A 48,854-nucleotide genomic window follows, 5' to 3' on the forward strand; every position below is an offset into this window, starting at 1 on the left:
TTGGTGGGGGCGTTGATCATCGCGGTGCTCAACAACGGGCTGACGTTGATGAACGTGTCGTTCTACTGGCAGTTGGTGATCAAAGGGGCGGTGATCATCCTGGCGGTGATGCTCGACAAATTGCGCACCCGCGGCCAGCCCACGTAGCCCGCAAAAATTCTTTAACCGCGGAAGCGGCGACCTTCACCATACGTTACGGGCACCGGCCGGCTTATCCCCGGGCGGGAGACGGCGCGCTGCCGGCCAGCCTCTGCAGCACCGATAACGTTTGCTGGAGGTTGTCACGCATCGAATGGCGGCGCGCCAGTTCAATGCATGCTTCCCGGACGCCCTCCCGCAGACGCGGATCCAGCCATTTCTCGATGGCGGCCCGGAGCGCCGGCACGTTTTTGGCGTCCGCAATCACGTCGCCATGAGTTCCCGGTCGCATGATTTCTGCAAAGCCGTTGGCAGCGGTCGTGATCACGGGTAACCCGAACGATGCGGCTTCCAGGCAGGCATTCGAGAACGGATCGTAAATCGTCGGCAGCACGAACATGTCTGCCGCGCCGTAAAGCGACCCCATGTCCGTTACGGCCCCAAGAAACCGCACATTGGACGGCACCGGCCACGGTTTTCTGCCTTCACCTGCAACCAGCAGCCGTACCCGCGGATCTTTGATGGCGGCCATGGCCTCCAGCGCGTAATGCAGGCCTTTGCGGAACCATCCTGAGCCGGCGAACAACACGGCGATCTCGTTTCCGTGGAGCTCCCACCGGTTGCGCCATTCCTGCCGGGTTCCCGGCCTTTTTCGGAACTGAGCCTCAGGCAGGCCGTTACGGATCACCGAAATCTGCTCGGCCGGATAATTGAAGGCGGCCATGATTTCCCGTTTTACCAGGTCGGAGTTGGTGATGACTTCGCGCGCTTTTCTTTGGCGAAGCAGGCTCTCCTCCAACTGCTGTATTTCCTGGTGCTTGCGATTGGTGAACCGCAACCGGTCCCGCCAGCCCGGTTCGTGAGCACGCCGCCGCTCAAGCCAGCGCGCGTGTACGCCGTCCCCGGCCCGGTAGCAATCGCAGCGAAGGATCCGTTCCAAGCTGAAAAGGACATCCACACCAGGCTGAATGGCCTGGAGGTTTTGGGCGAAACTCGCAGGCGTATCGCCCGGGACCGGCACAACTTTTCCGTACGGCCACTCGGCCGGGGGCCAGTCCGCCGTGCCGTAAAGCGTAACCTCATGGCCGGCATCCGCCAAGGCGCGCCCGAGCCGTTTCAGGTACGCTTCGGCGCCACCGGTCCGGGAAAACCCCCTGCGAACGAGACCAATTTTCATGGAACTTATCGGAAAGGTTGTTTGTAACCCAAGGCCGGATCCGAATCCAGCCGCATCGTCACACGGCGGGCACAGCGAGGAGGGCGGGCACAACGTAAGAGTTCACACGGCGAACACGGCGAGACACGGCGAACACGGCGGAAAGAAGGGGAAAGAATTCGGAGTTCGGAGGCGCCGTAAAATCAGGTCCGATCTCCCCGGAGGGTCAGGCCCACTCGGCGGGAAGACAGGAATCATCCGCAGAACACGCAGAAGAACGCAGAAAAAATCCACGAAACCGGAGCTTGACACCGGCAACCGGCCCCCATAAGGCCGCTCCGAACTCCGAGCCCCGAACTCCGAACGCTTTTCCCCTCTTCCCGCCGTGCCCGCCGTGCCCGCCGTGTGACCGACACCCGTTACTCGTTACCCGTTACCCGTTACCCGTTACCCGTTACCCGCCACTCTCTTCCATTTGCGGCATTTTTCGGCTTGTGGCACTTGTGGCATTCTTTCCCGTGTCAATGGACCCGTTACCCCGCAGCATTCTGTACGCAACCTCGGCCCGCATCGGGGGCTATGGGCTTGATGCCGTTGCTCATGAAACCCTGTTGGGTATCCGGGATCGTCTGGGGCTTGCCTTGGCGTACGGCAACCGTGCCGAGAATCTGCGCCGTGTACCCGTGCGGTCGCTCGCCTGGCACCCCGTCCGGCTGCTTTCCAACCTGGAAAGCCGTTATTATTATGGCGCGAAAAAGAAAGCGCTCGACCGTGTTGCGAGCCGGTTTCTACAGACGGGGCGGTTTGACCTTTTCCATGGATGGTCGGGCGAGGCGCTGCACACGTTGCGTACCGCCAGGCAACTCGGGATCCCGTCGGTGCTGGAAATCCCGACGTGGCACCGGCATAAAGGCAACCAAGTGCCTCTGAAAACGGAGCGCGAACTGGAGATGGAACGGGCCCCGATTCCGCGGCGCTGGCTTTACCGGTTACTGATCAGCCGGCAACAATCGCTTGAGGAATATGATCTGGCCGATCTCATCCTGGTGCTTTCCGAACGGGCGGCTGAAACCTTTCACGCCGCCGGCATTGCCGATACGAAATTGTTCCGCATGTCGCGCGGGGTGGACACTGGCCGGTTCCGGCCGGGTTCACCGCCGCCGCTGTTCCGGGCCGTGTTCGTCGGGGCGCTGATCCGGCGAAAAGGTGTTCACACCCTGCTGGAAGCCTGGAAGCGGCTCCAATTGCCGGACGCTGAGCTCTGGCTGGTGGGCCACGTTCATGCCGAGATCAGGCCGTTGCTGGAATCGTTGCCGTCCGGCGTGCAGGTGATCGGGTTTACCCGGGAGGTGGAAAAAATTTATCCCCAGTGCTCGGTCCACGTCTTTCCATCGGAGTGCGAGGGGAGTGCGAAATCGACGTATGAAGCTGCTGCCTGCGGTCTGGCGCAGGTGACGACGCGTGAGGCGGGTGATATTGTGGTAAACGGCGTTAACGGAATCATTGTCCCGCCCAATAACGTGGAAGCGCTTGCTACCGCCATTGAAACCCTTTACCGCAACCCGGCGATGCGGGAAGCCATGGGCTGTGCCGGGCGCGAGCGCGTCGTTTCCGAATTCACCTGGGACCATTTCCGCCGGCGGATTCTGGAAGCTTACCGGACAGTAATGCAGAGGCATCGCGGGTTCTGAGCGTGCACGAAGGATGAAGCGCATCCTGACGATCCAATTGAAACGGCTGGGGGACCTGGTCCTGAACACCGCCGCCCTGGGCAGCCTGCGCCAGGTGTATCCCGGCAGCCGGATAACCCTGATCATCGACCAGTACTCCGCCGAGCTTGCGCCCGCCATCGAGGGGGTGGATGAATTCTGGGTTTACCGGCGCAACCGATCTCTGCCGCTGTGGGTCAGGCTGTCGGGCACGAGATTCGACGGCTGCGTGGATTTTACGGGCAACGACCGTGCGGCCCTGATGGTGCTGCTCTCCAAGGCCTCGCGGCGCGCCGGCCTCCGGCGGCCTGAGCAACGGCGTTTACGGAATTGGATCTACAACGCGCCGGCCTATTCCTCCGTCAGAGACCTGCACACCGTGGATCTTTACCTTAACCTGGTCCGCCGTCTCGAGCCGAAGGCGATCCCGGCTGAACCGGCGTTGCGCCTCCCGGCGAACGTCCTGGCGGGCGCACGGAGCCTCCTTCAGGACCTGGGCATCAGAAACGCCTATTTCGTGGTTCAAGCCGGTACGGCTCGCGCCGAGAAACTCTGGCCCGCGGAATCCTGGGCCACCGTCATCGCTGAGGCGCACCGGCGCTCCGGGTTGCCCTGCCTGCTCACCGGCGGGCGGGAATCGGCAGAGTTAAAGCACGCCGAAACCATACGTTCGGCGATCGCAAGCCGGGCGCCCTGCATTGTGCTGGCCGGGAAGACGGATCTGCTGCTCACCTGCGCCCTGATCCGGCAGGCAACGTTCTTTCTGGGCGTCGATTCGGTCGGCGCTCACCTTGCCGCCGTGTTCAAGCGACCCGAACTGGTGTTGTTCGGGCCGACAAATCCGTTCCACTGGCGCCCACGCCACCCCGGCGGACGCGTGGTCCGCGCCGGTTTCGGACCCGATTACGAACCGCTTTCTCCCACCGAGCCGGGGCAGCCGATGACCGCACTGTCGACCGACACGGTGATTCGTGCTATGGGGGACCTTTGCGGATGACGATGAACACGGACTGCGGATGATGGTTTCCACAATGGGCATGAACCGCCATCTCGATCCGCAGTCCGTATAACGCGTCCGTAAAAGCCCGCGGGCCGGAAAATCCGGCATTTTCCGCAGGGGCAGGATTCGTGCGACATGGCCAAACCTAAATTTTCGATTCGACAGACGTGGCAAATCGCCATCGGCCCGTATCGTGACCTGTTTCCGTACCTCAAGCCTTACTGGTGGAGATTTGTTCTGGCTCTGCTCTTCGGCGCCCTGTACGGCATGGCCAGCGGGCTTCTACCTCTGGTGATGCGGTACGTAAATGCCCGGCTCTTTCCCCAGGGCAGCCGCCTTGCAGACTTCTCCGGGGCGGGTGGACCGGATATCAGCGGCGTGGTTATCGTGTGTGCGGCCATCCCGTTCATCTTTCTGCTCCGGAGCCTTTGCGACTACTTGAACGCCTACTACATGGCCTGGGTAAGTCTGCGCGTCCTGGCCGACCTGCGCTGCAGGCTGTTCGAGCATCTCCTGCGTCACTCGCTCGATTTTTTTAACCGTGAGCGTGCCGGCCTGCTGATTTCCCGGGTGGCCAACGATACCATGGTCGCGCAGAATGCGCTCACCAGCATCAGCAGCGACGTGATCAAACAGCCGCTGACCATCATTTGCGCACTGTACGCGTTGATTCACCTCGACTGGAAGTTCACGTTGATGAGCCTCGTCCTTTTTCCGCTCTGCATGGTGCCGATCATCGTTTACGGCAAGAAAGTGCGCAGCCAGGGTAAGAAGGAAGAGGCCAACGCCAGTTCCATGATGACGGTCCTGCAGGAAACCTTTGCCGGCATCCGCGTCATCAAAGCGTTCGCACGCGAGGAACGCGAGAATGCAAATTTCCGCCAGATTACCCAGCAACAGTTCCGGCACAGCATGAAGGTACGCAAAGCGATCGAGGTGGTCGGACCGATGGTGGAGGCGGTTGCGGCCGCAGGGGTCGGCCTCGCCTTGTTTTACGTTTGGACGACTCACCTTTCCGCCGCCAAATTCCTGGCGTTGCTGGCCGGCATTTTCATGCTTTATGACCCGGTCAAGAAGCTGAGCCGCATCCATCTCACGATGCAGAAATGCTTTACGGCCACGAGCAACATCTTCGAAATCATGCACCGGGAACCGTCGATCCAGGATCTTCCCGCCGCCGTCGCACTCGGGCGCAGCGCGGGCGATATCCGGATCGAGAACGTGACTTTCCGTTACCGGCCCGAGTTACCGCCCGCGGTTCAGCAGTTGAACCTGCATATCGAACCCGGCAAGTACTATGCCCTGGTCGGGTCCAGCGGGGCGGGGAAGAGCACAATCCTGTCATTGTTGCTGCGGTTTTATGACCCGGATGAAGGCGCCGTCCTGATTGATGGCCGGGATCTGCGGACGGTCCAGCAGCGCTCACTGCGAGATCAGATCGGGATCGTCACCCAGGACACGTTTCTGTTTCACGACACCATCCTGAACAACATCCGGTACGGTCGTCTGGATGCGACTGAAGCGGAGGTCATCGGGGCCGCGAAACAAGCGTATGCGCACGAGTTTATCCTGGCGCAGCCGAATGGCTACCAAACGGTGATCGGCGACAAAGGATGCCTGTTATCGGGCGGCCAGCAGCAGCGATTGTCCATCGCCCGGGCCCTCCTGAAGAATGCGCCGATTCTGCTCCTGGACGAAGCCATGTCGGCCCTTGATTCGGAGGCGGAACGGGAGATCCAGGCTGCCTTCGAGCGCCTGGCGGAAGGCCGTACGGTCATTGCCATCGCCCACCGGCTCTCGACGGTTCTTAAGGCCGACCAGATCGTCGTCATGCATCAGGGGCAGGTGCGGGAGATCGGTACCCATTCCGAACTGGTGCACGGTTCGATGCTTTATCGGCGGCTGTACGAATTGCAATTCAATGTGCAGACAGAAGAACTCGCCGGCGTCGTGGCCTGAAGGCCAACTTCGGTCACACGGTCACACGGCGATCGCAGCGGGAGAAAGCGGGCACGACGTAAGAGTTCACACGGCGAACACGGCGGACCACGGCGACCACAGCGAGAAGACAAAATCACCCGGCCCCTGACGCTCGACCCCGGATTCGGCCCCGGGGCAAAGACGGCGCAAGTTCCTGGCATGCCTAACCAGCAGACCTCATCTGCGGCATTCTTCTCCCCGCTGTGGTCGCCGTGTGAACTCTTACGTCGTGCCCGCTTTCTTCCGCTGCGATCGCCGTGTGACGGGTTAGCGACGCTTTGTTCCCGGCGTGCTCGTACGCGTACGGGCTTCCGACTTTCGGCCTTCCGGTTTTCGCGGTTCCGGCTTCTCCGGAGGTCCTCCGAGGATTTCCGCATGCGGTATCTCCCCCGCTTTGGGGGCTCGAATCTCGATGTCGCCGCCGCGTTTTTTGACGATTTTTGCCGCGATCGTAAAGCACATCGTGCGGTAAGGGTTAGCCTCGTCGTCTACCAGCAGTAGTTTCCTGCCCCGGAGGTCCTTGCGGCCTTTCACCTTCGGTCCTGCTCCCAGGTTGGCGAGCATCGATTCCGCATGAAACTGCGCACGTTTCCAAGACATAGTAGATCGCGACCGGGCAAGATAGGAACTCAACCCGCCCTTGGCGAGGAAAATCTCCATTATAAGCCTGAGGCCCGATCCCGGCTCCATCGTAGGGTGGAAGCCTTCTCGGGACAAACCGCGCCGGGTTAGGTTTTACGCACCCGTGCGGTCGCCGGCCGGGGGCTGCGGCGGCACCACACCGGAGTCGGCTGCGAAAACGCTACTACGTCAGAGCCAGCGCGCGTTCCTGGGAATTCTGCCGGGAGTCCATCGACTTCTGGCGCGTGCGCCGCCAGTCCAGAAACCAGGCGAACAGCAAGGCGAGCAGAGTCTGCAGCAGGACCAGTGCAGTCGAGGCCAGACCCCCTGGATTATTGGCCGGAGTCACCCAGCCTACGAGCACGAGCGACAAACAAATCTGAAAGGCAAACACCGGCAGCATGTTCTGGCCCACCCAGCAGAGCGGGCTCAACAGTTCCTGGCATCGTGCCAGGTAAGGCAGAATCTTTGCCCCGAGCCAGGTCACCACGAAAAAGTTCAGTATCCTCAATGGTCCCAGGTGCCATTTATTCAGAAACCACCAGGTCTTACTCGGGTCCAGTTCCAGGTAATTGCAGTACCACCGCCAGATCAGGAAAACGATCGCCAGGACCAGGAAGACCGCCTCGCCGGCCGCCGGCAGCCTGATCGGCTGCCTGGCCTGCAGGCATTTTCCGAAAAGCAGGCCGCCCACCCACAGGAACTGCCACGAAAACAGGTCAAACGGGCCGGGGTCGATGAACGACAGGCTCTTTACCGGCCCCAAGAGGGCGTCCCGCAGATTAAACTGGGACAGAACCCAAAGCGCCGCGCTCGCGATGAATACGTTGCGCCACCCCCAGCGTTTTGCCGCCCAGAAAGCCGCGGGCGTAAGCAGCGAGAAAACGACGTACATGGGCAGGATGTCCATCAACGGCGGCTGAAAAGCCAGGCCGAGCGACGCCAGCGCCGCAGCCGCCGGATTCTTCCAATACGGGCTCAGGAGATCCCGCAAACCCGGGAGTTGCAATAAAAACAGGCTTCCGATCCCGAAAGTGAACACAAGCGTAACCAGGTGCGCCTGGTAAATCCGCAGGGCCCGTCCCATCGTGGCCATTTTGGCGGCCTCAAAGCCTTGTCGCTCGGTTCGCTTCTGAAAGAGCATTCCGGCGAGAAAGGCAGAGACAAACACGAAATCCTCTGCCGTCGAAAAGAAGCCGACCGGCTGATCAGTGAACCGGCGCAAAGGCGACGGAGAATGATTGCTGATCATCAACAGCAGCAAGAAGCCGCGGAGGATATCGAGTTCAACCAATCGCTTCATAACGCATTTCAAACGGCAGATCCCGTGCCAATTCTGGAGATACCTTCAGTTTTCCCGGATACAGAGGGCTTGGCGGCCATTCAATGACACAGCCGTGGCTGCCTGATCGTGCTCAATTCAAGTATACGCCTGTCATTCTGCAAGGATTCGGACCTGAGAAAACGCCGGCCATCCTGCCCGGATTGGACCGAACCATCCCCCGGCGCGCTCGGCCTAGCTCGAAGTATGCGCAGGCGGCTGCGCCTTTACAGACGTCGCAGGTGAAGGCTGCGCTTTTGCCGCCGTTGCCGTCGAAGCCGACGGCGTCGCAGGACGCACCTCACTCGCCAGAAACGCGGAGACGTCGCGGCGCAAAATCTGGTAGCCGGCTCCGCTGAGATGAATCTGATCTTGCACGAAAAGGGCAGGATTCGGCTTCCGGTCCGATCCGAGCATGGCGGTGCAAATGTCGATGTACCTGGTCGCCGGCTCATTCTGCAGGAACGTCTTCACCATATCATTAAAGCGCAGGATATTGTTGAGATTACGGATCCGGGCCGGACAAGGCTTAACCGAGATATAGCCGATCGGCATCTGTTCCGAATAGCCGCGCAACGCACGATAAAGGTCTCGAAACGACGCAAACGCCTTTTCCGGCGAGGTCCCCTCGGCCAGATCGTTGTCCCCGGCGTAAAGCACCACGGCGACAGGCTTCAGGCGCAACACCAGCCGGGAGACGTACCGTACGCAATCGCTTAAATGCGAACCGCCAAAACCGCAATTAACGACCGGGTAACCCGCGAAATCCTGAGTCAGGCTGGTCCAGAGGCGAATGGACGAACTGCCGTAAAAAACGATCGGCCGTTGCGTGATGTCGATTCGCCGGCCTTCAAGCGCCGTTACCTCCTGTTCGAAGGGATTAAGGCCAAGCGGTGAAAGCGAAGCGGCCGGCGCCGGGCCGCCCGGTACGACCTGGGCGGGTACCGGGGTAAACGATCCCGCACACAGCAAAAGCGCCGTCACGGTCCGTAGGAACCAACTCTCACCTCGAGCCTTAACCTTCATTTTGGGTCAGTGTAAACTTCTTACAATACGCATTCGAAAACGCGGCGCAAGTCCCTATTTCGCATTCGCAAGCGCCTCGCGTAAAGCGTTGTTATTTGTGCCGGCTTGCTTTATGCAAGCCTCGAATCCCGATACCCAAGCAACTTCCCTATGCCAAATGCCGTGCCGGCCAGCGTACCCCCTGAATGGTGGCGGGGCGCAGTGATCTACGAAATTTACGTTCGCAGCTTTGCCGATTCCAACGGTGACGGAATCGGGGACCTGCGCGGGATCACCGCCAGGCTTGCTTACGTGCGGGACCTGGGGGTCGACGCGGTATGGCTCACGCCGTTCTTCAAGTCCCCCATGGCTGACTTCGGTTACGACGTCGAGGATTACACCGAGGTTGATCCTCAATTCGGGACCCTTGCCGATTTTGACGCGCTGGCAGCCGAGGCCGGCCGGCTCGGGCTGAAGGTCGTCATTGACCTCGTGCTCAGCCACACCTCCGAGCGGCACCCGTGGTTCCGTGAGAGCCGGAAAGACTGGCGGAACTCCAAGACCGGCTGGTACGTCTGGGCAGATCCCAAACCCGATGGAACGCCGCCGAACAACTGGGTGTCCGTGTTCGGTGGGCCCGCATGGCAGTGGGAGCCGAGGCGCCGCCAATATTACCTCCACAACTTCCTTAAAGAGCAGCCGGACCTGAACCTGCATCAACCTGCCGTGCAGGATGCCCTTTTGGACGTTGCGCGATTCTGGCTGGATCGCGGCGTCACCGGGCTTCGCCTGGACGCCGCCAATTTTTACATGCACGACGCCCTGCTGCGTGACAACCCGCCATGGCCCAAAGAACGGCCGTACGCGGGGGAAGGGCGCGACGACAACCCGTACTACTGGCAGCGTCACCTCTACGATAAGTCGCAACCTGAAAACCTCGCCTTCCTGCGCCGGATCCGGCAGTTGCTCGATCGTTACCCGGGCGCGATGGCTGTAGCCGAGGTTGCCGACGACGAGCCTGTCGTGCGCACGGCCGAATACGTCCAGGCCGGCGTCTTGCATACGGCTTACAATTTCAGTTTTCTGGGCAAAGCGTTCGATGCCGGCGCGGCGCGCACGGTGCTCGGCGAGTTTGCGGCGACGGCTCCGGAAGGGTGGCCGTCCTGGGCATTTTCGAACCACGACAGCATGCGCCTCGTTTCGCGTTGGCCGCGGTCGAGCGACCAGCCCGGTCTGGCCAAAATGCTGACCGCTTTGCTGGTGAGCATGCGCGGTACGCCCTTCGTCTACCAGGGCGAGGAACTCGGCCTCCCCGAAGCGGAAGTGCCGTTTGAACGGCTGCGTGATCCTTACGGAATCGCCTTCTGGCCGGACTACCGGGGCCGCGACGGTTGCCGTACGCCGATGCCGTGGACGGGCGAAGGTCCGGGCGCCGGCTTTTCCCAGGTTGAACCCTGGCTGCCGGTGCCGGATGAACATCGGCGCCTGTCCGTCGCGGCTCAGGCCGGGGATTCGGGCTCGGTGCTGAACCACGTCAAGGCATTGCTGGCCTGGCGCCGGGAACGGCCTGCCCTCATCATCGGAGACTTGCAGTTCCAGACGGCGGACGGTCCGCTGCTGGTGTTCCGGCGCACGGCTGACGGCCACGCGCCGGTATGGTGCGCGTTTAACTTTTCCGACCAGCAAGGGAGCTGCGAGTGGTCCGGCGACGCGCCGCTCAGCGAGTTTGGCGTTCACGCTGCCAGGCAGCCCGGTGAGGTTTCACTCGGACCTCATGGGTTCGTGTTGCTGGAGGAAAAGGCCGGGCAGGAAACTCACCGGCGCAGATAAGTTATACATCCGCTTTCACCTATGAGCTTCTTTCAATCTATCCTCGCCGCCGTGGCTGATCCGAACCACGCGGGCAACTCGGGCGACCTCCAACGCTGGGCGGGAATCGCGAACCTCCTGCCCGGACTGCAGGGCGCCGAACAGCAGCTGCAACCGATTCTGAACGTGCTGGGCGGACATGTGAAGGATGCCCTCAACGAACAGCAACAATCCCAGGGCACCGCGGCCGTCCAGCAGAGCGTCACGGATCTTGCCCAGGGCGGTGCAACCGTTCCTGATCTTCAGGATTTTTTCGGGGCCGATCGGTTCAACCAGATCGTGGCCGAGTTGACGCGGCGAACCGGGCTCAGTGAATCGACCCTGCTCGGCATGCTTCCCATGTTGCTTCCGGTTGTCATGCGGCTGCTCGCCACCGGCAACCATGTGCAAGACCCGCAGGCTCCGAACCCGGTGCTGGGCCAGTTTTTAAATGCCGGCCAGGGAGGGGGTGCACTCCTGTCCGAAGCGTTTCAACTCGCCTCCCAGTTCCTGAGCCGGCCACGATGAGCACAACCATGGGCGCGGACGAGCGCTGAACGGCCGGAACCGCGCCGCGCCGCCGGGTGCTCGGACACGATTCCGGGTACGGTTGCCGCAAAGCGTTCGTGTAAGCCCGCAAGCGTGGCAGGATCAAAACAACCGCGCCGCGCCCTTATATTCCGGTGATACAAGAAACTTGATGTGCACGGGAAATTCCGTAACCCGCTTTAACTGAATATTTGATCGCCTCCGGCAGTCCAAGCCCCACCCTCTCGTATGTTCCACCGACTGATTCCCTTCCTTTGGTTCACGGCCTCATTGGCCGTCGTGGGCTGCAATCAACCGGCGGACACCTCCGCCCAGATCCAGGCCCTTAACGACAAAATCCGTGACGTTGAAAAACGCGAACAGCAACTGCAGCTGCAAGCCGAACGGGATAAATTGGACGCCGAGCGTGCGGCTTTGGCGGCTGAGCGTAAGGACCTGGAGGCGAAAAAAGCGGGCTTTGGGCCCGATTCACGATCAAAAGCGCCGGTCCTGCTTGCCGCCTCATCCGACGAAACGCGGCATCCCCGGCATGCAGATCGTTCCGAGAGCGACGGTGACGAGGAGCGTCCGGCAGCGGCCGATGACGATGACGCCGGCTATGATGGTCCGCCCCCGTCCGGCGCATCCTACGACGTCTTCTACGAAGATCTACGGGAAGGCGGCCAATGGTTTGACGACGCCACTTATGGGTACGTGTGGCAGCCCGAGGTGGCGGCCGAAGATCCAGGCTGGCGGCCTTATACCGATGGCCGCTGGGTCTACACCGACCGTGGCTGGACCTGGGTTTCCAACGAAAGTTTTGGTTGGGCATGTTACCATTATGGCCGTTGGGCCCGACTGCGGGAGCGCGGCTGGATCTGGGTGCCGGGTGATCGATGGGCGCCCGCCTGGGTTTCCTGGCGGGAGTCAGAGGATGAAGGTTACGTCGGTTGGGCGCCCCTCCCGCCCGAGTGCGAGCCGCAGCCCCGAACGCGGGTCCAGGGGTGGGTTGATCAGTATTACGATATCGGCCCGGCAGCGTACGTCTTCCTCAAGATCGCTGACCTGGTGCGGCCTTCCTACCGGCAATCGGTGCTGCCCGTGCAGCAAAACGTTTCGATTATCGAGCGCACCAGAAACATCACCGACATCTACTACAACAACCAGACCGTCAATGTTGCGGGACCTCGGTACGAACAGTTGGTGCAGCGGGTCAACCAGCCCATTCCCAAATGCCAGATCGACTACGTAACGCCTGCCCAACCGCGGGCTCCGTTCCAGACGGTTATTACCGGCAACCGCCTGCAAGTCGTCGCGCCGCCTGCCCGGTTGCAGCCTCGGGCCACCGTCCCGCCCCGGGCGACCCAGACGATTCAGAGTGCTCAAGTCGAACGGGGTTGGCAAAACGTTGACCCGGATCATGCCCGGCAGATCCGTCAGGCCTTGGCCCGCAGCGAACCCCAGGTCCCAAAAACCTTGCCTCCACAACCGGCGCCGCCGCCCAAAGCGGTGATCGTGGCGCGCCAGCCGTCGGCGGGGACACCTGCCGCTCCTCAGGCATCGCCCGGCGCCAATGACCTTTCGGCGCAACGGACGAAGCTGGAAGCGGAGCGCGCCCGGCTTGAGCAGCAGAAGCAGGCGCTCGAGCAGCATAACCAGCCGCCGCAGGCCGGGCCGCCGCACCAGCAGGCATCCCCGCCGCAGCCCGGCACCCAACGGCAGCCTCAGCTGCCACCGGGAGCGCAACCACCCCCGGCCGGCGCCCGGCAAGCCCAGCAGCCGCAGACCGCGCCGGGGCCGGCGCAAAAGCAGCAGCCGTTGAACGCTCAGCCGGAAGCCTCGCAGCGCCAGGCCGGGCAGCAGCCCGCGCAACCCCAGCCCCAGGCCGCACAATCACCACAGCAGCCGCAGGCGCAACCGGAAACGCAGCGGCACGCGCAAGCCGGGCAGCAGCCTGCGCAACCGGCTGCCGGCCAGCGCCAGGCCGAGCAGCAGCGCGTCCGGCAGCCGAACGCGCCATCACCGGCCGGCGCTCAACACCAGGTCGAACCGGGACCTCAAGCCGCACAATCGCCCGCTGCGGTTCAAAAACCCGAGCAGCCCAAAGCCGGACAACCGCCGGTCGCCCCGCCGGCAACCCCGCCGCAGGTTGATACCCGGCAGGTTCAGCAACCGCAATCCCGGCCGGAGGCGACCCGGCAACAGGCCGAACAGCAACCTGCCCACCCGCAAGTTGAACAGGAGCAAGCTGCGGCGAAACAACGCGAGCTGGAGGCGCAAAAGCAGCAACAGTTGAAAGCCCAGCAGGAAGCTGCCCAGCATCAGGCCGAACAGCAACGCGCGCAGCAGGAAGCTGCCCAACGCCAGGCGGCGCAACAGCAGCAGCAGGAAGCGCAGCGGCGTGCGCAGGCCGCCGAGGCGGCCCAACGGCAACAAGCCGCCGAGCAACAGCGGGCCCAGCAGGCGGCGGCTGCCCAGCACCAGGCCGAACAGCAGCGCGCCCAGCAGGAAGCCGCCCAACGGCAACAGGCTGCCCAGCACCAGGCCGAGCAACAGCGAGCCCAGCAGGCCGCGGCCCAGGCCGCCGCTCAAAAACAGGCGCAAGCCGCCGCTCATCAGCAGGAACAGGAAGCGCAGCGGCGCGCGCAAGCCGAGGCAGCCCAACGGCAGGAGGCGGCGCAGCACCAAGCCGAGCAACAACAGCGGGCCCAGCAGGCCGCGGCTCAGAAGCAGGCAGAAGCGGCTGCTGCGGCCGCTCACCAGGCGCCGCCCCAGAAAGCCCAGGCGGAAAAGGCGGCTGCGGAAAAGGCCGCTGCGGAACAGCGGGCCAAAGGGCATCCCTCGCCCCCCGGCGAGCGGTCCCAGTGAGTGACTTGGATCAACCGGAGCCTTTGGGCGAGTCGATCTCGATTTCCTGGCGCTTAACCCTGACGGCGTCAGCGCTCGGCCGCACGTGAGATCCGTACGCGTTCGCGTAAACCTGCGTGAACTCGGCTCCGAACAACACGATCTGGGCCGAGTAAAAGATCCAGAGCAGGAGCGTGATCAATGAACTCGCGGCTCCATACGCCGAGCCGGCGGCACCGCTGCCCAGGTAAAGGCCGAGCACGAATTTGCCCACATAAAAAAGCAGGGCCGTCAATCCCGCCCCGATCAGCACATCCCGCCACGTCAATTCCACATCCGGCAAAAAACGGAAGATCATGGCAAAAAGAAAGACGATCAGAGCCAGGTCGAAGAGCACGAAGACGCATAGCGCCAGCACGTCGCCTCCGGGATAATGGGCACTCAGGTAGGCGCTGAAGGCATTTAGAATGCTTTCAAACGTCAGGGAGACCAGCAGCAGGAAACTTACACCGGCAACCATGCCGAAAGAAAGGAAACGGCTCCGTATGAAATGCCAGAGGCCCCGGCCCGGTTTCGGTTTCACGCCCCAGATGGTGTTCAGGGAATTTTGAAGCTGGCCGAAGACACCGCTGGCACCAAACAAGGCCACCAGGACCCCGACCACGGCGGCAGTGCCGCTCGCATCAGGCTTGGCGGCGTTGGCCGCGATATCCTGGATTACCTTTACCGCGCTCGGGTCTACCAGGTAGCGCAACTGCTCGGTAATCTTCTGACGGGCGACTTCGCTGTTTCCAAAGACCATGCCGAACACCGCCAGGAGCACCAGGACCAACGGCGCCAGAGAAAAGACGGTATAGTAGGCGAGCGCCGCTCCCAGTGTGGGGCATTGATCCTCGTTCCATTCCTGAAACGATCGTCTGAAAAGGTAGGCGATTTTGGCCGGACCGCGTGCGGGGGGGTGGTTCGGTGGATTCTGTGGCATGGGCATTTTTATGGTTGTTTACGGCATCCGGGGCATTCCAGACCCTTGATCGTATTTTTGCGGAACGCCGGACGTCCGTCACAACCAGAAACCTGCCCGAGAGCCGGCGCCGGCTTCAATGCCCGAAAGGCCTGCCTTTGGCGAACGCCTTGCGAAAGGCAGCTTCGATTGCAGCTTGGTTGTCGCGCACGTACGCGCGCAATGCATCCAGCAGGGTGGGAGACAGCGGCCAGGTCTGACCGCCGGCGAGCAGGGTCGCTTCGTGCCTTTCCGGCTCGGCGGCGAGCTTCGACGAGTTTACATCGTCCATACTGCTTTTGAACGGAGGGGCGGCCGCTTTCTTTAGGCTGAACCGGCCGTGACGGGGTCCCGGAGGATTCCGGGAGATCGTTCGACCCCGCTTTTCGATTGCGCCGGACGCCCCTTTTGGAAACAATCCCGGTGTGCAACTCTTTAGGAGACCCCCCAAGCCTCCCCCGGACAGTGCTCCAGAGCGGGAGGACAAGATCCGCTTCGCCTCGGATGAAGCGGTGCGGAAAGTGGCACTGCGAGTTTTCGCCAAGTATAAGTTGACCATGCAAAAGTTAGGCGTGTGAGCGAGTCACCGTTCCTCTATCTTACCGTCGACCAAATCCATGCGCTGCACGCCATTGCGGTTGAAGAGTTCGGCGGCCAGCCCGGCCTCATGAACCCGGGCAACCTGCAGATGGCGGCTCGTGTGCCTTACGATGTGTGGCTCCTCGACGGCGGCGATGTCTGGGAACAGGCTGCAGCTTACGCGTTTTCGATCACGAATCACCCTCCCTATCACGACGGAAACAAGCGCACGGCGCTGGCGTGTGCCCTGGCTTTCCTGGAGATAAATGGCTGCGACCAGCACAATTTTGAGGAAGGGAACCTGTTCGAAGCCGTTAACTGGCTGGGACAGCACGAACTTTCCCGCCGGGGCTTTGCCCAATACCTGCGCGATGCCTATGACGGCACGAGCGGTACCTGGGGCGAAGATAACCCGGAAGGTTGAGGCGAGCAGCGCGGCCGCTCCAGCGCCGGCCGGGATTGTCTTTGTCCCGGAGAGGCAACCCGTCTTGGCCCGGTGCTTTATCACGCCGGAGACCCGTCTTCGCCCTCGGCCGCTTGTGCCCCGCCGCTGAGGCCCAGGCGATCCGATTCGGATTGACAAATGCGATTGCGCTCGGCCTGACTATTCGTTCATGCCGAAACTTTTCCCCCTGGAACGTCGCGCCCTTGACACGAGGGCGTCATCTTCAGACCATTCGCCCCGCTTGCCGTTCGCTTTTGCCGCGCGCCGGCTTCGGCCGCTCCTCATTCCCGCGCTGGCGCTCGTCGCGCTGTTTGGACCGGTGGTCGCCACCTGGGCGGCCCCTGATGAAATCATCGTCGGCCTCGTCACCAAAACCGAGGTGAACCCGTTCTTCGTCAAGATGAGGCAGGCAGCTGCCGCCGAAGCGGGGAAACAGGGCGTCAAGCTCATCGCGCGCGCCGGCAAGTTCGACGGGGATAACGAAGGTCAGGTTGCGGCGGTCGAAGCGCTCATCAGCGCGGGCGCAAAGGGCATTCTGATCACCCCGAACAATTCGACCGGCGTGCTTGGAGTGGTGAAAAAGGCCCGCGATAAAGGCATTTTGGTCATTGCCCTGGATACCGCGACGGATCCTCCGGACGCGGTGGATGCGACGTTTGCCACGGACAATTTCCAGGCCGGGGTTCTGCAAGGCAAATATGCCCGGAAAGCATTGGGCGACAAGACGCCGAAGCTGGCCATGCTGGACGGGACCCCCGGCGGCACGGTCGACACCTTCAGGCACAACGGCTTTTTGGAGGGTTTCGGCATCAAAGAAGGTGATCCGGCCGTTGTCGGCCGGCAGAACACGCACGGCGCCCAGGATGAAGGTCAAACGGCGATGGAAAACCTGTTGAGCGCCCACCCGGACATCAACGTGGTCTACACCGTCAACGAACCCGCGGCGGAAGGGGCTTACGCGGCCATCAAGGCGGCAGGCAAAACCAAAGACGTCGTCCTAACTTCCATCGACGGTGGCCGTCTCGGCGTACAGTACGTCAAGGATGGCAGGATCGCGGCCACGGTGATGCAGTTCCCCTTGATCATGGCCACCCGCGGCGTTGACGCCGTGGTCGATTACGTGAAGACCGGAAAAAAACCGAGTGGATTCATCAACACGGGTGCCGAGTTGATCACCGATAAACCTTTTGAAGGGCTGCCCTCAAAGGATACGAAGTGGGGATTGGAAAACTGCTGGGGGTAAAAGCAAAGCCCGGCGCAGCCGGGCGGCACGCGAGGTTCCGCCCGGCCCCTGACGAGGTTCCTCGGCCACCCTTGGGCCCTCCTTCGCGAGCGCAACCGTACGGCGGTCACCGTCGCCATCCGATGTCCAACCCAGAAATCGCTCTGTCTCACCGCAAGGGAGACATGCCGGCAGCCCTCCGGCTTTTGACGCTGCCGACCTTGGGGCCGCTGCTCGTCCTGTTGTTGTTCGCCGCCTACTTCGGACTCACCACACGAACCTTCCTGGCTCCGGGTAATCTGTCGCTCGTCGTCCAACAGAGCGTGATCGTCGGCACGCTCGCCATCGGGCAGACCCTGGTCATCCTGACTGCCGGTATCGATCTGGCCAACGGTGCCGTCGCCGTCTTCGCCACCATCGTGGCGGGACGCCTCGCAAACGCCGGGAACAATGCCATGGCATGCCTGGCCTTCGCCATCTTTCTCTGCGTGCTCGTCGGGTTCCTCATCGGCCTTCTGGTCAGCAGGCTGCGCCTGCCTCCTTTCATCGTCACCCTCGGCTTTCTGGGCATCGTGACCGCAGCCACCCGTCTCATCGCCCAAGGAGGCGCCTTCCCGGTTACCGACGATTTCCTCAGCTGGACCGGCAATGCCCTTTCCATTCATGGAACGGCCGTCACTTACGGTACGATGCTTATGATCGGCCTTTACGTCATCATCTGGTACCTCCTGACCCAGACGGCGTGGGGCCGGCACGTCTACGCCATCGGCAATCACCGCGAGGCGGCGCGCCTCGTCGGCATCCCGGTCGAAAACCGGCTGCTCTCGGTCTACACCCTGGCCGCGTTTATTTACGGCGTGGGCGCGTGGCTGGCCCTCGGGCGCATCCCCAACGCCGACCCTAATGCGCTTCAGAATGCCAACCTGGACAGCATCACCGCGGTCGTGATCGGCGGGACGAGCCTGTTCGGGGGCAGGGGCAATGTCTGGGGCACGCTGGTAGGAACCCTGATCGTGTCCGTCCTGCGCAACGGCCTGACGCTTTCCGGGATTGATCCACTCTGGCAGGATCTGGTTACGGGCGTGCTCGTGATCGGGGCCGTGGCTCTGGATCAAATTTCACGACGGAGGCAGCGCTGATGCCTGCTTCGCCGCCGTCATCGCCAACGACACCCGGGATCGTCCTCGAGGCGCGCGGGATCGTGAAGCGTTACGGCCACGTCACGGCACTTAACGGCGCCCACCTTGAACTCAGGGCTGGGGAGGTGCTGGCCGTGGTGGGCGACAACGGGGCCGGGAAAAGCACCATGATCAAAGTGCTCTGCGGCGCCGTGATCCCGGACGAGGGCCAGGTGTTCCTGGACGGCCAGCCCGTCCGGTTTCAAAACCCGCTCGACGCGCGCAAACGCGGGATCGAGACGGTTTTTCAGGACCTCGCGGTTGCGCCCGCTCTGGACATCGCCACCAACCTTTTCCTCGGACGCGAAGTGCGCCGCAACGGACCCGTCGGCTCGATGTTCCGCCTTTTGGACAAGGGGCGCATGCGACGCGAAGCCGAACGGGAAATGGCGGAGCTGAAATTCCACCTGCCCGCCATCGACAGCGCCGTGGAAAACTTGTCCGGCGGCCAGCGGCAGGGCGTCGCCGTCGCCCGCGCCGCGATCTTTGCCCGCCGGCTGGTGATCATGGACGAGCCGACCGCCGCCCTGGGGGTTCGTGAATCGGGACAAGTGCTGAATTTGATCCGCACCATCCGCAACCGCGGGTTGCCGGTAATTCTGATCAGCCATAACATGCCGCACGTGTTTGAGGTTGCCGACCGCATCCACATCATGCGGCTTGGCCGGCGTGCCGCCCTCACCGCGCCTCGGCGCCACACCATGGCCGAGGTGGTGGCCATCATGACCGGGGCCGCCCCCGGCGATGAGCCTGCAGTTGACGAGGCACCCGACGCCGGGTGAGATGCCCGCCCCACTGCGGGGCAGGCGGCGCCGCCGTCAGCAAATGCGCGGCTCGAAAATGTTTTACAACTGCTAAATCCATTATATGGGATCATATCGATAGTCTTGATAATTAACATGGATTGTAAAATCGCCAGGGGGCGTCTGCACGGGACGCATCGCCCCATTCGCCCCGCCGGCCGGCTCGTCTCCGGCCAGCCCGGTTCTTTACTGCACGGATCCGCTTATGGCTGATGAGTTGAGGGCCCACGCCGAGCGGCTGCGGGCCCTTCTTGAACAAGAGCGCGAAGCATTATCCGGCAGCCGGGAAACCATCGCCCGGCTACTGCACAGCATCATGGGCCATTTGCATGATGCCGACACCGACTGCGGCATCAGACCCCCTGAGGTAACGGCTAAAGAACAAGCCGAGGAAGCCCTTCGGCTGTTGGTGGACCGGTTGCCCGATGGGGTGCTCGTCAACTGCGAGGACCGCATCGTCTTCGCCAACCCGGCCGCCTGCAAGATCCTCGGTGCCCGCCGGCCTGAAGAGTTGCTCGGCAAAGGCGCACTGGAACTGGTGTCCCCGGAAGGACGCGTGCGTGCGCAGCGGCGGGTTCAGCGCGTGTTGGCGAGCGTGGAAGTAGCCCCCGAGGAGGACACGCTCTTGCAGCTGGATGGCACGCCGGTGGAGGTCGAAGTCACCGCCATTCCCTTCCTGCACGAGGGCAAAGCGGCGGTGCAAGTCATCTTGCGCGACCATGCCGAGCGCAAACGGCTTGAGGCCCAACTGCGCCACGCCCAAAAACTGGAAGCCATCGGCCAGTTGGCCGGGGGCGTGGCCCACGACTTCAATAACCTGCTGACCATTATCCAACTCCACGCCGCCTCCCAGCTGAGCGCCGGGAATCTGAGCGCAAAGGTGGCCGAATCGGCCCACCAGATCGCCGTGGCCGCCGAGCGGGCGGCCGCCCTTACGCGCCAGTTGCTCACGTTCAGCCGCAAGCAGGTGACCCAGATGGCCGAGCTGGACCTCAACGAGGTGGTCGCCGACCTCACCAAGATGCTTCAACGACTCCTGGGCGAGGACGTCCGGTTGGACGTGAGCCTTTCCCCCGCCCAGCCCTTCATCCGTGCCGATGCGGGCATGATCGAGCAGGTGGTCTTCAACCTGGCCATTAACGCGCGCGACGCCATGCCCCGAGGCGGGCGCCTCCGCATCCAGACGGAAATGGTCGACCTGAACGAGTCTGGTGCCCAAGTCAACCCCGAGGCGCGCCCGGGCGCGTTTGTGTGCCTGAGCGTCAACGACACGGGCCAGGGAATCGCTCCCGAACACATGCCGCGCCTCTTCGAGCCGTTCTTCAGCACCAAAAAGGTGGGCGAAGGCACAGGCCTGGGCTTGGCGACCGTCTACGGCATCATGAAACAGCACCACGGCTGGATCACCGTCGAAAGTCAGATCCAGAAAGGAACCACGTTCCGCGCCTTCTTTCCGCGGTCGTTCGGGGTGGAAGCGGCCCCCCTCGAACCCGGCGAACCCATGCACGCGCCCGTGCTCCCGCGGGGCAGTGAAGGCATCCTGGTAGTCGAAGATGAAGCGCCGGTGCGGCAGGTGGTGCGGACGATCCTGGAGAGCCTCGGTTACCGTGTCTTCGAAGCCGATTCGGGTCCGGCAGCTCTCGCGGTGTGGCGCGAACGCAAAAGTGAAGTTGGGCTGGTGCTGACCGACATCGTCATGCCCGAGAGCATGACGGGGCGCGCGCTGGCCGAACGGCTGTGGGCGGAGGCGCCGACCTTGCCGGTCATCCTCACCAGCGGCTACAGCCCGCAGATGGCCGGCCAGGAACGCGGGGTCGGCGAGGGGGTGGCGTTCCTCCAGAAACCGTACCTTCCTGATCGGCTGGCCACCCTGGTGCGGGAAGTTTTGGATGCACGGGAAACGGTCTGTCCATAAGGAACAGGTCCCGGCCCCAAAAGTGAGTCACCCCCGCTTTGCCGCCAGGCGTGGAGCGGGTGAAGGGAATCGAACCCGTATGGAACGCAGGGGCTCGAGACGATAAGGCTCACGATTACTTGGCAACACGCGATGCAATACAGAGCATCATACCGTCCGGTGATACCGACCCGGTGTTTGGTAACGTATGGCGCAAACCGACCGCAGACCCCGTCTCCAGTTTGACCTTTCGCTGGTGGAGGCGCTCAGGCGGATCTACGCCACGGCATGGGAGATGGCGGCCTTCTTCGGGTGGCATGAGAGCACCATTTACTGGCAACTTCAGAAGCCTGAAAGCGAGTTTTGCAAGACTTACGCTAAAGGGAGTTCACATCAAAACCTCCGGCTGCGGGCCAAGCTCGTAGAGGTGGCAAGGCGCGGGGCCTGCTTCATTTTGTGGAAGTTGGCAACTCACCACCTTGGATACAGCGCATACCCGTCCCAGGATATAAACGTCCAAAGCACCGCCATTTCGGGGAATAAACCGGCAATTATCATCGACGAAATGACCAAGAAACGCTTGAACAAGCTTACGGAAGTGATCCGTTGCGAAGAAGCCTGCCCGCATGACCCCGTTGAGGCTGCCTTGACACGCCGGTTTCGATGCCGCCCCGCCTTAACCCAGCCAAGCGCCACGAAATGCGCAATCATCCACCGCTTGGCTCGGGCGCTAAAGGTGCGGGAAGACGAATTGTTCCGGACTGCGTATAGGGAGATCAGCTGAAGCAGCAACGATTCGGGCGTCGCATTTGGCTTGGGACGTTGTTTTGACCTGGCCGTCTGTTTTTGAATTTCCATACTGGTGCGTTGCTGCGCCGGGAGTAAATGCGGGAACATAGCGCGACCGTCCACCGCGTTCCCCTTGAGCCTTGTACGCAATCGGCAGTTTCTGCGCTAGAGTGCCACCTTTTATCATGAAACTGCGATGCGACCTGTGCTCAGATTCCGGTGCACTCCAGGAACTCCGGCATTTTCTCAAAGGCTTCCTCCATCACCAGGGCTGGACTACCGCCATGATCAAAGGACCTTGGGGGATTGGGAAAACCTCCGCAGTGCTCTCCCTGTTGAATCCCGCCAATGGTAAACCGCCCGAAGACCTAGAAGTTAAAATGTTCGCTTACGTTTCCTTGGCCGGGGTAAAGGAGCTGAACGACGAACGCTCGGTATTTCTGAGCGGCCTGGAGCGGTTTAACGGAGCTGCATTGGGCAAAATAAAGAGCGCAAGCAAAATCCTCTCAAAGACGCTCTCCGGGGTAGTGAGTTTAGGAGGGTACGGAAGCCGCCTTTCTGGCTTGGCTGAACTCGCCGCCCTTGGAGCTTCCGGGTTAATGTCCAACGCACTTGTAGTCTTCGACGACTTGGAACGTCGCGCCACCGCGCTCGAATTGCAGGAGGTGCTCGGGTGCGTGATGCGTTTGGTCGAGACGCGTGGTTGCCGTGTACTGGTGATCTGCAACGAGGATGCGCTCGCGAAGGACCTCGACGTGTTGAACCTTCAACGCGAAAAGGTTTTTGATCTTGAGTACGCCTTCGAGCCTTCGGTCAAAGATCTCGTTTCTGCCCTTGTGGCCGGCGACTCAGTTCGCAAATGGCTGCTGCGCGCGTTCGAGCCACTTGGGATCAGAAATCTCCGCGTTCTTGCCAAAGCTGCAGGGGCGGTCGCTCATTTTCAACGTAACCTCACCACGTGGCCGGCACCTACGCGTGACCGCATTCTCGAAAACGTGGCCCATATAACCGCCCTGAGGTGGCAAATCGGCCAACCAATCCAAGCTGGAGATCTCGAGGCCGGGGCGATCCTGAAACTACGGTCGGAGGTCGTAAAGAGTTTTCAACCTTCGCCTTTGCAGCAGGCGCTCATGCGAAGCGATTTCATCGCGTCGGTTGCCGACCCGCTCGTGCTTGAATACCTGTCCTCGGGAAAACTAAACTCAGTACAGCTTGAGCAGGCCGCATCGGTGGAGGCTAGACGTGCCCAGAAGAGCTTGGCTTCGGACTTGGCGGATCGCCTGGTAACGGCCTATTGGGACACATTCGCCCCCATACCCCGTGATCTCATCGCAGAAGGGCAGCAGCTCTTGGAGGAGCCTTTTCACGATCACGAGTGGTCCGCCCTGCTAAAGATCATTCTCGTTTTCCAGCATCTCAAAATGGAGGTGGATCATGCGGCGTTGGAGCGACGTTGGGCAAGAGAATGGGAGTGGGAAGATCGTTTAGCATCTGAGGCGCTTATGCAGTTACAAGGTGAAGAGGCTCGCACCATCTTTACAGCGAGAATGACCGAGCGGCAGGTGAGGAATCTTCAGCCTCGCGAGGTTTTCGTGCATATGCTAATAACCGGCGGGTTTAATGGCGAACTGCTAAAAACGAAAGAGTTTCGGGATCCGGACTGGCTCTGTAATGCCCTCAAACAAGTGCATGTGCTCGGACTCCCTGAAAGGCTCGGTACTTTGTCGCGATTGCTGCGTGCAACGCCCGAACTAAAGGATGCTTCTGAATCGTTGGAGCAAGCATTGCAAAGCCTTTCCCCAGAGAACACCGCAAACGAAGCCCGAGTGCGTCAGATCAGGCATAATTCGGAGCAGGAATGAAGAGCACGTGAATGAGGGGCGTCAGATGAGCGCCGTGGTTGGCGGGTTGCTGGTGCTCGATCCGTAAAGACCTTCACCCCGCTTGGGGCGGCCATAACCTTCAAAGCTTTTGAAAAATTGTTGATTTGAGGTTTCCCGTTCGCTACAACGCGGGCGCTGCGAGAACAAAGATGAGGTCTGCTGGTGTCGTTTTAACCAGGTTAAGCAGAGCGGTGTTCCCTTTGCGCATCTGTTCGATGCTTAACCGAGGTCGGGTCCGGGTGCATGCCTGACCACCCCTTTGACCTCCACGTCCCGTGTCGAAATGGACCAAGCCACCCACAATAAAATCGTTTCTTTCATCTGGGGCATTGCCGACGACGTATTGCGCGACCTTTTCAAGCGCGGCAAATACCCGGACGTCATTCTCCCCATGGCGGTCTTGCGCCGGCTCGACGCGGTGCTGGAGCCGACCAAAAAGGGCGTCCTTGAAGTAAAGGAAATGCTCGACCAAGCCGGCATCACGGAGCAGCGGGCCGCGCTTTGCCAAGCTTCCGGCCAGGCATTCTATAACACCTCGAAGTTCACCTTGCGCGATCTCCGGTCTCGCAGCGGTCGGCAGCAGCTCCTGCAAGACTTTGGAGCTTACCTCGATGGCTTCTCGCCCAACGTCCAAGACATTCTGGACAACTTTAAGTTCCGCAACCAGATCCCCACGCTGTCGAAAGCCGACGCCCTCGGCACGCTGATCGAGAAGTTTCTCGACCCCGAGATCAACCTGAGTCCCAACCCGGTTCTCCACGGGGACGGCTCGCTCCGCCACCCGGCCATGGATAACCACGCCATGGGCACGGTGTTCGAAGAACTTGTTCGCCGCTTCAATGAAGAAAACAACGAAGAGGCCGGCGAGCACTGGACGCCCCGGGACGCCGTCAGGCTGATGGCAAACCTGATTTTTCTGCCCATTGCCGACGCGATCCAGTCCGGGTCGTACCTACTCTACGACGGCGCGTGCGGTACCGGCGGCATGCTCACCTTGGCGGAAGAAACGCTTCAGCGCCTTGCCGCCCAACGAGGCAAGCAGGTCGTCACCCACCTCTACGGCCAGGAGATCAACCCCGAAACCTACGCGATCTGCAAGGCTGACATGCTCCTGAAAGGCGAGGGAGCAAACGCTGACCAAATCGTCGGCGGTGCGGAATACTCCACCCTTTGTGGAGTTCGACTTCATGCTCTCCAACCCGCCTTACGGTAAGAGCTGGAAAAAGGACCTGGAAGCGATGGGCGGAAAAGACGGGATTCGCGACCCGCGGTTTCGGATCACGCATGCCGGCGATGCCGAATACTCGCTGGTCACCCGCTCCAGCGATGGCCAGATGCTTTTCCTGGCAAACCTGGTTTCCAAGATGAACCACAAAACGGCGCTCGGTAGCCGCATCGCGGAGGTTCACAATGGCTCCTCGCTGTTCACCGGCGATGCTGGGCAAGGGGAGAGCAACATCCGGCGCTGGATCATCCAGAACGACTGGCTGGAAGCGATTGTTGCCCTGCCGCTGAACCTTTTTTACAACACCGGCATCGCCACGTACGTCTGGGTGCTCAGCAACCGCAAAGCCCCAGAGCGCCAAGGCAAGGTGCAGCTCATCGACGCCACCCAGTGGTTCCGGCCCTTGCGCAAAAACCTCGGCAAAAAGAATTGCGAACTCTCCGAAGATGACATTCGCCGCGTCTGGGACGCTTACGCCGCCTTCGCGGAAACCGAGCAGTCGAAAATCTTTCCGAACGAGCATTTCGGTTACTGGAAAGTCACGGTTGAGCGCCCGCTGCGTTTGCACAGCCAGCTCACTATCAAAGCCATCGAGGCGCTCCGTTTCGCGTCTGGCGACGAGGACGTCCGTTCCGCGCTCTATGACGAGTTCGGTGAGGCGCTGTTCGAGAAATTTGTGAGCATCCAGCCTGCCCTGGAGAGACGGCTCACCGAATGGGGCACGGGTGACGGGGAAGACGAGGATCAGGAAGACTCATCCCCTCGTAAGGGTATGCCGGAGAAGAAAAAGAAGAAGCTACTCGATGCCAAAACCTGGGAGCGCGACGCCCGTTTGGTGGATACCGCCATCAAGCTGCATGGAACGATCGGTGGGGACGTATTCGAGGACCACAATCGGTTCCGCGACGAGGTCGAGTGGGCGCTTAAGAAACTGGCGTGCAAGCTTTCCGGTCCCGACCTGAAGCTCATCCTTCGGGCCGTGAGCTGGCGAGACGAAACTGCTCCGGCGGTCATCGCCAAGGTGCACAAAAGCGGCAAAGTTACGCCTGACCCGCTCCACGGCCGGTACGAGGCCGAGGTGGATGGGCGCACCTGCGTCGTGGAATACGAACCGGACAGCGAGCTGCGCGACACCGAACAGGTGCCGCTGCTGAAGCCGGGCGGCATCGAAGCTTTCCTTCGGCGGGAAGTCCTGCCCTACACGCACGATGCCTGGTTCGACGAAAGCAAAACCCAGATCGGCTACGAAATCAGCTTCACCCGCCACTTTTACAAGCCTCAGCCGCTCCGCACGCTGGACGAAATCCGGGCCGACATCCTGGCGCTCGAAAAGGAAACCGAGGGACTGCTCTCCGAGATTGTGAAGGGAGGCCATCTGTGAGCACGACCCCAGCACAGATTGACCTTTGGCGCAGCGCATCCTCCGAACACCAGCGTCTTGAATTCAAGGAAGCAAAAACTGGCTTCGATTATCACAAGACTTGCAAATATTGCATTGCTCTCGCCAACGAAGGTGGTGGCCAGCTGCTGCTTGGAGTGGCTGACGAGCCGCCGCGTCCCGTCGTCGGTACCGCCGCTGTAAACGATCCCGTCAACATGGCGGAGAAGCTGTTCCAAACACTTGGATTTCGCGTCGATGTTGATGAGGTGAACCATCCCGACGGACGCGTCGTCGTGTTTCGCATTCCATCGCGACCTCGCGGGACGGCTTACCATCTGGATGGAGCTTACCTCATGCGGTCAGGGGAGAGGCTAGTACCCATGAGCGAAGATCAGTTGCGCCGCATCTTCGCCGAGGGCGAACCGGACTGGCTGGAAGAAAGCACCCAACAGCAACTGGACGCCCAGCAAGTTGTGGAATTGCTGGATACCCAGTCGTTTTTTGAATTGCTGAAGCTGCCTTACCCCTCCGAACAAAAAGGCGTGCTCGACCGCCTCGTTCAAGAGCGCTTGGTGGAGTTTGACGGCAGCGCCTACACGATCCGACGGCTCGGTGCACTCCTGTTGGCCAAGCGGCTGCAAGATTTCCCGGACATTTCCCGGAAAGCTCCACGCGTGGTGGTTTACACCGGTACCTCGAAGCTCGACACCAAGTTGGACCAACTTGGCACCAGGGGTTACGCCGCGGGCTTTCAGGGACTTGTCCGGTTCATCATGGGGCAACTCCCGCAGAACGAAGTGATCGAGGACGCTTTGAGAAAAGAGGTCAAACTCGTGCCGGAGATCACCATCCGTGAGTTAGTGGCCAACGCTCTCATCCACCAGGACTTTCGCATCACTGGAGCGTCCATGATGGTGGAGATTTATGGTGACCGCATCGAAATTTCCAATCCCGGCGAACCCGTAGTCCCAGTCGAGCGGTTCATCGACGGTTACCAGTCTCGTAATGAACGCTTGGCCGACTTGATGCGCCGCATGCGTATCTGCGAGGAGAAGAGCAGTGGTATCGACAAGGTGGTCCATGCGGCAGAGGTTTATCAGCTCCCCGCTCCAGATTTCCGCACCGGTCACCGCCGCACTGTTGTAGTGATCTTTGGCCCGAGAGATTTCGAAGAGATGGACCGGGACGACCGTATCCGCGCCTGTTACCAGCACTGTGCTCTTAAGTGGGTAATGGGCGAACGAATGACCAATCAATCTCTTCGTGAGCGTTTTCACTTAGCGGAGAGCAAGAGCGCCAGCGTCTCCCAGGTCATTGCCGCGGCCATCGAAACCGGAGTCATCAAGCCGGACGAAAAAGTCGGCGCTTCTCGGAAATTCGCGCGCTATCTCCCCTATTGGGCCTAAAAATTTATTTAAGCGCAACCCAAATGAAACCACCGCTTTACGCACAAATACCTCAGAATAAAGAACTTCCTTATTTAAGCGTTTGCCCGCGCCTTGAGGCCGTCGCGTGGAAACGGAGCCAGCCATGATCCATGGCCTCAAGCCTTACCCGGAATACAAACCCTCCGGCATCCCTTGGCTCGGCGAGATCCCGCAACATTGGGAATTGGTTCCGCTCAAGAGCATCTGCACCATTCAATCAGGCGTGACTCTCGGCAAGCTCTACATCGGTGAAGACTTGACTGAGTTTCCGTATCTGCGTGTTGCGAATGTCCAGGCTGGCAGGCTCGACCTTTTAACAGTGAAAACTCTGCGCCTGCCTTCTCACGAAGCGAAACGTTCAATGCTTCAGAAGGGTGACGTTCTAATGACTGAAGGCGGAGACCCGGACAAACTTGGTCGCGGCTGCATTTGGAATGGCGAAATCAGCCCATGCCTTCATCAAAATCATGTCTTTGCAGTGAGGCCGAATAGCGACCGACTACGCCCGCATTTCCTCGCTGCGCTCCTGGGGTCGCATTACGCAAAGCTCTATTTTCTGCGCACGGCTAAACAGACCACCAATCTCGCCTCGACCAACAAGACCACCATCGGTCAGTTTCGCGTGCTTCTGCCGAGCGTGGATGAGCAAGATGCAATGCTGCGCGGTCTGGAAGTGGCGGTAAGCCCAGTCACCACCGCTATTCGCCACATCGAGCGTGAAATTGCCTTGCTGCGTGAATACCGGACCCGGCTCATCACAGACGTGGTGACAGGCAAGCTGGACGTGCGCGAAGCCGCTCGCCACCTGCCTGCTGAGCCGGAAACCGAGGAATTTACGGCAATGGATGAGGCGGACGACACGGTTGAAGGCGCATCGTCCGCGTTGGACGAGGAGAACATCACAGCGTGATCGGTGCCTACCGGACCATCTACACGACATCACCCTAATCAGCGATGCCCACAACCGATACCTCTGAGCGGGGCCTGGAGAGCCTCATCATCCGCCACATGACTGGAACGGATGGGCTTTTCGCTGACAACGGCGCTGAAGCGGTGCAGGAGGCACCTGCAGCGTTACCGGGTGGCACCGGCTGGATTGCAGGCCGGAGCAGCGATTACGACCGGACCCACGCGCTCGACGCGGTGCAACTCTTTATGTTCCTCGCGGCGACCCAGCCTGAAGAAGTCAAGAAGCTGGGGATCACCAGCTACACCGACTCAAAGAACCCCGCACGCCTCAAGTTCCTCGCGCGCGTGCAGTCGGAAATCACCAGGCGCGGCGTGATCGACGTCCTGCGGCACGGCATCAAGCACGGGCCAGTGGCGGTCGATCTGTTTTACGGGATGCCCTCGCCGGGGAACACCAAAGCCGAGGCGCGGCACGCGGCGAACCGTTTCAGCGTGACCAGGCAGCTCCGTTACAGCCTCGACCAAAGCCGGTGGGCCTTGGACCTGTGTTTGTTCATAAACGGCCTGCCGGTGGCTACTTTTGAGCTGAAGAACAGCCTGACCAAGCAGACGGTGGAAGATGCCGTTGAGCAATACCGGCGCGATCGTGACCCTCGCGAACTGCTCTTTCAGTTTGGGCGCTCCGTGGTGCATTTTGCGGTGGATGACCAGGAGGTGCGCATGTGTACCGACCTGAGGGGTAAAGGCTCCTGGTTTTTGCCGCATAACCAGGGCTGGAACGACGGCGCCGGTAACCCGCCGAACCCGGACGGGCTAAAGACGGATTACCTCTGGAAATGCCTCCTCACGCCGCGGAGTCTGACGGACATTCTCGAAAACTACGCTCAGGTCATCGAGGAAAAGAACGAAAAGACCGGCAAGAAGAAATGGAAGCAGGTTTTTCCGCGTTTCCATCAACTCGACGTCGTCCGGCGGCTTCTGGCCGACGTGACCGAGCACGGTGCCGGCCGCCGCTACCTCATCCAGCATTCGGCCGGCAGCGGCAAATCGAATTCTATTGCCTGGCTGGCGCATCAGCTCATCGGTGCGCGCAAGGATGGGAAAGAAGTCTTCAATTCGATCATCGTCGTGACCGACCGGCGCATCCTTGACCAGCAGATCGAGGCCACAATCAAGCAGTTCGCTCAGGTGGGTGCGACTGTCGGTCACGCAGGGCATTCGGGCGACTTGCGAAAGTACATTGAGGGCGGGAAGAAGATCATCATTTCTACAGTCCAGAAGTTCCCGTTTATACTCGACGAGATCGGCGACGAACACCGAGGCCGCACCTTCGCGATCATCATCGACGAGGCGCATTCCAGCCAGGGCGGTAAAACCTCCACGGCGATGAGTGAGGCCCTCACCGACCCGGAGGACACGGTCAACGACGCGCTTCAAGAGCGCATGGAGGCGCGAAAGATGCTGACGAACGCCAGCTATTTTGCGTTTACCGCGACCCCGAAGAACAAAACGCTCGAAATCTTCGGCGAGCCCGAGCCCACCACTGACGGCAAGGTGCGGCGCCGGCCGTTCCACAGCTACACCATGAAACAGGCCATCCAGGAAGGATTCATCCTGGACGTACTCAAGAGCTATACCCCGGTCAACAGCTATTACAAGCTGGTGAAAACGGTCGAGAGCGACCCGGAGTTTGACACCAAAAAGGCAAATAAGGAGCTGCGCCGCTACGTCGAAAGCCACGATCACGCCATCCGGCTGAAGGCCGAGGTCATGGTCGACCACTTCCACGAACAGGTGCTCGCCTTAAACAAGATCGGCGGCCAAGCACGGGCAATGGTGGTTTGCAGCGGTATCGAACGGGCGATCCAATATTTGTATGCGATCCGCGGTTACCTCCAGGAGCGGAAGAGTCTGTATCAGGCAATCATCGCCTTTTCCGGCGAGCCCGAATTCAAGGGAGTAAAGGTCACCGAAGCCTCGCTGAACGGTTTTCCGAGCTCAGCAATCGCTGACCGGATCCAGGAGGATCCGTATCGGTTCCTGATCTGCGCGGATAAGTTCCAGACCGGTTATGATGAGCCGCTTTTGCACACCATGTACGTGGACAAGTCCCTGGCCGGCATTAAAGCCGTGCAGACGCTCTCACGCCTGAACCGGGCGCATCCACAGAAGCACGACGTGTTTGTCCTCGATTTCCTGAACGACGTTGACACGATCACCAAGGCGTTCTCCGATTATTACCGAACCACGGTCCTCAGCGAGGAAACGGATCCCAACAAACTGCACGACCTCAAGGCGGCGCTGGACGGTTACCAACTCTACGCACCCGACGAGATCAACGCGTTTGTGGCGTTTTACCTCGAGAATGCGGTACGTGATAAACTCGACCCGATCCTCGACCGGTGCGTTGCCGTTTATAAAGAGCAACTGGACGAGGATGGCCAGGTCGATTTCAAAGGCAAAGCCAAGGCGTTCGTCCGCACCTATGACTTCCTGGCCTCGATCCTGCCGTATACGACTGCCGACTGGGAAAAGCTTTCGATTTTCCTGAATTTCCTGGTTCCGAAGCTGCCCGCCCCGAAAGAAGAAGACTTGTCCAAAGGCATCTTGGAGTCCATCGACATGGACAGCTACCGCGCCGAAAAGAAGGCTGCGATGAGAATCCTGCTGCCCGACGAGGGTGCCGAGATCGAACCGGTGCCGACGAGCGGCGGCGGGCGTAAGGCCGAGGTGGAGCTGGATCGCCTGAGCAACATCCTTAAGACGTTCAATGACCAGTTCGGGACCCTGTTTACGGACGCTGACCGGGTTGCCAAGCCGATCAAAGAAGACATTGCGCCCAAAGTTGCCGGCGACCAGGCGTACCAGAACGCCAAGAAGAACACGCCGAGCACGGCGCGCTTGGAGCACGACAAGGCGCTTGAACGAGTGGTTGTGGCGCTGCTTAAGGATGACACGGAACTTTACAAACAGTTTTTTCAGAACCAATCATTTCGCCGCTTCCTGACCGACACGGTCCATACGCTCACAAGCGCGTAAGCCGTGGTATCTGCTCTTATAAATCGAGACCGCCACCTTCGGCAGTCTGTACGAACTCCACGGAACGGCGAACTGCGTTGGCCTTCGGGAGCTTACGTTGGCCATTCACCCTTGGGGAAGGCCACGCGCCTACATTGGCGGGTCCGATGACCCGTCATCCAACTGTCCCGGATCCACCCAGCCCCGTCCGCAACCGAATACGAGGCTTGGTATTATGACTTCTTTTATGACTTACACACGTTTTCGAGGCCGAATCTACGTAAGTCCTTGGAAATGAAGGAGTGGAGCGGGTGAAGGGAATCGAACCCTCGTATGCAGCTTGGGAAGCTGCCGTTCTACCATTGAACTACACCCGCAGCGCTGTGAGGTCCGCAATATGGACGGCAATTTCAGCTTTGCCAATCACGAAATGTTGCCTCGTAAAAGGTCCGCCGTCCGAAGTAGTAGAGGATAAGGACAACGATCAATACGATCTCAGGACGTTTTAAAACCCATGGCGCGCGACCCGGAACCCCTTGAAGCACGGCTCCTGCATCTGCTGATGCAGCCCAAGTACCAGCCGTTGGCCAAGACCGATCTGGCGAAGAAGCTGCGGGTGCCCGTGGAGGAACGGTCCGCCTTTCGCAAGCTGCTGCAGCGTCTGGAAGCCGAGGGCCGGATCGCGCGGATCCGGAAAGAGCGGTACGTTCTGCCCGGCGATGCCGACCTGTTTACCGGCGTGCTGCAGGCAAACCCCCAGGGCTTCGGTTATATCCTGAATGAAACCGGCGACGGTCTGGGCGACGTCTACGTCTCCGCCGACAACATGGGGACGGCCATGCACGGCGACCGCGTCGTCGCGCGCATCATCCGGGATGATTCCGGGGAACTGCCGACCCTTCGCCGGCGCGCCGCCCGTTCGGGCCGGATCATCCGGATATTGGAACGGGCGAACGAAACGGTAGTCGGTACCCTGCAGCAATCCCGGCACTTTTTTTACGTCGTGCCGGACAACCCGGCATTGGTCCACGACATCTACGTCCGGTTGGACGGGATGGCCAAGCCGCCGTCAGTGAACGACAAGGTTGTGGTCCGGCTGGATCCCTGGGAGCACCGCCACGTCAACCCCGAGGGACAAATCGTTGAAGTGCTCGGCCCGGCCGGGGCGCCCGGGGTCGATATCCTTTCGATCATCCGGAAACACGATCTGCCGACGGAATTTCCGGCGGACGTGCTTCGCGAAGCCGAGCGGATAGCCTTTGACTTGCCCGAGCGGGAAAGGGAGCACCGCGAAGGTCTGCAGTCGTTGCCGGTGTTCACGATCGACCCCGTGGATGCGCGGGACTTTGACGACGCGATCCACGTGGTGCCGCACGGCAGCGGCTGGGAGGTCGGGATTCACATCGCTGACGTCTCGTTTTTTGTGCGGCCCCATTCGGCGCTCGATCGCGAGGCCCGGCGCCGCGGCAACAGCGTGTATTTCCCCGATCGCGTCCTGCCGATGTTGCCGGAACGGCTTTCCAATGGCGTCTGCAGCCTGCGTCCGGATGAAGAGCACCTCACCAAGAGCGTGTTCGTAAATTTCGATCGGCATTTCCGGCCCCAGAACGTACGGTTCGCCGCGACGATCATCTCCAGTCACCGCCGGTTTACGTATGAGGACGCGAGCCGCTTGCTGCGGGAACCTGACGGGGATGCCTTTTCCGGGCATTTGGCGCTGGCCTGGAGCATTGCTTCCCGGTTGCGAAAACAACGGTTTCGGGAGGGAGCGCTCGATTTGGAAATGCCGGAGGTTCGGGTTCGGGTGAACGCGCGGGGCGAACCGATCGCCGTGGAGCGGGAGGTGTACGACGAATCGCACCAACTCATCGAGGAATTCATGCTGCTGGCCAACGAGATGGTGGCCCGCGCAACCAGGGAACGGCTCCTGCCGTCTGCCTACCGGATCCACGAGGATCCGGACCCGGCGAAGCTGGAGGAGTACCGGGAGTTAGTGAAGTTTTACGGCATTCCGGTAGGCGACCTTACCCACCGGCGCGAAGTCCAGCGTCTGCTCGACCGGATTGCCGAGCGTCCGGAAGCGGCGGCGCTGCGGGTGGGGTTACTCCGCAGTTTGCGCAAGGCGGCGTATTCGCCGGAGCCGCTGGGGCATTACGGTTTGGCCAAGGCCGATTACACCCACTTCACCAGCCCGATCCGGCGGTATGCCGACCTGATTGTCCACCGGGCTTTCAACGCGCTGATCCAGGCGCCGGGATGGAAGTCGCAAGTGCCGAACTCGCGCCAGCTTCCCGACGTTTGCGAGCACATTTCAAATACCGAACGGGTTGCGGCAGACGCGGAACGCGAGGCCGTCCGGCTCAAAAAGCTGGAGTACCTCCAGAAGCTGCTGCGTACGCCCCACCGTTTTCCGGCCATCGTCACCGACGTGCGCAACTACGGTCTGATCGTCGAACTCCCGGACCTGCTGGTGACCGGCCTGGTTCACCTTTCCAGCCTCGACGACGACTTCTTCAGCTTCGACGCCGCCCGGCGCCAACTCATCGGGCGGCGCACCCGGATGACCTTCCGGACGGGTGATCGCCTCGAGGTACGGGTTAGCCGCGTTGACGCATTTAAACAACAGGTCGACTTTGCATTGCTCAGCAAAGCGCCCGCCCCAAAGGGTGGGCGGCGGTCCGGACCGGCGCACCGCGAATAGGTGCTCACTCACATCGGAGATAGGGCCGGTCCGCGCCGGTGTCCCATCGCCGCCCCGCCCCTCCACGAGCCAAAATCTCATTTACTCTGCGGCGGTTTTGTGCCAATTAACAAGATTCTCCCTTCGCTGTGGTGGGTTGGTGTTAAAAGGTTATTGGATTCCCCGAAACGTCATGGACAACGTAATTGTCACGCGCGAGTTGCAGGTCGAACGCAAGCATTTTTTCATCGAATTTCGAGAGAACGAAAGGGGCCGCTTTATGCGGATCACCGAAGAAGCGCACGGACGGCGGAACACGATCATTATTCCCAGCACCGGGCTGGATGATTTCATGTCGGCGGCTGGTGAGGTTATCCAGTCGGCGGAAAGGGTTCCGGCCGCTTCGTAAGGTGTCGACCGCAAAGGCGCGGGCAGAGGCGTCTGGCCCGTTTTTCGGGACCGCCGTGTCTTCGGCGGTTAGAGCTGTACCCGGATCCAATTAGGTGGGAAATTACTCAGAGGGATAGATAACCGTCTATATCCCGCCATTGGGTTCCGGGCCACCATCGGTCTTACTTCTCGATCCGCCTACCCAACCCATTGCTTCCAAGGCGGAGAACCTGAAATGCCGGTCCCGTTCGAATCACGGCCGGTAGGTAGACGACCTTCTGCACTGCGCTCCTGCGTTGACACGTTTACAAGCTTTGTTAGTTTTTTTAGCTGGTGGCTCAGCCTGGCCGCCCGGATCAGATCCTCTTAGAAAAATTTAATCGAAATATGCCAACGACATTGAAGAAGAAGAGCGCGGCCAAAAAAGCGCCCCAGCCTTCTAAATCGCCTCAAAAGTCCAAGCCAACGGCCGAAAATCTGAAACCCGCCAAACGGATTCGGTATGTTTACTATTTCGGGGACGGAAAGGCGGATGGTGATGGCAAGATGCGGGCCCTTTTGGGTGGCAAAGGAGCGAACCTGGCGGAGATGACGCGCATCGGGTTGCCGGTACCTCCCGGCTTCACGATCACAACCGAAGTTTGTACTTACTTCTACGAGAACAAAAAGAGTTATCCGCCTGAGCTCGAGGACCAGGTTGAGGCCGCCCTGGCCAAGGTCGAAAAATCCGTGGGCAAAAAGCTGGGGGATCGCAATAACCCGCTTCTCCTCTCGGTCCGGTCCGGTGCCCGCGATTCGATGCCGGGCATGATGGACACAATCCTGAACCTCGGCATGAATGACGACGTGGTGGAGATCGTCGCCGAAAAGAGCGGTAACCCGCGGTTCGCATGGGATTCGTACCGGCGCTTTCTTCAGATGTACGGCGATGTGGTGATGGGCGTGCAGAAGCGGGCAGGGGAGGAGCATGAGCCTTTTGAAACCGTGATCGAAGAGGTCAAACATGAGGCCGGGGTAGATAGGGATACCGACCTGACCGTTGAGCACCTCAAGAGCCTCGTCGAGCGGTTCAAACAGCTGATCAAGGAGCGAACGGGCAAGGTTTTCCCGCAGGACCCGCGCCAGCAATTGTGGGGGTCAATCGGCGCCGTCTTCGGGTCCTGGAATAACGACCGCGCCATCGTCTATCGCCGCAAGTACGGTATTCCGCATGAGTGGGGTACGGCGGTAAACGTCCAAACCATGGTGTTTGGCAACCGCGGGGATACCAGCGCGACGGGCGTGGCGTTTACGCGCGATCCGGCGACGGGCGAAAAAGTTTTCTACGGCGAGTACCTGATTAACGCGCAAGGCGAGGACGTTGTGGCCGGGGTTCGCACGCCGCACCCGGTGGCGCAGCTGGCCGAAGAGATGCCGGCGGCTCACAAAGAACTGCTGACGGTGCGCGACCTGCTTGAAAAGCATTTTCGCGATATGCAGGACCTCGAGTTCACCGTTGAAGAAAACAAGCTTTATATCCTCCAGACCCGTAACGGTAAACGGACGGGCCTGGCGGCGGTCCGCATCGCTACGGATATGGTTGGTGAGAAGCTGATCAGCCGTGAGGACGCCATTAAACGGATCCCGGCCGATTCGCTCTCGCATCTGCTCGCACCGATCTTTGACCGGCAGAGCGTAAAGAATGCTCGGAAGATCGCCACGGGTCTGGCTGCCGGGCCCGGCGCTGCCAGCGGCCGGGTGGTGTTCAACGCGAAAGATGCCGTGGATCTGGCTCATAAAGGCGAACGCGTGGTCCTCGTCCGGATTGAAACTTCACCGGAAGATTTGCGCGGGATGATCGCGGCCGAAGGCATCCTCACCGCACGCGGCGGGGTTTCTTCGCACGCCGCGCTGGTTGCGCGTCAGATGGGTAAGGTGTGCGTCTGCGGCGCATCGGCGCTCAAGATCGATTACGCCGCACAAACGGTGACGGCCGGCGATGTGACCCTCAAGCAGGGTGATTACATCTCGATCGACGGTACCGCAGGCGAGGTTTATGCCGGCCAGGTTGAAACCGCGGCGTCCGAAGTTGTCCAGGTGCTGGTCGAGAAAAAGCTCGATCCGAAAAAGAGCCAGGTTTACCAGGAATTTGCCTCGCTCCTGGGCTGGGCCGATAAAGCCAGCCGTCTGGACGTTCGTACCAACGCCGACACGCCGGAGCAAGTCGCTACCGCCCTCGCCTTCGGGGCCAAAGGCATCGGCCTTTGCCGCACGGAACACATGTTCTTCGAAGGTGATCGCATTGATGCGATGCGGGAGATGATCCTGGCCGAGTCGCTCGAGGAACGAAAGCAGGCCCTGGCGAAACTGCTGCCGTTCCAACGCCAGGATTTCGTTGGTATCTTTACTGAATTGAAGGGCTTGCCCGCGACGATCCGTCTGCTGGATCCTCCCTTGCACGAGTTCCTGCCCCACGCCGAGGCCCAGCAAAGAGAATTGGCGGACAAGCTCGGGGTGCCCGTTGAAAAAATCACCCGGCGCGTGCAGCAGTTACACGAATTCAACCCCATGCTGGGCTTCCGGGGATGCCGTTTGGGGGTCGTCTATCCCGAAATCACGGAAATGCAGGCGAGGGCGATCTTTGAGGCGGCCGCAGAGGCGCAAAAGAAGGGCACAAAAGTGCGCGTCGAAATCATGGTCCCGTTGATCGGTTTTTCGAAGGAACTCAAGCTGCAGATCGAGCTGATCCATCGGGTGGCGGCTGAGGTCGGCAAGGCAGCCAAAGCCAGGTTTAATTACCTGGTCGGTACCATGATCGAGATCCCGCGCGCGGCGGTCGTGGCTGATGAAATCGCCCGGGATGCGCAGTTCTTCAGTTTCGGCACCAATGACCTCACCCAGACGACCCTCGGCATGAGCCGGGACGATTCCGGAAGCTTCCTGCCGCACTACCAGGAGGTCGAGGTCGTGAGGAACAACCCGTTTGCCACGATCGATCAGGCCGGCGTAGGCAGGCTGATGGAAATGGCTCGCGACCAGGCCCACAAGACGAGGCCCGACATCAAGCTCGGCATCTGCGGCGAACACGGCGGCGATCCCGAAAGCGTGAAGTTCTGTCACCGGATCGGGCTGGATTACGTCAGCTGCAGCCCCTTCCGGGTGCCGGTGGCGCGGCTGGCCGCAGCACAAGCGGCCCTGGCTTAGCAAGGAACCATCACTGCCGGTAACCGGTTAAGATGCGAAAAGCCCGGCCGCACGGCCGGGCTTTTCATTTTCAACCCCTTCCAGAGCCGAGGTACCGGAGCCGATCCAGCCGGCACCTCTCCTTCAAGCGCAACACCTGGAGTTACCCTTCTCCAAACACTCCCGAAGGCCAAATTCTACCCGAAACTCGACACTCGACACTCGGCACCCGCTCCTACCGGTCGAGCCGTTCGCGTTCGCGGCCCCGTTCAGCTTCCGATTCCGCCCCGGTCAGCCCGCTTGATCCGGCTCCGGCTGTCCCTGCGCCCGTGCCGGTGCCGGCAGCGCCGGTGGGTTCGAGCAGGCCGGCCTGACCCGTATCCTCCAAACCTCTCCCGGTGCGGGTTTGGTCGGCGGAGGGTTCACGTTCCACCTCGCTCAACACTTCGTCGCGCTCACCGCGCCAGAATTTCCGGAGCCGGACCCGGCCGACCCCAAGGTCGCGCGTCCCTGCCCCTGACGGTCCCGCTTCGGGGGCAATATCCATTCCCGGGGCGATGGCCGGCCCTCCAGACGGCCGCTCCGTTTCCGCGATGCTCCCTGTTCCCGCACCTGGTTGCCCGATCAAATCGCCGCGTTCATCGGAAATGTCCCGGTCACCCGGCATTGCCGAGCTGCGCACGCCCGGAACCGTGGGTTCCCCGATCGGTTCCCGTGCACCAGCCGGCCCGCGTCCCACCACCGGGTTTTCAACCGAGTCCTCACGTTCGGCCCGCAAACCCGTTCCCGTCGTCCCGGCCAGGGTTCCCGCGTCCCCACCGGCTTCTCCGGCCGTGGGAAACGTCTCGCCGGTGGTCGCTTCCGCTTCTTCCCTGGTGATCCCGTAATAATCGTATACTTCGTCCTCCTGTGCAGCGGAGAGCTCTTCGTGCGCCGGGAAACTGGGCGCATCCTTCACAAAATCCGCCTGGTACGGCACGCGGACATGATCTTCCTGCAGTTCGGCGCTGTGAGCCGGCACGATGTGAGTCTTGCCGAAAATCCACCCGGTTTTCACTCCCAGAAACTCAACTTTTCCCGTGTCCTCGCCGGTCCACAATGCATCCAGGGTGCCGATGTCGTCACCGCGTTCATCAATGACCTTGCGCCCGAAGATGGAAGGGAAGGTCTGGTCTGTCAGATCGTCAAACGTGCTCATATGAAGAAACTTGGTCGTTCCGTACTGCTTCACCTTCGGTCGCTGCCGCCGGCGAAGCAGTGTTAACCAAGGTTCGCCCCCCTCAAAGGGTACGGTTCTATCCCGCTTGCGATCCCGGGCCGGCGGGCTTGAAGCGGATTCGCACCTGCCGGCTCACAAGCCAGCGTACCCCGAACATATCGACTGTGGCACGCACGGCGCGAGCACCGAAGGTGTATTTGCTCACGCCATGCCGGCGGGGCCGATGGTTGACCGGGATCTCGACAACCTTATAACCCAGGCCCTTGATCAAGGCCGGAATAAACCGGTGCATGCCGTAAAACAGGACCAGGGCTTCCCGGCACTCCGCGCGCATCGCTTTCAGGGTGCACCCGGTATCACGGACGCCGTCACCGGTAAACCGGCTGCGAACGCCGTTGGCAATCCGGCTTTGCACCCGCTTGAACCACGTGTCCTTCCGTTTGGCACGGTAACCGCACACCAGATCTGCTCCGGCATCAATTTGCGCCAGCAGGCGCGGGATATCCGCCGGATCATTCTGCAGGTCGCTGTCGATCAGGACCAGGATGCGCCCGTGCGCCGCCATGAGCCCGGCGTACATCGCGGCGCTTTGCCCGCTGTTTCGTTCAAACGCCAGCACGCGCACGTTGGGTTCGCGGTTGATGCGTTCCCGGCTCCGGTCAGTCGAGCCGTCATCCACGAAGATCAACTCGTGCGCGTAAGGGGCAAGCGTTCGGCCGAGCTCTTCCTGGAGCTGCGGGAGGCTATCCGCCTCGTTGTAGACCGGAATTATCACGGACAGCTCAACCATCACAACGGCAACGTTTGGTACTGGTAGCACGCGAAGATCCGCAACTGACGTAACGGCAGGTTACGGCGTTCCAGGGCGAACACCGCCACCAGTTCCCAGCGCGAAAACGCCCCCTGGATCGCCTGGGGCGGTCCGCCGGCCGGCCGGTCAGTAATGAAAAGCGCCGACCGGTTCATAAACGGATTGATCCCGGCCTGCTCCGTAAAAAGCGATTCAGCCCGGTTCGCCGGAGGCGGCGCGTCGACAAATTCGTCGTACCGAGGCCAAAACGAAAATTCATTCTCGATGTCCTGAGACTCCGGGATATACACCGGCGGGTGTCCGGGTCCCTCCAGGCACTTGTCTTTCAGGTAAAAGGCGAGCATCGAGGCGGTTTGATATTTGTTTCCGATGAGGAAAACTTTTTCGCCGAGCTTTTGCTCAAACCCTTGCCGGAATGCCTCGACACTTTCCGTCAACGACCTCCAGCCTCGTAACCGCGAACTCGGGTCAAGCGCATAAGGCCACCGATAACCCAGTATCCGCACCAGATCCGTTTCCAGGGTAAACAGGGTGACGACCGCTCCCAGCCCGAGCGCCGCCAGACAGAAACGGCCGGCCGGTTTACGGCTTCGCGACCAGCGCAGCCACTGCGCTGCCGCCAGGATCCCCAGGCTGACAAAGGCGGGCGCCGTCCAGTTCGGTTCGCCCGCCCGGTTAAGTGCCAGAATGAAGTAGGTGGCCAGGAGCGGCCAGGTGAAACTGAGCAGAAAACAAACCCGGCCGCTTTGAGACGCTTTAGGGATCGATCCGAAGAAGGCGGCCAGAAAACCGATGAACAAAAGGGGCGAATAAACCCCCAGATGAGCGCCCAGGAACTGGCCGGTTTGCGACAAGTGTATGCCGAATGGATGATCCAGCCCGCCCCGTTGGGACAAATGTTCCAGGGTGATCCACTCGTGCTGCTGATTCCAGATCAACGGCGGCAGCAGAAACGGCATAAACCCGAGCAGCAACGAATAAAAACCGGGCCGGCGGAGTTCTCCGCGGTATTTCGGCATGACCGCCAGGAAAAACAAGGCGGAGAACAGCTGAAACGCGTTGGTGTACTTCGCCAGGAACCCGGCGCCAATAAGCGCCCCGGTGAAGGGCCACCACCAGCAAAAGCGAGGGCTGCGCTCCAGGGCGAGCCAGAACGTGACCAGGGCGGCCGCCCAGAAGAAAATGGAAAGGGGATCAATGGTCATGACGATTGAGCCCACGTTGAAAATCGGCACCATGTTCAACGCGATCGTGGCCCAGAACGCCACGCTTTCACGGTAAAGACGCCGGGCCAGAAAATAGACCAGCAGGGAAGTTCCCAGGCCGAGCAGCGGGGAAAAAAAACGGACGCCGAACTCGGTGGCGCCCCAGAGGGTGGTGCCCGCCAGGATGGTCAGGGCGACGCCCGGACCTTTGCTGTAATAGCTGAGGTCCGGGTGCTGAGCCCAAAGGGTGTAGTAGGCTTCGTCAGGAGACAATTCGTAATTTGCCGCCAACACCCAGCGCAAGGCCGTCAGGGCGAGCAGAAACAGCAAGACAAACAAGAACCGCAATCTCATGGGCACGGCCCCGGGATGAGGTCCGGGTGGCGGCGGAACCAGTCGGCAAACCACCTCGGGCCGAGCCCCTGATACAGGCGCCCGTAGATCTGCGCCAACAGCCAGGCAAACACGATACCGAGCGCCGCGGAAACCGCCACGTCGCTCGGCCAATGCGAACCGCAGTAAACCCGGGAATAGGCCACCAGTGCCGCCGGCGCCGCGTAGAGCCAGCCCCACCGTCTGAAAAACAGGACCGCGGTCGTGGCAATGACCGCGTTATTCATGGCGTGCCCTGAAGGAAACGAACGGCCGCCGTCCTGCAATGGTGTTTGCGGCGCGGGCGAGTATTCCACCCGCGGGGGTTGCAGCGCCCCGAAGAATGCCGGATGCGTGTGCCGCAGGCTTACCTCCCGCACGCCGGCAAGCGCTTCGTGCGGCCGCGCCCGGTGGACCCATTTTTTGGTGAATTGGGTAAAAACCCCATCCGTCAATCCCACCGACACCAGGGTCACAACGACGAAGCTACGCATTCGAACCCCGCCTTTCCATAACAGCAGGAGGCCCGCCAGGACCAGCAGCGGCAGCCAGACCGAGAAGTTCGTGATCGTGGCCATCAGGGAATCCAACGCGGGGTTTGTCCAGTCGCGGTTGATCAGGAGCAGCAGCGTTTTGTCCATGCGGCATGAGGCGGGACGGGTAAGCTAAAACACCGTTTTTATGAGACAAGTAAAGAATCTCCTGTGCCTGCTGCTGTGCTGCGCGGCCCTCAGCTACTTGCCGGCAGCGCTGGCTCAGCAAGACGCACACGCCATTCTGGACCAGATCCGCGCCGCGCAGGGCCAGCTCAACGAAGATTTGACGGGCCAATTGCGCCTGGCGGACGGAACCGTGATCCCCTTCCGGCTACGGCTGCGCGGCGCGCAGGTCACCTACGAGTTCGACAACCCGAGGGAATCCCTGACGTTGGACCTCGGTGAAACCGGGTCTCAACTGCGCGATGAAACCCAGGCAGGATCTCAACGGCTGACCGGTAGCCGGTTGCTCCAGCCGGTACGCAACTCCGATCTCACCTACGAGGACCTGTCCCTTCGATTCATTTACTGGCGGCGCGCGACGGTTGAAGGAGAGCAGCCGGTCAAGACGGTGTCTTGCTGGATTATCCTTGTCCAACCGCCGGGCGGCAGCGAAAGCCAGTACGGGTCGGTGCGCTTGTGGGTTCAGAAAGACGGCGGCGCTCTCATGCGGGCCGAAGGGTTCAACCGGCAAGGCCAACTGATCAAACGTTTTGAACTCATTTCCGGCCAGAGAATCGGCGGGAAATGGTGGCTCAAGCAGATGCGCATCGAGCAACTTGATCCTCAGACGCGCCGGATAATTTCGCGTACTTACTTGGAAATTAATGCGCCGTCATAAATAAAGTTCTTGCATAAAGTTCTTGCCATAAGGCCGCATTTATTCAAACGATGGCGGCCGAAGGCTTCCCCCGCGTTAAACCCGACTGCAGGTATATAGATTGTAAGGTTGACACACCCCGGGGGTGCCTCTAGGTTCGCCGCCTCTTCCCGGTATGACGCGACAAATATTCTTGACTTTGGTGTGTGGTTTGATCTCGGGCATCGTACACGGCCAGTCAGTGAATGAGCGCGCGGCTAAATTTACCGAAAACGCGATGAAACTTCGCGAGGAAGTGCTCTTTAAAATTCAGCCCAGCCCCTGGCGCAATCGGCCCGGCACGCCCCTTGACGGCAAGTACCCGTGGCACAACGCCATCGTGACCACCGTCTTCTGGGTGGGTGAGATGCCCGCCGGCAATAACCCGGTCCCCAATTACGCCAGCGCTTGGGACCTCAACTGGGCGCGGAATTTCGGCGGCACCGATTATCCTGAGAGCCGGCGCGGATTTATCCCGGCCTCGTTCGTGCCGCGCCAGAACCCGTTCTACATCGCCCTTCCTTACAACGACGTGAGCGGCGGCCGGACCAAACCTGAGGCCAGCCAACTCATTCCCTGGTTCAAAGCGGCTTTCGTCCAATTTGGCCATACGGTTCTGAAAGATCGCTGGGTGGCCATTCGCAAAGGCGAAAGAATGTGTTATGCCCAGTGGGAGGATGTCGGCCCGTTCCGTACCGATCATGTCGAATACGTTTTCGGGTCGGAACGGCCGCGGCCCAACCTGAACCGCGGGGCCGGTCTCGACGTCTCCCCGGCCGTGCGCGATTACCTTGGGATTTCCAGCACTGACACGACGGATTGGAAATTCGTCGAGTTCACCGAGGTGCCGCCCGGTCCGTGGGGGCTTTACGGCGATAACAACACGTTTGTGCTCGAACGTCACAAACGCGAAGAGCAACTCGCCAGCCGCCGATGAAACGTTTTTTGCTGGCTGCCGGCAGCCTGATGGTGTTTGCCGCGGTGCCCGGCATCGCCGCCGCGGAGGAGCTTGCCGGCACCTTGAAGAAGATCAAGGATACGGGGGTGATGGTGATCGGCCATCGCGAGTCGTCCATCCCGTTTTCCTATTACGACGACAAAAACCAGGTCGTGGGTTACTCCCAGGATTTGGCGATGCTCGTCGTGGAAGCCGTTAAGAAAAAACTCAACCTGCCGGGGCTCCAGGTGAAACTCACCCCGGTCACTTCGCAGAACCGCATCCCCCTGGTCCAGAACGGCACGGTCGATCTGGAAGCAGGCTCCACGACTCATAACGCCGAGCGAGCCAAACAGGTCGCCTTTTCCGACACCACCTTCGTCGTCGGCACGCGGCTGCTGGTAAAGAAGGGTTCGGGGATCCAGGATTTTCCTGACCTCAAAGGCAAAAACGTCGTCACCACGGCGGGCACCACGTCGGAGCGCATTCTGCGTGAGTTGAATGGAAAGGGGCTCGGCATCAACGTCATCAGCGCAAAGGATCATGGTGAAGCGTTCCTGATGCTGCAAAGCGGGCGGGCGGCGGCCTTCATGATGGATGATGCCCTGCTGGCCGGCGAACGCGCGAAGGCCCGTAAGCCGGATGATTGGGTCATCGTGGGAACGCCGCAGTCGAAGGAGGCGTACGCGATGGCGTTGCGGAAGGACGACCCCGGGTTCAAGCAGGTCGTCGACGCAGCGGTTGCGGAAGCGGAAACTTCCGGTGCAGCCGCCAAACTGTATCAGAGATGGTTCGAGTCGCCGGTACCTCCCAAAGGCCTCAACCTTGATCTGCCCTTGAGCGATGATCTCAAAGAGGTCTTCGCGCATCCGACCGACCAAGCCTACCAGTAAGAAGGTGTGAGGGAAAGCTCATGAAGTTCGCCGGCCTCGGTTCCCATCTGCCTTTGTGGTCGCCGTGTGGGAACCGAGGCCGGCGAACTTCATGAGCTTTCCCTCGCACACTTTCCTGGGCCTGGACTGGAGCATTTTCAGCCAGCCGGCGTTCGATCGCAGCGGCACGTATTTTCAATTCCTGCTCGTCGGGCTGCAGTGGACCTTGATTATTTCCATCGCCGGGTGGGCGATCGCCTTCGCCGTCGGATCGATCGCCGGGATCATGCGGACCTTGCCGGGCCGCGTCCTGCCGTTCGTTGCCGCCGTTTACGTCGAGGTCTTTCGTAACGTTCCGTTACTGGTCCAGCTGTTCCTCTGGTATTTTGTAATGCCTGAGCTCGTTCCCGGGATCGGAACGTGGTTCAAGCAGGACCTCAGTCCCTTGTTGCAGCAATCGGTGGCGGGGGTTCTCTGCCTCGGCTTTTTCACCGGCGCCCGCGTCGCCGAACAGGTGCGTTCCGGCCTGGGTTCGCTGCCCCGCGGCCAGCGGGCTGCCGGGCTCGCCCTCGGCTTTAACCTCGCGCAGGTTTACCTCCTGATCCTGCTGCCGGTGGCTTATCGCATCATCATTCCCACGTTGACCTCCGAATTCCTGAATATCGTTAAGAATTCGGCGGTGGCTTCCACCATCGGTCTGGTCGAACTCTCCCGCCAAAGCCAGCAGTTGGGGGAATTTACCGCGCATTGGTACGAGTCTTTTATCGCCGTAACCCTCCTGTACGCCGTCATCAACGTCGTCGTCATGCTGGCGGCGCGTTACCTTGAACGGGCAGCCCGCCTGCCCGGGCTGGTTGGAGGCCATAAATAAATGCCGGCATTGGACTGGAGTTCGATCCCGGGCGCCCTGCCGTTTTTGTGGGGTGGCATGCTGGTCACGTTGTCGATCACCGGGATTGCCATCCTGGTCGGGATCCTGCTGGGCACCCTGATTGCCATGGCCCGTTTGTCCGGCAACGGGATTCTGTCCGGCATCGCGGCCTTGTACGTCAACGGGTTCCGTTCTATCCCGCTGGTGATGGTCCTGCTCTGGTTCTACCTGCTGGTTCCCCAGTTGATTCAGGCATTGTTCAAGACTCCAGGGGCCGACATCCGGCTGGTATCCGCTTTCGTGGCTTTTTCGCTCTTTGAGGCGTCTTACTACGCGGAAATCATTCGTGCGGGCATCCAAAGCGTTTCGCGCGGCCAGGTTTCCGCCGGCCTGGCCCTGGGTATGTCACGCGCCCAGACCATGCGCCTGATTGTCTTGCCCCAGGCGTTCCGCCGGATGTTGCCCCTGCTTCTTACCCAGGCAATCATCCTCTTCCAGGATACCTCGCTGGTTTATGTCATCGGGCTCTCCGAGTTTTTCGGCGTCGCTTACCGGACGGGAGACCGCGACGGCACGATCGTTGAGCTCCTCCTGTTTGCCGGGGCGGTCTATTTTGTGGTCTGTTTTGCCGCCTCCGGCATCGTGCGGGTATTACAGAAAAAAATCGCGTTATGATCTCCATTCAGGATATCTCCAAGTGGTACGGCGAGTTTCAGGTCTTGCGCGATTGCACGACGCGCGTCGAGAAAGGGGAGGTCGTCGTGGTTTGCGGGCCCTCAGGCAGCGGCAAGTCGACCTTGATCAAGTGCGTGAACGGACTGGAGCCGTTCCAGAAAGGCGAGATCCGCATCGAGAACGTCTCGGTGGGCCATCGCCGGACCAATTTACCCCGGCTGCGCGCCCGCGTCGGGATGGTCTTCCAGCATTTCGAGCTCTTCCCGCATTTAACGGTGATGCAGAACCTGACGATCGCGCAACAGCGGGTGCTGAAGCGAAAAGGCCGGGATGCGACCGACAAAGGTCTTGCGCTGCTCGACGTGGTCGGCTTGAAGGCGCACGCCCAGAAATACCCGGCCCAGCTCTCCGGCGGGCAGCAACAACGGGTCGCGATCGCCAGGGCCCTGGCCATGGATCCGATCGCCATGCTCTTCGACGAACCCACCTCCGCCCTGGATCCGGAAATGATCAAGGAAGTCCTCGACGTGATGGTGCGCCTGGCCCAGGAGGGCATGACCATGATGGTCGTCACTCACGAGATGGGGTTCGCCCGGCGCGTCGCCAACCGCGTCATCTTCATGGACGAGGGCCAAATCGTTGAGGACCGCCCGAAAGACGACTTCTTCAAAGATCCGGGTACGGAACGGGCCCGGCAGTTCTTGTCGAAGATCCTGGCCCATTGAGAGTGCCGGGTGCCGGGTGCCGGGTGTCGAGTAGAGTGCGAACAAGACCACGCCATCGCCTCCATGTGCGTCCATCTGTGTAATCTGTGGATGGATCTCTTTTCTGCGTTGTCTGCGTGTTCTGCGGATGTTCTGTTCTCTCCGTGGACCGCCGCGTGACCGACACCCGACACCCGACACCCGACATCCGACACTTCTTCCCGTTGCGCTTCAAAGCATCATTCGGGACCGCGGTCCTGGTCGAGCGTGCGCCGCCGGAGGACCAGGCGATCTGGGAAAGCAGCTTCGCGGACCGTATCACTGACCACCGGTATTATGAACTGACCCAGGATACCCTCGGTGCGCAGTTCGAGCATCGGTACCTGTTGCTGAAAGGGGCGGACGAAACGACGCGTGCGGTGCAGCCGGTTTTTGTCGTGCTGCAGGATCTCGTTACCGGTATGCCGCCGCTGTTTCGGCAAGCGGTCGAACGGGTCCGCAAACGTTTTCCCGGCTTTCTCAAGCTTCGCATGCTCATGATCGGTTCTTCTGCCGGGGAGGGAGATCTCGGGCGGGACGTCACCAGCGGGGAGGTTGGCTGGACCGCGCAGGCCCTGGGCGAAGTTTTGCCGCCGCTCGGGCGCAAACTCCGGGCCACGCTAATCGTTTTCAAGGATTTCCCGGCCGCTTACCGCCCGGTGCTCGATTCGCTGAAACGATCCGGATTCACCCGGGTACCCAGCATGCCCGCCACCGGGTTGACGCTCGATTTCGAGAGCTTTGAGGATTACCTGGCGAAACGCCTGTCCCACGCCTATCGCAAAAATCTACGCCGCAAGTTTCGCAAGGCGGCGCAGGGCGCCCCGCTGGCCTTCGACGTGGTGTCCGACGTCACGCCGTGGGTCGACCAATTGGTCCCCTTATACCGCGCGGTGCTCGAGCGTTCAGAGCTGAAATTTGAGGAACTGAACGCTGCCTACCTGAGCGAGTTGGGGCGCCGCCTGCCTGATCGTGCCCGTTTTCTGCTCTGGCGGGAAGGGGACCGCATCGTGGCCTTCGCTTGCTGTTTAGTCCATAACGGCGTGCTCAAGGACAACTACATCGGCCTTGATTATTCCGTCGCCCTCGACCGCCACCTTTATTTCGTGACCTGGCGGGACACGGTGATCTGGGCCCTGGAAAACGGATGCCGCACTTATCACAGCGCCCCGTTAAACTATGATCCGAAGCTGCACTTCCGCATGCATCTGGAACCGCTCGACCTCTACGCACGAGCGACGCGGCCGTGGCTCAACCCCTTATTCGCCATGATTCTGCCGTGGCTCGAGCCGACGCGGTACGACCGCGCGGTGCAGCAGTTCCCCAATAAAGCCGAACTCTGGTGAGGGTGTCGGGTGTCGGGTGTCGGGTCATACGGCGGGCACGGCGATTTGGCGGGCACAACGTAAGAGTTCACACGGCGAACACGGCGGGCCACGGCGAACACGGCGGAAGGAAGAATGCCACCGATGAGGGCTGCGGGTTGGGCACGCCGGGAATCTACGCCGTCTTTGCCCCGGAGCGGCGGTTGGCGGTAGCCGGGAACTTTAGTGCCGAGTCCTCTCGCCGCCGCTCCGGGGCAAAGACGGCGTACTTCTTGCCAAGTGCCGAATGCA

Annotated in this window: 37 protein-coding genes, 1 tRNA gene and 1 pseudogene; 28 read left to right on the forward strand and 11 right to left on the reverse strand. The window is 60.8% G+C overall.

Annotated features, from left to right (window positions below; translation table 11 throughout):
• Positions 1 to 147: ribose ABC transporter permease (locus tag JO015_06540; protein ID MBV9998758.1), on the forward strand; the 147-nt coding region annotated here is incomplete at its 5' end.
• Between the two features lie 64 nt (positions 148 to 211).
• Here the strand turns inward: JO015_06540 and JO015_06545 are convergent.
• Positions 212 to 1,315, reverse strand: a complete 1,104-nt coding sequence (locus tag JO015_06545) for a glycosyltransferase family 4 protein (GenBank protein MBV9998759.1) — start codon at positions 1,313 to 1,315, stop codon at positions 212 to 214.
• A gap of 503 nt (positions 1,316 to 1,818) precedes the next feature.
• Between JO015_06545 and JO015_06550 the strand changes: the two genes are divergently transcribed.
• From JO015_06550 to JO015_06560, 3 genes are all read left to right on the forward strand, one after another.
• The gene (locus JO015_06550; protein ID MBV9998760.1) at positions 1,819 to 2,985 is read left to right on the forward strand and encodes a glycosyltransferase family 4 protein; all 1,167 of its coding nucleotides are present in this window, start codon (positions 1,819 to 1,821) and stop codon (positions 2,983 to 2,985) included.
• 13 nt (positions 2,986 to 2,998) lie between these two features.
• Positions 2,999 to 4,000 carry a glycosyltransferase family 9 protein gene (locus tag JO015_06555; protein MBV9998761.1) on the forward strand — a complete coding sequence of 334 codons (1,002 nt, stop codon included), beginning with the start codon at positions 2,999 to 3,001 and terminating at the stop codon, positions 3,998 to 4,000.
• Between the two features lie 138 nt (positions 4,001 to 4,138).
• Positions 4,139 to 5,962, forward strand: coding sequence for an ATP-binding cassette domain-containing protein (locus JO015_06560; GenBank protein ID MBV9998762.1), 1,824 nt, complete (start codon positions 4,139 to 4,141; stop codon positions 5,960 to 5,962).
• 288 nt (positions 5,963 to 6,250) lie between these two features.
• Here JO015_06560 and JO015_06565 read toward each other — a convergent pair whose 3' ends face one another.
• From JO015_06565 to JO015_06575, 3 genes are all read right to left on the reverse strand, one after another.
• Entirely contained in the window at positions 6,251 to 6,583 is a 333-nt protein-coding gene (locus JO015_06565; protein MBV9998763.1) for a hypothetical protein, read from the reverse strand.
• A gap of 205 nt (positions 6,584 to 6,788) precedes the next feature.
• Positions 6,789 to 7,907: an OpgC domain-containing protein gene (gene opgC, locus JO015_06570; GenBank protein MBV9998764.1), complete on the reverse strand. Its 1,119-nt coding sequence runs from the start codon at positions 7,905 to 7,907 to the stop codon at positions 6,789 to 6,791.
• Positions 7,908 to 8,120: 213 nt separating this feature from the next.
• Positions 8,121 to 8,951 (reverse strand): hypothetical protein, encoded by an 831-nt coding sequence (locus JO015_06575; GenBank protein MBV9998765.1) that lies wholly within the window; start codon positions 8,949 to 8,951, stop codon positions 8,121 to 8,123.
• Between the two features lie 150 nt (positions 8,952 to 9,101).
• Between JO015_06575 and JO015_06580 the strand changes: the two genes are divergently transcribed.
• From JO015_06580 to JO015_06590, 3 genes are all read left to right on the forward strand, one after another.
• Positions 9,102 to 10,760, forward strand: coding sequence for an alpha-glucosidase (locus JO015_06580; protein ID MBV9998766.1), 1,659 nt, complete (start codon positions 9,102 to 9,104; stop codon positions 10,758 to 10,760).
• A 21-nt stretch (positions 10,761 to 10,781) separates the two neighbouring features.
• A complete protein-coding gene (locus tag JO015_06585) occupies positions 10,782 to 11,306 on the forward strand; it encodes a DUF937 domain-containing protein (protein ID MBV9998767.1) in 525 nt (174 codons plus the stop codon).
• 249 nt (positions 11,307 to 11,555) lie between these two features.
• The gene (locus JO015_06590; GenBank protein ID MBV9998768.1) at positions 11,556 to 14,174 is read left to right on the forward strand and encodes a hypothetical protein; all 2,619 of its coding nucleotides are present in this window, start codon (positions 11,556 to 11,558) and stop codon (positions 14,172 to 14,174) included.
• Between the two features lie 10 nt (positions 14,175 to 14,184).
• Here the strand turns inward: JO015_06590 and JO015_06595 are convergent, their stop codons facing one another.
• Both JO015_06595 and JO015_06600 read right to left on the reverse strand, forming a co-directional pair.
• Positions 14,185 to 15,135: a YihY/virulence factor BrkB family protein gene (locus JO015_06595; GenBank protein MBV9998769.1), complete on the reverse strand. Its 951-nt coding sequence runs from the start codon at positions 15,133 to 15,135 to the stop codon at positions 14,185 to 14,187.
• Between the two features lie 115 nt (positions 15,136 to 15,250).
• Positions 15,251 to 15,445 carry a hypothetical protein gene (locus JO015_06600; protein MBV9998770.1) on the reverse strand — a complete coding sequence of 65 codons (195 nt, stop codon included), beginning with the start codon at positions 15,443 to 15,445 and terminating at the stop codon, positions 15,251 to 15,253.
• 282 nt (positions 15,446 to 15,727) lie between these two features.
• Here JO015_06600 and JO015_06605 point away from each other — a divergent pair, with 282 nt between their 5' ends.
• From JO015_06605 to JO015_06655, 11 genes and pseudogenes are all read left to right on the forward strand, one after another.
• Complete coding sequence (locus JO015_06605; GenBank protein MBV9998771.1) at positions 15,728 to 16,156, forward strand: Fic family protein; 429 nt, start codon at positions 15,728 to 15,730, stop codon at positions 16,154 to 16,156.
• Between the two features lie 190 nt (positions 16,157 to 16,346).
• Positions 16,347 to 17,420 (forward strand): substrate-binding domain-containing protein, encoded by a 1,074-nt coding sequence (locus JO015_06610; protein MBV9998772.1) that lies wholly within the window; start codon positions 16,347 to 16,349, stop codon positions 17,418 to 17,420.
• A gap of 122 nt (positions 17,421 to 17,542) precedes the next feature.
• Positions 17,543 to 18,538, forward strand: a complete 996-nt coding sequence (locus JO015_06615; GenBank protein ID MBV9998773.1) for an ABC transporter permease — start codon at positions 17,543 to 17,545, stop codon at positions 18,536 to 18,538.
• Positions 18,538 to 19,359, forward strand: a complete 822-nt coding sequence (locus JO015_06620) for a sugar ABC transporter ATP-binding protein (protein ID MBV9998774.1) — start codon at positions 18,538 to 18,540, stop codon at positions 19,357 to 19,359. The genes JO015_06615 and JO015_06620 overlap by 1 nt, the downstream gene beginning before the upstream one ends.
• A 226-nt stretch (positions 19,360 to 19,585) precedes the next feature.
• Complete coding sequence (locus tag JO015_06625) at positions 19,586 to 21,295, forward strand: response regulator (protein MBV9998775.1); 1,710 nt, start codon at positions 19,586 to 19,588, stop codon at positions 21,293 to 21,295.
• A gap of 187 nt (positions 21,296 to 21,482) precedes the next feature.
• A complete protein-coding gene (locus JO015_06630; protein ID MBV9998776.1) occupies positions 21,483 to 22,058 on the forward strand; it encodes a hypothetical protein in 576 nt (191 codons plus the stop codon).
• A gap of 190 nt (positions 22,059 to 22,248) precedes the next feature.
• Positions 22,249 to 23,925, forward strand: coding sequence for a hypothetical protein (locus JO015_06635; protein ID MBV9998777.1), 1,677 nt, complete (start codon positions 22,249 to 22,251; stop codon positions 23,923 to 23,925).
• 304 nt (positions 23,926 to 24,229) lie between these two features.
• Positions 24,230 to 26,552 (forward strand): annotated as a pseudogene (locus JO015_06640) (SAM-dependent DNA methyltransferase).
• Positions 26,549 to 27,958 carry a putative DNA binding domain-containing protein gene (locus JO015_06645; GenBank protein MBV9998778.1) on the forward strand — a complete coding sequence of 470 codons (1,410 nt, stop codon included), beginning with the start codon at positions 26,549 to 26,551 and terminating at the stop codon, positions 27,956 to 27,958. The pseudogene JO015_06640 and the gene JO015_06645 overlap by 4 nt, the downstream one beginning before the upstream one ends.
• 124 nt (positions 27,959 to 28,082) lie before the next feature.
• Positions 28,083 to 28,889 carry a restriction endonuclease subunit S gene (locus JO015_06650; protein ID MBV9998779.1) on the forward strand — a complete coding sequence of 269 codons (807 nt, stop codon included), beginning with the start codon at positions 28,083 to 28,085 and terminating at the stop codon, positions 28,887 to 28,889.
• A 44-nt stretch (positions 28,890 to 28,933) separates the two neighbouring features.
• The gene (locus tag JO015_06655; GenBank protein ID MBV9998780.1) at positions 28,934 to 31,927 is read left to right on the forward strand and encodes a type I restriction endonuclease subunit R; all 2,994 of its coding nucleotides are present in this window, start codon (positions 28,934 to 28,936) and stop codon (positions 31,925 to 31,927) included.
• Positions 31,928 to 32,209: 282 nt separating this feature from the next.
• Here the strand turns inward: JO015_06655 and JO015_06660 are convergent.
• Positions 32,210 to 32,283 (reverse strand) — tRNA-Gly (locus tag JO015_06660).
• A gap of 137 nt (positions 32,284 to 32,420) precedes the next feature.
• On the opposite strand from JO015_06660, the gene rnr reads away from it, so the two are divergent.
• From rnr to JO015_06675, 3 genes are all read left to right on the forward strand, one after another.
• On the forward strand, positions 32,421 to 34,607 hold the full coding sequence (rnr, locus tag JO015_06665; protein ID MBV9998781.1) for a ribonuclease R: 2,187 nt from the start codon (positions 32,421 to 32,423) through the stop codon (positions 34,605 to 34,607).
• A gap of 172 nt (positions 34,608 to 34,779) precedes the next feature.
• On the forward strand, positions 34,780 to 34,995 hold the full coding sequence (locus JO015_06670) for a DNA-binding protein (GenBank protein MBV9998782.1): 216 nt from the start codon (positions 34,780 to 34,782) through the stop codon (positions 34,993 to 34,995).
• Positions 34,996 to 35,363: 368 nt separating this feature from the next.
• Positions 35,364 to 38,159 carry a pyruvate, phosphate dikinase gene (locus JO015_06675; GenBank protein MBV9998783.1) on the forward strand — a complete coding sequence of 932 codons (2,796 nt, stop codon included), beginning with the start codon at positions 35,364 to 35,366 and terminating at the stop codon, positions 38,157 to 38,159.
• 214 nt (positions 38,160 to 38,373) lie between these two features.
• On the opposite strand, the gene JO015_06680 is transcribed toward JO015_06675, so the two are convergent.
• From JO015_06680 to JO015_06695, 4 genes are all read right to left on the reverse strand, one after another.
• Positions 38,374 to 39,336 (reverse strand): PRC-barrel domain-containing protein, encoded by a 963-nt coding sequence (locus JO015_06680; protein MBV9998784.1) that lies wholly within the window; start codon positions 39,334 to 39,336, stop codon positions 38,374 to 38,376.
• 97 nt (positions 39,337 to 39,433) lie between these two features.
• A complete protein-coding gene (locus JO015_06685; protein MBV9998785.1) occupies positions 39,434 to 40,147 on the reverse strand; it encodes a glycosyltransferase family 2 protein in 714 nt (237 codons plus the stop codon).
• On the reverse strand, positions 40,147 to 41,727 hold the full coding sequence (locus JO015_06690) for a glycosyltransferase family 39 protein (protein ID MBV9998786.1): 1,581 nt from the start codon (positions 41,725 to 41,727) through the stop codon (positions 40,147 to 40,149). The genes JO015_06685 and JO015_06690 overlap by 1 nt, the downstream gene beginning before the upstream one ends.
• The gene (locus JO015_06695) at positions 41,724 to 42,386 is read right to left on the reverse strand and encodes a phosphatase PAP2 family protein (GenBank protein ID MBV9998787.1); all 663 of its coding nucleotides are present in this window, start codon (positions 42,384 to 42,386) and stop codon (positions 41,724 to 41,726) included. The genes JO015_06690 and JO015_06695 overlap by 4 nt, the downstream gene beginning before the upstream one ends.
• A gap of 40 nt (positions 42,387 to 42,426) precedes the next feature.
• Between JO015_06695 and JO015_06700 the strand changes: the two genes are divergently transcribed.
• From JO015_06700 to JO015_06730, 7 genes are all read left to right on the forward strand, one after another.
• Positions 42,427 to 43,122: an outer membrane lipoprotein-sorting protein gene (locus JO015_06700; protein ID MBV9998788.1), complete on the forward strand. Its 696-nt coding sequence runs from the start codon at positions 42,427 to 42,429 to the stop codon at positions 43,120 to 43,122.
• Between the two features lie 256 nt (positions 43,123 to 43,378).
• Positions 43,379 to 44,077 (forward strand): hypothetical protein, encoded by a 699-nt coding sequence (locus JO015_06705; protein ID MBV9998789.1) that lies wholly within the window; start codon positions 43,379 to 43,381, stop codon positions 44,075 to 44,077.
• A complete protein-coding gene (locus tag JO015_06710) occupies positions 44,074 to 44,970 on the forward strand; it encodes a glutamate/aspartate ABC transporter substrate-binding protein (GenBank protein MBV9998790.1) in 897 nt (298 codons plus the stop codon). Before JO015_06705 ends, JO015_06710 begins: the two co-directional genes overlap by 4 nt.
• Positions 44,971 to 45,061: 91 nt before the next feature.
• The gene (locus JO015_06715; protein MBV9998791.1) at positions 45,062 to 45,820 is read left to right on the forward strand and encodes an amino acid ABC transporter permease; all 759 of its coding nucleotides are present in this window, start codon (positions 45,062 to 45,064) and stop codon (positions 45,818 to 45,820) included.
• A complete protein-coding gene (locus JO015_06720) occupies positions 45,821 to 46,495 on the forward strand; it encodes an ABC transporter permease subunit (protein ID MBV9998792.1) in 675 nt (224 codons plus the stop codon).
• On the forward strand, positions 46,492 to 47,220 hold the full coding sequence (locus tag JO015_06725) for an amino acid ABC transporter ATP-binding protein (GenBank protein MBV9998793.1): 729 nt from the start codon (positions 46,492 to 46,494) through the stop codon (positions 47,218 to 47,220). Before JO015_06720 ends, JO015_06725 begins: the two co-directional genes overlap by 4 nt.
• A 155-nt stretch (positions 47,221 to 47,375) precedes the next feature.
• On the forward strand, positions 47,376 to 48,584 hold the full coding sequence (locus JO015_06730; GenBank protein ID MBV9998794.1) for a GNAT family N-acetyltransferase: 1,209 nt from the start codon (positions 47,376 to 47,378) through the stop codon (positions 48,582 to 48,584).
• Positions 48,585 to 48,854 lie beyond the last annotated feature (270 nt).

The organism is Verrucomicrobiota bacterium, assembly GCA_019247695.1.
In the GTDB taxonomy this organism is placed as follows: Bacteria; Verrucomicrobiota; Verrucomicrobiia; order Chthoniobacterales; family JAFAMB01; genus JAFBAP01.

What these genes read in the sequence shown, in the direction of transcription:
- JO015_06545 (MBV9998759.1), bottom strand. Translation starts at nt 1,315, where the DNA reads ATGAAAATTGGTCTCGTTCGCAGGGGGTTTTCCCGGACCGGTGGCGCC.
- JO015_06550 (MBV9998760.1), top strand. Translation starts at nt 1,819, where the DNA reads ATGGACCCGTTACCCCGCAGCATTCTGTACGCAACCTCGGCCCGCATC.
- JO015_06555 (MBV9998761.1), top strand. Translation starts at nt 2,999, where the DNA reads ATGAAGCGCATCCTGACGATCCAATTGAAACGGCTGGGGGACCTGGTC.
- JO015_06560 (MBV9998762.1), top strand. Translation starts at nt 4,139, where the DNA reads ATGGCCAAACCTAAATTTTCGATTCGACAGACGTGGCAAATCGCCATC.
- JO015_06565 (MBV9998763.1), bottom strand. Translation starts at nt 6,583, where the DNA reads ATGTCTTGGAAACGTGCGCAGTTTCATGCGGAATCGATGCTCGCCAAC.
- opgC (MBV9998764.1), bottom strand. Translation starts at nt 7,907, where the DNA reads ATGAAGCGATTGGTTGAACTCGATATCCTCCGCGGCTTCTTGCTGCTG.
- JO015_06575 (MBV9998765.1), bottom strand. Translation starts at nt 8,951, where the DNA reads ATGAAGGTTAAGGCTCGAGGTGAGAGTTGGTTCCTACGGACCGTGACG.
- JO015_06580 (MBV9998766.1), top strand. Translation starts at nt 9,102, where the DNA reads ATGCCAAATGCCGTGCCGGCCAGCGTACCCCCTGAATGGTGGCGGGGC.
- JO015_06585 (MBV9998767.1), top strand. Translation starts at nt 10,782, where the DNA reads ATGAGCTTCTTTCAATCTATCCTCGCCGCCGTGGCTGATCCGAACCAC.
- JO015_06590 (MBV9998768.1), top strand. Translation starts at nt 11,556, where the DNA reads ATGTTCCACCGACTGATTCCCTTCCTTTGGTTCACGGCCTCATTGGCC.
- JO015_06595 (MBV9998769.1), bottom strand. Translation starts at nt 15,135, where the DNA reads ATGCCACAGAATCCACCGAACCACCCCCCCGCACGCGGTCCGGCCAAA.
- JO015_06600 (MBV9998770.1), bottom strand. Translation starts at nt 15,445, where the DNA reads ATGGACGATGTAAACTCGTCGAAGCTCGCCGCCGAGCCGGAAAGGCAC.
- JO015_06610 (MBV9998772.1), top strand. Translation starts at nt 16,347, where the DNA reads ATGCCGAAACTTTTCCCCCTGGAACGTCGCGCCCTTGACACGAGGGCG.
- JO015_06615 (MBV9998773.1), top strand. Translation starts at nt 17,543, where the DNA reads ATGTCCAACCCAGAAATCGCTCTGTCTCACCGCAAGGGAGACATGCCG.
- JO015_06620 (MBV9998774.1), top strand. Translation starts at nt 18,538, where the DNA reads ATGCCTGCTTCGCCGCCGTCATCGCCAACGACACCCGGGATCGTCCTC.
- JO015_06625 (MBV9998775.1), top strand. Translation starts at nt 19,586, where the DNA reads ATGGCTGATGAGTTGAGGGCCCACGCCGAGCGGCTGCGGGCCCTTCTT.
- JO015_06630 (MBV9998776.1), top strand. Translation starts at nt 21,483, where the DNA reads ATGGCGCAAACCGACCGCAGACCCCGTCTCCAGTTTGACCTTTCGCTG.
- JO015_06635 (MBV9998777.1), top strand. Translation starts at nt 22,249, where the DNA reads ATGAAACTGCGATGCGACCTGTGCTCAGATTCCGGTGCACTCCAGGAA.
- JO015_06650 (MBV9998779.1), top strand. Translation starts at nt 28,083, where the DNA reads ATGATCCATGGCCTCAAGCCTTACCCGGAATACAAACCCTCCGGCATC.
- JO015_06655 (MBV9998780.1), top strand. Translation starts at nt 28,934, where the DNA reads ATGCCCACAACCGATACCTCTGAGCGGGGCCTGGAGAGCCTCATCATC.
- rnr (MBV9998781.1), top strand. Translation starts at nt 32,421, where the DNA reads ATGGCGCGCGACCCGGAACCCCTTGAAGCACGGCTCCTGCATCTGCTG.
- JO015_06670 (MBV9998782.1), top strand. Translation starts at nt 34,780, where the DNA reads ATGGACAACGTAATTGTCACGCGCGAGTTGCAGGTCGAACGCAAGCAT.
- JO015_06675 (MBV9998783.1), top strand. Translation starts at nt 35,364, where the DNA reads ATGCCAACGACATTGAAGAAGAAGAGCGCGGCCAAAAAAGCGCCCCAG.
- JO015_06680 (MBV9998784.1), bottom strand. Translation starts at nt 39,336, where the DNA reads ATGAGCACGTTTGACGATCTGACAGACCAGACCTTCCCTTCCATCTTC.
- JO015_06685 (MBV9998785.1), bottom strand. Translation starts at nt 40,147, where the DNA reads ATGGTTGAGCTGTCCGTGATAATTCCGGTCTACAACGAGGCGGATAGC.
- JO015_06690 (MBV9998786.1), bottom strand. Translation starts at nt 41,727, where the DNA reads ATGAGATTGCGGTTCTTGTTTGTCTTGCTGTTTCTGCTCGCCCTGACG.
- JO015_06695 (MBV9998787.1), bottom strand. Translation starts at nt 42,386, where the DNA reads ATGGACAAAACGCTGCTGCTCCTGATCAACCGCGACTGGACAAACCCC.
- JO015_06700 (MBV9998788.1), top strand. Translation starts at nt 42,427, where the DNA reads ATGAGACAAGTAAAGAATCTCCTGTGCCTGCTGCTGTGCTGCGCGGCC.
- JO015_06705 (MBV9998789.1), top strand. Translation starts at nt 43,379, where the DNA reads ATGAAACTTCGCGAGGAAGTGCTCTTTAAAATTCAGCCCAGCCCCTGG.
- JO015_06710 (MBV9998790.1), top strand. Translation starts at nt 44,074, where the DNA reads ATGAAACGTTTTTTGCTGGCTGCCGGCAGCCTGATGGTGTTTGCCGCG.
- JO015_06715 (MBV9998791.1), top strand. Translation starts at nt 45,062, where the DNA reads ATGAGCTTTCCCTCGCACACTTTCCTGGGCCTGGACTGGAGCATTTTC.
- JO015_06720 (MBV9998792.1), top strand. Translation starts at nt 45,821, where the DNA reads ATGCCGGCATTGGACTGGAGTTCGATCCCGGGCGCCCTGCCGTTTTTG.
- JO015_06725 (MBV9998793.1), top strand. Translation starts at nt 46,492, where the DNA reads ATGATCTCCATTCAGGATATCTCCAAGTGGTACGGCGAGTTTCAGGTC.